This is a genomic window from Undibacterium sp. RTI2.2 (genome assembly GCF_035018705.1).
Taxonomy (GTDB): Bacteria; Pseudomonadota; Gammaproteobacteria; order Burkholderiales; family Burkholderiaceae_D; genus Undibacterium.
The window spans coordinates 1-57,671 of the sequence record NZ_JASJXN010000005.1 but is presented as its reverse complement, the minus strand read 5'-3'; the positions used below and the strand labels follow the sequence as shown (position 1 = coordinate 57,671).

Sequence of the window (57,671 nt, the reverse complement as noted above, 5' to 3'; positions counted from 1 at the left end):
TTTAATTCTAATTGCCAAGCCGAGGCTTGAGCACCGCTGGGCAAAGTCCAGTTATTTTTACCATCAGCAGTGCGTAATAAATTGACGACGGTGCCATCAAAACGTAGTACAGGAACGACAATCTTTTTGCCCAGCAAGGCCAAAGGATCTAGCGAAAAAGCAAATTGCTGAATGCTTGCCATTTCTTCCGGGACAACGGTCAAGGTTGATGCTGAAGTTGTCTTGGTCGTCAAAGTTGCAGGATTTTTTGGTTCTGACGCTGGTGTCATCATCGTCGCCGGATTTGCGATATGCACATCTTTTGCAATCAGATGTGGCCAAGGGATAATCCCACGCCAACCGCGATCCAGCTCTGGTCCTACGGCTTGTTTATCCCACGTCAGTGTCAGATCACCTTTGATAACAAAAGATCGGCCCAAGGCTTCGCTGGTACGTTCGTTCAACCAAGGCTTAGCACGGTTCCAATCGAAATTCGTAATCACGATAAACGCTACTGCAGGTACGGCGATCAGGATAGTGATGAGGGCAATAGTTGTACGACGCATTTTTCTTCTTTATAAAAAATTAGTAATACCCATGAAGTGAACTAAATTAATCGTCACCGTATTGATACTTACGACCGTGGTTAACAGGCGAGGTGTGATTAATGCCGTAACACTGTCAATCAGCGACAAGACGGGGAAAAAACTTAAGACGGTAATCATATTGTAAGACTTTCGATAATAAGCACTAGCTGCAAGTTTGCAATTGGATATTTTTGTGGCATTACTTGTAATGCCATCTATTGCAAAATCTGGTTCGATGCAGCCAGACTACGTGAAAGCAGCGTCCCGTTATGTACGTTGACGCACCTAGAATAAAAAATTTCGCCACATACTTAAGTGCATATAAGCGAGATCTTTGTATAGTGATCTCAACTTTTAAACAAGTGGTTGCGCGTATTTTTAGAAATACTTTGCTGATCCGTTCAGTTAAACGGCGGTTTTGGTATTTTTCGAATGGATATAGTAAGCATGACAGAAATTACTCATGCAGCGAGTAGACAATGCTGCTGTTAAAGCACATTTGCGCCTACTCATCACCGAGTCTGCCACTGCAGTAATTTCCGCCCGAGTAACTGAAGAAAAACACCGATTGTGGAGCAAACAGCGACCTTAATTGTATCTAGCTGGAAGAACCATTTTTGAGTGTCAAGCCAGCGGTAATATTGGTGGGATCGACATCATAGCCAGCGTCTTGAACAGCAGCTTTTAATTGATCTACTGAACTCTTCTCCTCGTCATACTGTACGTTAGCATCACTATCTACAAGCGAGACTGTGACATCGTTAACGCCAGGAACGGCTTGCAGCGCTTGTAGCACTTTTTGGGCACAGCCCTCACAACTCATTCCTCGTATTTTTATATTCTCTATTTGCATGGCAATACCTCTTTATTTAAGTTCTTTCAATTCCACTAAAACATCGTCTTACCCCGTGTCACGTATGGTACGAAAAGGCAGGGGCGATTAATTTATAACGTTGCAGAGGAAAAAAACGTGTCACGCGTATCCCCCATCAACGCTCGTAAATCTTTGATACTGATATTGCTGATTTCATGCATGCTGATCATCAGCGAGGCACCAACAGATAACTTATGATGCCGGATTTTGCTAATGACAGGCGGTGCTACCTCTAGCATTTTTGATAGTTCAGCATCATTTTTTAAATGTAATTGGTCAATCAACTTGTTCAATAAATTATTTGGATCGTACTGAACATGATCAGAGTTTAAATTTAAAATATTGGGCATCTTGTTTCCTCATTCAGATTCGTTTCAAAAATTCGCCAGGCCGGGGATTTATATACTGAGCAATCTAATGAACAAATAAAGCGATCAGAATGACGATAGGGATAGGAATGCCAAGTAGTAAAAGTAAAATTGAGCGCATATTAGCCTCCAAAAATTAGATGATTATTTAAAATTGAGAAATGTTTTTTGTCTAAGACAAATAGTTACTCGGATACATGAGCTTTATCTCTTTGACGACCGCCAATTGTAGCCGCCAGGCTAGCAACAAACGCACCGATCAACAACGCTACAAACATCCATAGAGCAGAGTTGGCCGCAGATTTACGCGCTTTATCGGCAGCTTCTTTTATCGCGTTCTTGGCATCTGACATGGATTTTCTCAATTGGTCATAAACTAAGTCAACACGTTTTTCAGCATCAATTTGACTGAGCCCCGCGCGCTTCACAACTATCTTAGATAAGTAATCGCGATCTGAAGCACTCAGGGCGCCATTAACAATATCTGCGGCCAGAATTTTTGACACTTCTATGCGCGCTCCAGAATTTACATCAATAGAACTACCATCTGAACGTAACAACATATCTGAAAAATAATCCACTGGCGTGCTCTTGATCCTGTTTGCCACATTGGCTGTTGCGGTGACCGCACCGGCACCAATATTTGATGCTCCACTGAGAATATTCTGAGCGGCACTTGCGAGTAAGCCGACCGTCATTAATGAGGCAACCGCCCACGCAAGAAAACCATGCGCGGTATCTCTAAAATACACTTCGTGATCGTGCAAATTACTCCATTTGATCCTCAGCCTACCCGCCAAATAGCCTCCCACACCAGATGCCGCAAGCTGCATAAATGTAAGCCATGCAATTGCTGAAGCACCCATCACTGATGCGTTGTAAGACCAAGGGGATATGCTAGACAGACCTAAGCCAGCACCTAACATGAGCAGTATTAATGAGAGCGCTGCCGCCGCCGCCGCCCCTGCCAATACGGCACTCCAAGACACGCCTGAAATTCCTGTATAGGACGAATTAGCTTTATGTTGTTCTAGCATAGTTGCTCCTTAGAGTGGTTATGGATGTTGTGCCGATTTATTTTATGATTAGATTTATTACTGAAAGCTGTTACCTGTGTCGTCGATAGCATTCGACTTCAATGCATTTAAAACTCACAATTGCAATCGGGGAAAATATAAAGAGAAGGAATATAAAAATTAAGAATGTTTAAAGCATATTTATTACTCCTCAGTCTGTATGTACGCTGTCTCACACTTGATAGATATTTTTTGAATAAAAATAGCCAATCATTTTCTTAAGAAATGCGCTAGAGAATTGAGCCTATTTGTTTTTTTGTGTGCTATCGAACGGACAGGTTTTTTTAAACAGATCAATCTATGAGCTCATTCAAGGAGAATTATGATGAGTTACCAAGACAACGATATTTATGGAATGTATGCACTCGGTGAATCCGGTCATCACAAAGGACCTGGTCCCGAGCTAATGGGTGCCAATACATTGATCGGCGACAATGTACACAATCCTGAAGACGAGCATTTAGGTGAAATAAAAGAAATCATGCTGGACATGCGGACCGGTAAAATTGCGTACGCAGTTCTCGCGCATGGCGGCCTGTTTACCATTGGTGAAAAACTGTTTGCAGTTCCGTGGAGTGCGCTGAAATTAGATACGCTGAATAAACGGTTTTTGTTGAATGTAAAAAAAGATCGTTTTGAAAATGCTCCGGGATTTAATTCAGATCAATGGCCAGACATGGCGGATAGTACTTGGGTTGATGTAGTAAATAATTTCTATGACACTCCGAGGAACTCATTATGAAAAACCAATTCCCCAAGAAGAGTCGCTCTAAAATGATTACCGTAATCTTAGCGGGTTTTGCAACCATGTTCGTAGGGGGTACCATTTATGCGGCTGAGACCAAAGTCAATTTGGTCGGTGCAGAAGAGACGCCAGCAGTTAAAACAGCCGCAAAAGGCTCAGGTATGATTACCGTTAATAACGATAAGTCTGTCAGCGGTATGGTCACCACTACAGGATTGAACGGGACAGTGGCACACATACATTTGGGTGCCGAAGGAAAGAAAGGTCCACCGATTATTAACTTAGTAAAATCCGGCGAAGGTAGTTGGTCTGTACCGTCAGGATCAGTTCTGACCGACGATCAGTATGCAAGTTATAAAGCAGGTAATCTTTACGTCAACGTTCATACTGCAGAAAATAAAGACGGAGAGATCAGAGGGCAATTGAAACCGTAATAAATGATCTTAGTAACAGAGAACTACCCAAGAAGATACAAGTAGCGGAAACAAATTTGTATCTTCTTGATTGCTATAAGAAAAAACTTTTCTTTGTAGTGGCGGTATAGATGAGTTTTTCTATGAGATGTAAGTAAGACGTTAGTTGCGTGCCGAGGGTATTTTTTCAATTATTTTGCCGCAAGGTTTCTCTCATGGCTTACCATCTATTTTTTAAAAAATAACGTACAACCACTCGACATCAGCGCTGCATCGAAAATTGCATCGGTAGGCAACTAAAATCATGATAGAGCAACCGGTTTAACCGCAGGTCAAAACTCTGTGATCGAAGACAGATTTTTTCAACATCAGAAATTTCAGTTAATAGGGTTTGAACGGATACGCCAGTAATTAACCCGGCGTCGTTACGGTGAGTAACAACACTTTGGCAGCCTCTTCAGATGAGGCTGGATTTTGTCCTGAAATTAATAATCCGTCTTTTTGAACGTACGATTGCCAGTCGTCTGCTTTCGAGTAAATGCCCCCATTTTTCTTCAACATATCTTCCACCAGAAAAGGTACAACCTCGGTGAGCCCGGCGGCATGCTCTTCGGTATTACTAAAGCCAGTGACGGATTTTCCGCTCACTAGCGGCTTACCTTCCGCAGTCTTGACATGACTTAGTACTCCGGGTGCGTGGCATACAACGGCTACTGGTTTGCCTTGTGCAAACATTGTTTCAATCAAGTGGATAGAAGACTTGTCCTCTGCCAAATCCCACAGTGGTCCATGTCCACCAGGATAAAATACAGCGTCGAAATCATTTGCCGAAATATTTGACAGCTGTAGCGTACTAGCTAACGCCTGTTGTGCAATTGGGTCAGTTTTAAAACGGCGAGTGAATTCAGTTTGCGAAGCATCATCATCACTTTTAGGATCGAGCGGCGGTTGTCCACCTAATGGAGACGCCAGCGTCACCTTTGCGCCGCCATCAATAAAAACATAATAGGGAGCCACAAATTCTTCTAACCAAAAACCAGTTTTTTTGCCGGTGTTACCCAACTTGTCATGTGATGTCAGTACCATCAATATTTTTTTCATTTTGAATCTTTTCTTTAAAGTAAGTAGTAAAAGTAACGAGATCAATGAGGGCGAGACAAACCAAGGATTTAGTAAAATTAAACCTGTTTCAGAGGCTCACTCTAATTACTTGGCCGTACTAATTTCTCACGACTCCATTGTCTGGTTTTTGCGGCTTCTAAAAACTCTTTCATTTGATCGGTAGACATCATTCCAGAGTCTTCTTTTATTCCTGCCATATCTAACAAGGATTTACTTCCAGTATCAAAGGCAATCGCTTTTAAGTGGCTATAGGCATCTTTGATAAACTCGATTGCCGCCATATTCCCCGCCATTTTTTGCGCAGCCTGTTTGGATAGAATCACGACAATCGCGTCAAACATGACAGATGGGGTACCCGCCAATTGACCATTTATTGTCGCTTTAGTAGCGTCAGATAAAGATATTTCACTAATTTTAGACGCTACCACTTTATATGTCGCACCCGATTTAATGACAGCATCTTTGGCTTTCCTAAAAGTGTCTGCATCTGACCCTTCAGCGATAAGAATACCGACAACACGACCTGTTAATGTGTCTTTCATCTTATCGATTAAGCCTAATGCGGGAGATTTCGGAAAATTCTGAATAGGCACTGGACTAGCTGTAAGCGGCTGCAAATTTTTTATTCCTAACTCACTGGCAATACCATCTCCGAGATCTGTATCAATAAGCCTTAGATGACACACCATCGCTTCTCTGATGTGTGGATGTTCAACTTTTGATAGTTCAAAAACGAGTGCCGAAGCAATATGCGATTGTTCATATTTATTTTGGCTTATATAAAATTGACGCGCCTGACTGTAATGATCCGCAAAGCTCTCTGGCCGAATCCTGCCTTTACTTCCATCGACCTGTTCAGCCATACTTTTAAATCCAGTCGCTGGTTGCTCACGCGGTGATGTCGCCGATAAGGAATTGGGCTCGTAAGATACCCTGCCAGTTGGTTGCGTCATTTGCATATGACCATCTCTTTGATGATTTGCAAATGGACATTTAGGCGCATTCACCGGGATTTGATGGAAATTAGGTGAGCCTAATCTTGATAGCTGTGTATCCAGATAAGAGAATAAACGTCCCTGCAACAAAGGATCGTTAGAGAAATCGATACCCGGGACAACATGTGATGGACAAAACGCTACTTGCTCGGTCTCTGCAAAGAAGTTATCTGGCCACTTGTTGAGTATCATTCGTCCAATCACCAGCAATGGGATCATCTCTTCAGGGATGAGCTTAGTCGCATCAAGATGATCAAAGGGGAATTTATCGGCCTCTTCCTGGCTGAATAGTTGTACCGATAATTCCCATTCTGGAAAATTACCTGCGTTGATGGAATTGAACATATCACGACGATGGAAATCAGGGTCAGCGCCAGCAATTTTAATAGTCTCATCCCAGATCGTAGATTGAAGCCCTAACTTAGGTCGCCAGTGGAATTTTACAAACGTCGAATTGCCGTCTTGATTAATTAAACGGAAAGAATGGACACCAAAACCTTCCATCATGCTTAATGATCGCGGTAATGTGCGATCCGACATAATCCACATCACCATGTGCATTGCTTCTGGTGTCAGCGAAATGAAATCCCAAAACGTATCGTGCGCTGTGGCTGCTTGCGGGAAGCCCCGATCAGGCTCCATTTTTACCGCATGGATTAAGTCAGGGAATTTAATTGCATCTTGAATAAAGAATACTGGAATATTATTTCCAACCAAATCCCAATTACCTTCGGATGTATAAAACTTGACCGAAAATCCTCGTACATCTCTTGGAGTATCTGCTGAGCCGGAACCACCTGCTACTGTCGAAAATCGCGCAAATAGAGGCGTTTTTATACTGTCTTCAGTAAGAATTTTTGCAGTAGTGTATTTTTGTAGAGAGTGCGTTAATTCAAAATATCCATGGGCTCCGGTTCCCCTTGCATGCACGATACGTTCTGGTATCCGTTCATGATCGAAATGAGTAATTTTTTCTCTTAATATAAAGTCTTCTAGTAGCGTCGGACCTTTTACGTTAGCGTTGAGAGAATTTTGATTATCTGCAACGACAAGACCTTGATTTGTCGTTAATGGCGCTTGATTTTCTTCTGCAATCTGATGTAACTCACCTCCGTTACCAATCGAGGTAGTGCTTAGTTTTTTATTTACATCGGTTATTACTGTAGACAGCGTTATCTTAGTTTTGGTCATGGTCGGCAATCTGCAAAAAGATTCGATTTGAATGAGAGTAAAACTAAGCATCGGTAACACTGAAACCTAATTTTATTGTCTCAACCATAGACCGTATTTTTTAATCGGTATGTGCGGAACCACACTCTACAAGCATTAAATTTTTCTAATTAGGATTAAACCCAGATTTTCCATCAGACCACTATCACTTCGTAGAAACTCAGATGACATGTGGTGTCTATGGTAACAATAGCACCGCGATGTGAGTGCAAACGCTACAGCGACAATTGCCCCTTTGGCGAACTGCTTGGCGTTGTTACTCCTCCTAGCAAGATGCAGCTTGCGTTCTTATCGCGTCTAGTCAGTCAGTCCGCCAACGGCACAATTCTCGCTGTTCCAATGGAAAATCTGGGTAAAAAGCGTTTATCCACTAGAGAATTTATTAACCCTCCAGTAAAGTTGAAATTAGTATCTTGCGAGCGCTATGCTATCGGCGATATCCCTTTTTACCCTAGCCGTTATCGATAATAAATCTAATACTGATGATGACGATTTTGAAGTCAGACTTAAAAGATTTATTGGTTATGATTGATGGTTAAGGGAATCTATCTTCTTTGCAATTAATAAAAATTACTCAGATATTCCTCATCTTCATCCCGTCGGAATAAATAAAATTAATGTGCGCTAGCGTACTGATCTTGTAAAAATTTCAGCCTATGATTTATCACATCGAGTTCAGCGTTAGATCCGGTTAAACGGATTCCCGGGTTCTGCGATCACTAATTCAACGGAGAAAAAAATGATCATTACTACGACACCATCAATAAAAAAAACGACCGCCACATTGTTTACAACGGGATTAACGCTCTTATGCGGCGCAGCTCTGATTTTGACTGTTGGTTGTAGCAGCATGAAGACACCAGCGACTGCAAGTGTGGCCGTATCTAGCGCTGCCGTGGATAATGCCTCTGGCGCTGGCGCTGCAGAGTTTGCACCAGTAGAAATGGCATTCGCACGCGACAAAATGGCGCGCGCTAATAAAGCGATGGCAGCCAAAGATTATAAGCTTGCAAATGATCTCGCAACGCAAGCCCAAGCCGATGCCAAGCTAGCACAAGGTAAGGCTGATTCAGCTAAAGCGCAAGCGGCATCTAGCGCATTGCAAGACGATATTCGTGTCTTGCGTGAGGAGCTAGATCGCAACAGCGCTGCAAAATAAGCAGGCATATTTTCTGATTCATTCTCTCGCTTATGTTATCTAAGCGACCTTTACAAAATAAACCAATAAATTCAAAGGTATCATCATGAAAAAAACTTACTTCACACCAGTTTTGTTAGCCATGGCAGTCTTTGTTTCTGCTTGTAGTTCTATGCCAAAAACGACCAGTTTGTTAGATCAAACTCGCAGCGATTATGCGATGGCGCAAAGTAATCCAAAAATCGCCAGCTACGCATCCTTAGAAATGAAGCAAGCCAGCGATGCTTTAGACCAAGCCAACGCTGCCGCAAAAAATAATGACAATGCGGACAAGATCGATAAATTAGCTTATGTCGCTAAACAAAAAATCGCCTTGACACAAGAAGTCGCCAAGCAAAAATCTGCTGAGGCTGATATTGCCAATGCAGCTAAAGAGCGCGATCAAATCCGTTTAGATCAACGTACTAATGAAGCCGATAAGGCAAAAGCCAACGCGGCGCAAGCATTGGCCAGCGCGGAGCAAGCCAAGTTGGCAGCGCAGACAGCACAAAATCAGGCGCTGGACGCGCAACGTCAGACCCAAGAAGCACAAGCCCGTGCTGCACAGTTAGAAGCACAGTTAGCTGACCTTGCTGCTAAGAAAACAGACCGCGGCATGGTCATTACTTTAGGTGATGTGTTGTTTGGTACCGATATGGCGCGTCTCAATCCAGAAGGCTTACGCACGGCTAAAAAATTAGCAGATGTATTGCAACAAAATCCGCAACGCACCGTATTAGTAGAGGGTTTTACTGACAGCACAGGTACTGCCGCACATAACCAGGAATTATCAGAGCGTCGTGCGACTTCTGTCCGTACCGCATTGCAAGAGATGGGTATCGCGCCTGAGCGCATAGCTGTGCGTGGTTATGGTCAAGCGTACCCAGTTGCGAGCAACACGACCGCACAAGATCGTCAGTTAAATCGCCGTGTAGAAATCGTATTGTCTGATGCCACTGGTAAAGTGCCACAGCGTCAGTAAGAACATTGTTTGAAACTAGATACTTAGTAATCAAATACTCAATTTCATCATTCGAAATTTTTAATTTTTGGAGAAGCATCATGCATGACGCAAACAAAATGAATCATAAGGGTATCGATACCGCAGCAATCCGTGATGCTGCCAAAAATATGGATGACGGTGCCGTCACTGTTGGTTACCAGGCTGATCGTAAAGAAGTGATTGCTATGTTAAATGGCGCATTAGCGACAGAACTAGTTTGCGTATTGCGCTACAAGCGCCATTACTACACGGCGAGCGGCTTACAAAATGGTCCGATCAAAGCGGAGTTTTTACAGCATGCGATTGAAGAACAAGGTCATGCCGATTTGTTGGCAGAGCGAATTGTACAGTTGAGCGGTAGCCCAGATTTTAATCCGGCAACGCTGATTGACCGTAGCCATGCAGAGTACGATGATTCAGAAAGTATCCAGTCTATGATCAAAGCGAATTTGATTGCTGAGCGTGTCGCTATTGAAGCGTATCGTCAAATGATTGAGCAAATCGGCGATACCGACCCGACCACCAAACACATGCTAATTGGCATCATGGCGATGGAAGAGGAACATGCGGATGATATGCGGGATTTGTTGGTCAAGTAGCGTCAGACATTAATACGTAGCACTAAGTAGGTCTAAACGGTGTTAATTGAGGTAATCGTTCAAGGAAATTAAATTCAATTTCGCCTGAACAATAGTAGTGATATTTTTTATCTTTTTAGGAGCTCATTATGTTGGAATCAAATTTAAAAGCAGTCAACAAAGACGTCAAATTATTGATCAAAGATTCTCAAGCGTTGTTCGTTGCTGCTGCCGCGTTGACTGGCGAAAAAGCAGATGAAGCTCGTGAAAAAGCCATGAAGTTGTTAGATGCGGCTTTGGTTAAAGCACAAGAAGCGCAAGCCAGCGCCATTGTCGCCGGTAAAGAAATGGCCGCATCTGCCGATGTTTATGTCAAAGAAAATCCGTGGCGCGCGATTGCAGCGGCAGCCGGTGTTGGCTTGCTGTTGGGTGTAATCATTAACCGTAAGTAAAGACAACTGCGCGCAAATAAGTGCGAGTAAATTAAGCCGAGTAAGTAAAAACGACATAGAAATATGTCTTGATGGGTTAATGCCAGATCAGTTCCGGCATTAACCCACTATCGTATTCAACGGTATTCAACGTCGCATTCAAAATCGCATTTACAGTTTGAGTGCCACAGATTTACCCTACTAAAAATTTTCAGGACAAATCAAATGACGGATAACTCTAATTCAGCGCCTGCTGTCGGTTTAATGGCTGGCTTAGCGGGCGTTGCCAAAAATGGATTTGGATTGCTTTTGTCCAGGCTAGAACTAGCCGCGCTGGAATTGTCAGAACTGCGGAATCATGCGCTAAAAATCGCACTGGTATTCGCATTGGCGATTTTGGCCATCTGGTTTGCATTAGCCTATGGCACGGCGCTGGTTGTGTACTTAAGCTGGGACGCGCTAGGCTGGAAAATTCTATTCATAATGAGCATAGTGTTTGTCGCAATCGCTGTTGGATTGTTGCTCTATCTGTTGTCAATGGTAAAGCATGGCAAGTTATCTTTGCCAGTGACTATGGCTGAACTGAAGTCAGACCGGGACATGCTGCTCTAGGTTTTACCGGACTAGTCGGCTTTTATAGTTTTTCTCAACATCACATCAACATCAAAGCAACACCGCACTGGCTAATGGAGAACAATATGAGAAGTGACGCAGCAAAAGAAAACACTCTCGCTCATCGCAAAGCACAATTATTGCTGGATGGCGCGGTCTATCGCATAGGCATAGTCCAGGCCAAAACCACTGTGTTGCAGAGCTTGCATGCCGAAACTTTGGTGCGTAGTGTAGGCCAGCATTTGCTCGGCGTGATCGATATGCGGCTCAACAATTTGTTTACGCCCAACGTAAGAAAAGTCGGCGGACAGTTTCAGACATTAATGCCGCTTGCTGTGACTGCGTTCACATTTTTGTCTAGTAAGAAATTACTCAAGCCGGTGATCGGTGGCGGCTTGCTACTGACTGCTGTGGGTGCGGTAGTTGCGCTAGCTTTGCGCCATAAACGACCGGAGATTGATGTTTCTTATGATTTATAAATTCTTATAAACTGCTTTATATGTCGGGCTACAACTTTACTAGCCCGACAGTCAATAGTGCTGTTCTCAAGTCTGCCTGTCCAATTTCGTTTCTGAGGTAGTTACTAACTTAGTCGCTAACTTAGCAACTAACTCAGTCACTAAATTCGCCTCTAAACCAGTTTCTAAAATCTTATTTTACATTCTGCTGCCTAGTGTACTCAGCACGCTTCATCTCCATATAATCATTTTGATCCAGCTCATGTAATTGTTTTGGATATTTTTCTGTCGCTGTAAACCAGTTTAATAAACGTTTTTCTAATTGCGCGTCTGGCGCTGCATTTGTCGCACCTAAATAGCTATCAATCGCGAGGTAATAGCGCATTGTGTTGCGCTCCATCAGACCGCGTACGCCGCCGATGTAGTCGGGCTGGCCGTCTGGCGTTTTGCCGTTGATGGTAAATCCTACTTTTCCGTGACCTACCGTTGCAAGATAAGTTTGCATCGCTATACGTCCAGACAAACCGGTGGAGTAGGAATAAGTCAGATGTAGAAACGTTTTTACTTTTGACAGGCTGACGGCTTCTAAAATGATACGATAATCATTAGTGCCGAGTGGTCCTTGGTCCGCATTAAGCATGATCTGCATATACTCGGGTGTCGTTGCAACTTCAGTGTAATTAAAATCAACACGGCTTGCATCACTTAATTCTTCCGGCGTTTTTTTACCAATATAGACTTTAAGTGCTGCGCTTGATTTGTTATCTGATGTATTGGCTGCAGTTTTCGTAGCGTGACAATATTTGGTGTTCAGATGTAAGTGCATGATGTCGCACCAATGATCCGGGCTTTTGAGTCCTGTAGCGACGGTGGTGAGAGGGTAATCAACCACGGCATAAATGTCACCTTTTAGGCGATGGTCGGCTTCAACAGACTCTAGTACTAAAGGTCGGTTGAATTGATTTTGTTCTAGCTGTTGCTCGATGGCGCTGTACTTGGCGTGCATAGTTTTTGCTGCTTCGGACGGATTGATCTCCGTATCTGCCATGGCGTAATGACTGATACTCATAGCAATTATCATGGCGGCGATGAGTAGCTGGGGTATTGGGTGGCGTAACTGTGTAGGATTAAAGTTTTGCATGTAGTCTCCATTTTGTGATTTAACAGATGTTGGCTTTGCGCGATGTGACTGAAATATTCCGCTAAATTAAGCTCAGTAGCGCTAGTTTTATTGGTATTTTGATTGAGCTGAGTTCAGGCTTATGTTGATACTTGTTGTTCGCCTGATTTATCAGTTTAATTCTTAGATATTTAATATACTCCCCATCATTTTTAATAAATATGGCTTATTGTCCAATGATTATATGGACATTTAAATATACATAGTGGGAGTATATTTAAACAACGAATCGAGTATTTAGTAATCCGGCACACTTTTCATCTCTAAAATCTACTAACGATCAAAGCCAATATTCTAGTCGCCGCGCAGTCCATTCTTTAAACTTGTCGCTAAAGGGACGTTGCTCCCAGACTTCTTTGGTAATTTCTTTGGAGTTGCGCAGGTCTTCTACAAATGTCGCTTCCATCGCTTTACCAAACTCTTCTCCAAAGACGACGACGTTGATTTCATTGTTGTGTAAGAAGCTGCGGGTATCAATATTAGTTGATCCCACGGTCGCCCAGACCTGGTCGATCACGGCAGTTTTTGCGTGGAGCACTGCAATTTGTAGCTGATAAATTTTGATGCCGTTTGTCAGCATTTCATCATAAAACGATTGCGCTGCATGGAATACCAAGCCGCTGTCTGTGACGCCGGGTAAAATAATTTTGACATCAACACCACGCTTGCTGGCGTCACTTAAGGCTTGCAAGATTTGTGCGTCCGGTACGAAATAGGCGCTGGTGATATGGATCGTTTTTTTAGCTTCTTGTATCGCAAGAATATAGGCTTTATAAATCTCATGGTTGCCACCTGGCTCACTGGCTAACACGCGCACCAGTTTGTCGCCAGCTTCTTTCAATGGTGGGAAGAAGTTACTGTCGGATAGATCTGGTGATTTTTGACTGGCCCAGTTATCTAAAAATACCCATTGCATTGCGGCGACTGCAGGGCCTTCGATTTTGATGTGCGTATCGCGCCAGCCGACTTTGTCATCCCGTTTTGTTTTTGAGCGAAATAAAGAGCTATTGGCATAAGCCGCGCTGATATTCACGCCGCCGGTAAAAGCGACTGTACCGTCAACGATTAAGATTTTCCGGTGATCACGATTATTGGGTTCCCACGGGCCAATTAGCTTTAATGGATTAACCGGATTAAACGCTAGTAAGTGAATTCCTGCGTCACGCATTTTGTCAAAAAAAGTCTGTGGCGTACCGATGGTGCCGACGCTGTCATAAATAATATTGACCTGAACGCCTGCCCGTTGTTTTGCGATTAGCAGATCTGCAAAGCGGATACCTAGTTCGTCCTGATCGAAGATGTACGTTTCTAAATTGATGTTATCGGTGGCGGCGGTAATCGCCTCCATCATGGCAGTCATCGTTTGTGGGCCATCAAACAAGAGCGTTACTTTATTGCCGGCGATAAGCGGGCTGCCAGTTGCGGCTTCTTCTAACGCGGCTAGTGCGGCGATGTCGATATGAGAATTACGCCAGCGTTTAATTAATAGCGAATTAGTTTTCTTGGCGCTGAGTGTACCTTGTGCAGTGGTAACAGTCGGGCTTGCCGGGGCAGATAATGAGGTATTTAAATAGCGTACTTCAGGCAAGGCCGCGCAGCCAGTGGCGAGTATGACTGTACTAATCGTTGCGATGAGATTGAAGATATGAATAAATTTAAGACGAGTATTGCCACGCATGTTTCCCCCAACTGACTCGATTGAGTTCATATCGTTAATCTGGGGTGCTCAATGAGCACCCCAGAACTAGATTTTTCTTAAGAAGAAACGGTGACTATTTTAGTCATCGTTTAGTATTAATTTCTTACGATAGTACCGTTATTGACTTGTACTTTATCACCAACACGGTAGCCAGGTTCGCTGGCAAATGGAATCATCTGCGTTGCGCCATTTTGTAAGCGGACGATGACTTCGTAGTGATTGGTTTTCCGGGCATTGCCTTCTATATTCCGACCTGCATAGGCACCACCTAGAGCGCCTGCAATTTCTGCTGCAGTACGGCCATTGCCACCACCGACCTGACTACCGAGCAGTGCGCCAACAACGCCCCCACCGATAGTGCCCAGGTAGCTGCCTTCGCCTTTAACTTCGACGATATTGACAGCTTCTACAGTGCCGCAGTTGTAGCATATACGGGCGGCTGGCGCTGGTGCAGTTTGTACTTGTGCTACTTGCAGGTTTCTGCCTAAGGTCGCACTGGTGACACGTTCTACGCCGCGATCAACGACGCGTAAATTAGCGGTGACGGTGCTATTGGGTGCGATACGATCACGGCTTCTGATTGTGTAGGAGTTGACGTATTCGCCACTGGCGACTTCAGGTAAAAATATTTTACCTTTGACGCCGTTAATGGTGAGGTCAACCTTGCCGCCTGGTGTGCCAAATACGGTAAAGCGTAAATCGCTACCACCATTTAAGTCTACTGCCGGGTCAACATTAAATCGTTCAATCTTCGGTTGCGCGCCGGACATTATTTGATTGGTGTGATTTCCAACGCCGATTTGCAGAGATTCATTTAAAACCGAGCTGGCTACTTGATTACCAACGCGCAGATTGGCTGTGACCGCACTACGCGCCGCAATTTTGTCGCGGCTGTTGATGGTGTAAGTACCTTCGTACTGACCAGCTTCTACTTCAATCAAAGTTAGGTTACGCGTGGCACCGGCGATGCGCAAAGTAGCCAGACCGCCAGGTGTGCCATAGATGCCAAAATTGAGTTCTACGCCAGGGGCTAGTCGGCGTACTTCATCGACATTAAAACCATCAATCCGTGGCGTCATTTGTGATGTGTTGTACTGCTGCGCTTGTACCTCGCCGGATAGCATCAGCAATGGTGCCAGCAATGGCATAAACGCCGATATGGCCAGCGTGCTGGCGATGATTTTCTTTGTAATTTTCATTTTGTTCCCCTGACTTTTCTTAATATTCTTGTTATCTTGAATTCGATTAAATCCAAGTTTTTTAGTGTCACATTTTTACTTCTAGTTTTAAGTAATGTTAACGCAGCTGGCAAGTCATTTGTAGCTTACCGGGCAGAGGTTTTCATCATGTCTTTTGCACGCTGCAAATCTTGGCTATAGGTCATCCGTGCTTGTTTCATACAAGTAGCACTTGTAGCCCCTTTCATTTGCTTACAGGCATATGACGATTCTTGAAGAACTGCACCAGCTTCTTTTTTCAAAGTTTGGTATTGCTCTTCTGGCGTTGCATCACCTTGGAACCAACGCGGCGGATCAATCAATGGTGCACCTACTTGCGGCATGCTGGTCGGTGATGAGGTTACCGGTGCTTGTGCCCAGCTTGCATTGATCAATAATACTGATGCGGCAATACCGACCATCATATGAATAGTGCGGTGAAAATCTAGTTTACTTTTATTCATTTCAACTCCTTGATAGTTACATTGATAGATGGTCGATTAGCGGTTTGTAGCAATCGGTAGCGGTTAAATTCGTCCGGTTAATAGCAAAACAATCAGGACAACAACGATCAGCCCAGTGACGCCGCTCGGACCATAGCCCCAGTTACGGCTATGTGGCCAACTTGGAAAAGCGCCGACTAGCGCAAGAATTAAAATAATTAGTAAGATGGTGCCCATGACTTTGTCCTGATGTTTTTGATGCTACTGAACTTAGCTTTTTGAGTTAGTTGCCTAACCTAGTTGTGTGACTTAGTTACGTTCTTCAGTAGCATTGTTAAGTTGCGTTATTTAGTTAGCTTATTTAGGTATCGTATTTAGGTATCTTATCTAAGCAAAATCAGAGCGCATTCATTGGTAATACGCTCTGAAGCTAAAATTTTTATAGCTTGGATTTGAAATCGTGGAAGGTTTTGATAAACGCATCACGTACTTTTTCTGTGCCGACTACTAGGTCTTTCCAAGATTCTTCGCCAGCCGCTTTTAGCTCATTCAATTTTTCATTGGCCAAGTGTGATTGCTCGCGCAGTTTAGTCATTTCTTCGTTGTATTTATCGTGCGCATCTTCTCTGGCCTCCTTTGCTTTTACTTCCAGCTCTTGCATGGTTACATTCAATTCGTCGAGTTGTTGTTTCATTTTTTCTATGTAAGCGTCTCTGGTGTCTTTATCAAACATGATGATTCCTTTGAATAAAATAAAAAATTGGAGTTAAATTTTGATCAGAAATAAAGAATCTGAGTTTTCAGTTCTATAAAAATATTAATAATGATCGACGCGACCATCCATCAAGCGAACACGGTTACCAACGCGGAAATCATAAATATTGTCTTGCATGACGCTGGTAGTACTACCGTTATCTAAACGGATCTGGATTTGGTATTTGTCGGATGCTTGGGCATTTTTGTTTTGCTCAACATTGTTACCGACCAGCGCACCACCGATTGCACCTGCTACTGTGGCGGCAGTTCTGCCGTTACCATTACCAACCTGATTACCCAAGAGACCGCCAACCAAGCCACCAACTATTGCGCCGCCGCCACTGGTATTGTTATTAGGGCGAACGACCTGAATAGACTCGATATAGCCATAGTTACTGGCGTTGTTTTGATAATTTTGGTTATTTTGATTATTGGGGTAGGGCGTCGAATAACTGCCTTGTTGTGACGTGTTCTGTGGGGCATTATTGGCACAGCCAGCAAGGGCGGCTGTTGCTAACACCACTGCGCTGATGACAAGTTGAGATTTCATGTTGTTCTCCTGAATAAGTGTGGGATCAGAATAAGACTGATAAGACACATGGTCTGTACGCTGCCGCACCTAACTCAAGATATGCCCAGACAGTGGAAGTTGGATGATGCCCTGCTATGTCAGCTATAATTCGGCCAACCTGAAAGTTCTTCAAAACGATCCAGTTTGATCAAGAAATAGTAATTAAATCAATGAGTTATAAATCAAGAAAAATATCTGTTGCCCCCATGATGGATTGGACTGACCGTCATTGCCGTCAATTTCACAGGCAAATTACGCGTCATAGCTGGCTGTATACCGAGATGGTAACGACTGGTGCTTTGTTGTACGGCGATGTGCCACGCCACCTTCAATTTAATGACGAAGAACATCCGGTCGCTTTGCAATTGGGTGGTAGTGAACCCGCAGATTTGGCGAAGAGTGCCAAGTTAGGCGAGCAATGGGGTTACGACGAGATTAATTTAAATTGCGGCTGCCCATCCGAACGCGTACAAAAAGGCGCATTTGGTGCATGCCTGATGTCAGAACCAAGTCTGGTTGCTGATTGTGTTAAAGCGATGAGGGACGTCGTTAGTATCGATGTCACTGTTAAACATCGTATTGGTATTGATGATATTCAATCTTATGAATTTGTACGTGATTTTGTGGGACAAATTGCTGATGCAGGCTGTAATACATTTATTGTTCACGCACGTAATGCGATCTTAAAAGGTTTAAGTCCCAAAGAAAATCGTGAGATTCCACCGTTAAAATATGAGTATGCCTATCAGCTTAAAAAAGATTTTCCTCAACTAGAAATTTTGATCAATGGTGGTATTAAAACCATAGAGGAAATTGACCTCCATTTACAACACATAGATGGCGTGATGTTGGGGCGTGAGGCTTATCACAATCCCTACTTAATGGCGAGCTTTGATCAGCGCTATTACGATGATCATGCACCAATTAAATCAAGAGCAGAATTGATCCAATTAATGCTGCCGTATATCAGTGAACAATTGGCGCAACATGCGGCAAATAAAGAAGTGAAGGGCAGCGGTCTTAAATTGAATGGCATTACCCGCCATATGCTAGGCCTGATGACGGGTTTGCCGGGTGCCCGAGTTTTTCGCCAGACTTTATCGGATAGCAAAAAATTAGCATCAGGCGATCCGGCTTTACTATTGGAAGCTTTAAAGCGCATGCAGGGTATGGCTGATTATGTCGAGCACAAACATGTTTAAGTGTCTGCGGCTGCCTTCAGATCTTAAAATAAACATCAACAGAGAAACCGAAAATGAAATCTACGCTTAAATCAATCTGTCTTATCGCTGCCTTATTCTCAGTCGTGATGAGCGCCCAAGCCGAAGTGACGATCAAAGATGCATGGATCAGGGCAACTGTGCCACAACAAAAAGCGACTGGCGCTTTCATGCAAATACAATCTAGTAACGATGTGCATATCGTGGAGATACAAACTACTGCCGCAGGTATTGCAGAAATTCATGAAATGAAAACAGAAAATAATGTCATGAAAATGCGCGCAGTAACGCAGCTTGATCTGCTTGCCGGCAAACTGGTGGAACTTAAACCAGGTGGCTTTCACGTGATGTTGATGGATTTGAAAGCACAGATCAAAGAGGGCGATATCATCCCATTGACGATCATCGTAGAAGGCAAAGATAAAAAACGCGAAGTGATTGAAGTTAAAGCAAAAGCACGAGCATTGAATGCTGCGCAAAGCAAGATGTAGTCGTGATCGTAGATCTTCTCCTTAACTACTCATGTATCCGTCAAATACAATTGGTAATAATTTGTAATAAGCCATTTCTCTGAAAATTGCTAAGGATATATTAGAGGAACTGTGTTGCAATGCAATGCGCCTTACTTCCCCTCACTGCTAAAGTGAGTTTCGCCTGCGCTAATTTAGCGCAGGCTTTTTTATGCGTGCTTGTGATTATCTTATTATTAAACAGAGAAAAGAGTTTGCCATATCGTTAAAAACATCTTATAATCTTGCTCTTACTTACTTGGGGTAAAGCTCCTTGAAAGTCTCAGTGGTGGTCGTAGCTCAGTTGGTAGAGTCCAGGATTGTGATTCCTGTTGTCGTGGGTTCGAGCCCCATCGATCACCCCAAAATTCTGTTTTAATTAAATGGTTACACGCTTCGGCATGTAACCATTTTTTTGTTTTTTTTTGCTTTAAATAAGAAGCCTGTAAGAAATTCTGTGTAAATGCCACGGAACAACTTAGTGGTCGTATTGTTGAATACGGTCACCAAACTCAATCATAAATCGATTCAGCGCCATACGCCAATTCTGAATGGGCATCGTCCATTTTTTTGATGCCTGTGCAATCGCAAGGTAGACGACTTTGGGTGCTGAGTCGTCACTTGGAAATAGCTTGCGACGTTTTGTAGCCGAGCGGATGACGCTATTCAATGATTCGATGGCATTCGTCGTATAGATTGCTTTGCGTATCTCTGGCGGATATTCAAACAGTATGCGCAGGTTGACCCAGTGTGTTGTCCAAGACTTGGCAATTTGCGGATATTGTTCACCCCATTGCTGGCTAAAACGATCTAACTCTGCCAAAGCTTGATCTTCCGTGGTGGCTTGATAAATACGTTTCAGATCAGCAGTGACTGCCTTGTAATCCTTCCAAGAGACATACTTCAAGCTGTTGCGCACCATGTGGACGATGCAGAGCTGAATACGGGTTTCAGGATATTGCGCTGCAATCGCTTCTGGAAATCCTTTGAGACCATCAACACAGGCGATCAGGATGTCTTGTACGCCACGATTTTTTAGCTCGGTGAGCACTGACAGCCAGAATTTAGCCCCTTCATTGTCTGACATCCAGAGACCAAGCAAATCCTTCTTGCCTTCCATAATCACACCCAAGGCAAGGTAAATGGCTTTGTTGATGACGCGCATATTGTCACGGATTTTAATGACGATACAGTCTAGATAAACGATGGGATAAATAGGATCGAGTGGACGGGATTGCCATTGAGTGATCTGCTCAAGAACGCGATCAGTAACCTTGGAAATGAGCGTAGGCGATACGTCAGCATCGTACATTTCTTTGAAGGTGTCGACGATTTCACGGGTAGTCAATCCTTTGGCGTAGAGCGTGAGGATTTGGTCATCCATAGTGGTGAGGCGGGTTTGATTTTTCCGCACCAGCTGCGGTTCGAAACTGCCGTCACGGTCGCGTGGCGTGAAAATCTCGACTTCACCATGCGTGCCTTTGAGTCGCTTTGCTGTGTTGCCATTGCGAGCATTACCGCGACCAGGCTTGCTATTGGCATGCTTCTCATCACCAAGGTGTTCGGTTAATTCGGCGCTTAGTGCAGTTTCAACAGTGAGCTTGAGTAGCTTCCTCGACAGCATTTTGAGGTCAGCTTCGCTCTTGATGTCTTTCGCTAGTGCTTTTAGTTTTTCTCTATCCATTACAATGTCCATCGGTCAATTCCTCGGGTGAGGTTAATAGGCCGTGGACATTCACACAAATTTATTTACAGGCTCGAAAAATCGTTGAATACGGCCTTTTGTCCTGGACATTCCTGCGCCTGAGTTTGATGGTGATACGTCTCTAAAGTCAAAATATTCTTGTGTCTTAAAATCTTTTTTTACGCCTATCTAACCGTTCTTATTCAAATCCACTTCTTATAGTTTTAATGTGCAGTTTTTCTATAAAAATTATGAAAAACAGCTATCAAAGAGCTCCCGTTTGGTACACTTGTTGAAAGTTCTAGCATAGAAATAAACAGGCTAAATTTTCATCAAATTTAGAATAAAAATAATGATCAATTAAGTGACTCGAACAGAGCAACATAAAACTTTAAAGAAAATAGTCATGGACATAACAGGTCGACTTTTGCAAGTCAAGAATATCAGTCGTCTTGCGCTGTCTGTTATGTTGATCTCATCTGTATCTCGCGCATGGGGCGCTGACGTTGCAGCTGAGTTGGCCGAGTTAGCTCAGGGAGAGCCAATTATTATTGATGTCGGCGCTACTTATACCGCGGGTAGTTTTTCCGAAAGTGTAGCAAGTAAAACCATCGAGAAAATAGTTAGCTTGCAATGGTCCGCATATGACATTGATTTCCTTTTCACGACGTCTTACTTAAATCGAACCGCACCCGCTGGTTCGATCAGAACCAGGGTTAACAAACGCGTCACTATTACTCCCAAATTAGTCTCTTCATCTGGATCGGGAGATGTTTTTGTCAGTGCTAATAAAGAAGTTTTTACAGATGCGGCGACAGCAATTGCCATCAATGCTGTGCTAGGTGCGAAGATTGCCGCTGCTGATAGTGCGAAAGGATTAGGAACTGGTAAGAACGATTATTCTTTAGCGTTGACGGCAAGTTATCCATTTGAGAAAGCATTGTTAAGTGGCGGTACCAAATACACTAAATTAGGTAGTCCTGGATTAATCCAGATCAATGGATTATCAGAAAATATTCAACTTAAAAATGTATGGTCTGGCTACTTGTCCTTATCTACGGAATTTTCTGAAAAAAGCACAACAGCGATCACCTTTACTGTTGAACAACCTTCAGTGAATGGAACATCGTATTACCAGGTGACAGAAATTTCTAGCTCGTATCGCATCAATGAGCTGGGTGGTGTGCGTGTTTATGTAACGAAGGGCGCTAATCAAAGTAGTCCCGATTGGAGTGCTGGGGTTGGGTTATTCAGTAGTTTTTAATCTTAACTTAGGCGATTCCGCCTCGGGTCAGTATCCTAGAAACGGCAGTTGACCGCTCATCAGTGTAATAAGTATTTGATTCAATTGACTTATGTCAGTGTTTTTACCGTCACCGTTCTGGTGAGAGCGCTACGAACTGATTGCCCACTTTTTCGGCTCCCAAGCCGCGTTGCTCCTCGTTGCAACGTGAAGGTTGCGCCTCGTCTCGCCTTGCTGGAAACCGAAAAAATGCACACTCAGACTCGTCCAACTGCCGTTTCTAGGATTATCCGTCAAATTGATGGTTCAATTAGTCAATGTAATAAGAAGTCAAAAAAGGTCAGTGGACTTTAGCCATAATTTCGACAGGATTCAAATAAGACTCACTGTCATTGCTCGCATTAGCGACGCTGGTCATGTACGAAAGGTTTTGATTTTGTGCTGTCCATAATATCGTAGAACTAACTAACCTAGGGCTAACATCAGCTCTGATTATTTCTTGATGGATTTGCTGACGCATTAAGTCGAGCAAAGTCGCGCGACGACGATATTCTGCACGCTTTTTTGATGGTCTTTCATCAATCGATTTTTCTTCGATGACACTAGGAATATCGAAATTTCCGTCCGGATTTTCTTTTCCGCCAGCTAGTAGCCATAGCTGATTATATTCAGCATTGATCGTTTTTTTAAATCGATATCTCCAAGATCTGTGGATATGATTTTCTTTGCTGATGCACTCAATGTTTGTGCAATTAATTTTGATAGCAATTGCTCTTAACGCTTCTATCAATAATAGTCTAGGTTGGATACCATGCAAAGCATGCGTCGCATCTCTTGTGGCGTCACGGCAATGGAGTCCTTTAGATTGAATTCCGCCTACTTTGATCAAGATTTCACGTCCCAATGTTTCTAACGTGAAAGTCAAACAAAGTAGCGGGATATTATTCATGGATAACTCCAGGGTTACGCCACCTTCTCGTTTGTAGGCGTCTTCACGAACGAGATTGATGACAAAATTCTCTCCACTTTTACCTTCCATTTTACAAAGAGAAACGCGATCACCAATCATTACATTCAAGGCTTGATGCGGGCCAAAGATAGACTGAAATTCTTCAAAATGACTTTTTAGCAGCCGTACTCGCTTGGTTGACGTGATGTTTCTGTCAAAGAATGGACGGTGTACTGCTTCGAGCAGACTTGGCTCTTTGCTCGCGATATCGCGAAGATAGCTTTCTTTTACATATCTGAACCAACACGCACTGGGTTGTAAGTTGAATATCGTGCGCAATAAAAATCGGCTTTGACGTTCATAATTTACATGATTAGTAGGAAACACCGTACGATACGCCCAACAAAAGTCCGACGCAAAACGACCAACGCTTGATGACAATGCTTTGGCACGACTAAATACGCCAAGTTGACTGAGATACTCAATCGAAGCTAATTTTTGTTTTGCAATGTACATAGAGCCGCCAATGTATGTAACGAATGTAAAGAAGTATTTCAGATTGTATCCCATTGTTCTTAATAGTTATCAGAAGTAAGTTGTAAATTATTGCAATTTAGTGCAATGCGTCTCTTTTAATCCCATCCAATCGCCTGGGTCATTGTCGGAATATAAATTCATAAAACGAGTATTGTGAATAAAAAAATAACTACTAACGACAGCGAAAAATCTTGGCTTAAAAAACTTGGTCCCGGATTGATTACTGGCGCAGCAGATGATGATCCGAGTGGGATCGCTACCTATTCTCAGGCGGGTGCGCAGTTCGGATTTAATATGCTGTGGACGGTGTTATTTACTTACCCGTTGATGGTCGGTATTCAGGTTGTAAGTGCAAGGATAGGTCGTGTAAGTGGGCATGGACTGGCGACTAATCTTCGCCGGCATTACCCGGCATGGCTGTTGTATAGCGTTGTAGGACTGTTATTAGTTGCCAACACGATTAATATTGCTGCCGATGTCTCTGCAATGGGGGATGCCTTAAAACTCATCGTTGGGGGACCGGCGCAGTTATACGCCGTTGCGTTTGGTGTGCTGTCGTTGCTGTTGGAAGTATTTATTGCGTATCGACGCTATGTCCGTATATTGAAATGGCTGACACTTGCCTTATTGGCTTATGTCGCCACGGTATTTGTCGTTCATATTCCCTGGGCAATTGTCCTGGCAAAGATGTTGGCGCCGCACCTGAGCTTTAATGCCGAATACATTACTACCGTTGTTGCCGTATTTGGCACAACCATCAGCCCGTATCTGTTTTTTTGGCAAGCCTCACAAGAAGTAGAGGAGCAAATTGCAGACCCAAAAGCACGACCTTTGATCGAAGCGCCTGAGCAGGCAGCGAGCAATTTACGGCGTATTAAGATAGATACTTATATTGGGATGGGATTCTCAAATTTGGTTGCCTTTTTCATTATCCTGACGACTGCCGTTACATTGAATTTGCATGGTATTACCGATATTCAGACCTCATCGCAAGCAGCGACTGCGCTGCGCCCGATTGCAGGTGAATTTGCTTTTATGTTGTTTAGTGCCGGCATCATCGGGACGGGATTGCTGGCAATCCCTGTATTGGCCGGATCCTCCGCTTATGCGATGGCAGGAGCATTTCAGTGGAAAAATAGTCTGGAGTTAGCGCCGCAGAACGCCAAAGGATTTTATGCCATCATCGTTATATCAACCTTGATTGGTATCTTGATTGGCTTCACACCAGTTGATCCAATCAAGGCTTTGTATTGGAGTGCGGTCATCAACGGCGTAATTTCTGTGCCGATTATGATTGTCATGATGTTGATGGCAGGAAGACCAGAGATAATGGGGCAGTTTACTATTACAACAAGTCTTAAAGTGATCGGGTGGTTAGCGACCTTCACAATGGCGCTTGCTGTGTTCGGCATGTTGATGACTTTGTAAAGCCTCGAAATCCCCGTTTTCCTGCTTACCAGTAGCTATTTTTAAAGCTTAAACGTTTTAATCTCAAAAAAATTGAAGTTATTTGCACTAATATTGGTAGTTGATGTCAGATTGCTTTGCTATCAGGCGTTTTGGTAATCTATAGGATTTTGGTGATGTTCAAAACCTTGTAAGCGTAATCAATTTTAAAAAATTAAATACTAATAGAGAATCCCATGCAAATTTTCCCTACAATTTTATGTGGTGGTACAGGTTCACGTTTATGGCCAGTGTCTAGAGAGTTGCATCCCAAGCCATTTATTCGCTTAACTGATGGTCAAAGTCTTTTGCAAAAAGCTTTTTTACGCGGTGCTGACTTGCCTGATGTGAGGGAAATTATCACGGTCACTAACCGGGATTTATTTTTTAAAACTCAAGATGACTATCTTGAAATCAATGAGAAGGGTGTTGATACAACATTCATCTTAGAGCCGTTTGGTCGCAATACTTCTGCAGCGATCGCTTCTGCAGCGCTTTACTTATCTGACGTTTATGGTCCAGATGCGATGATGTTGATCTTAGCCGCTGATCATCTGATCTCTGATCAGGCAGCATTTGTTAGCGCAGTTAAGAGTGCGGTCGTGATGGCCGAGCAAGGTAGTCTTGTTACCTTCGGTATTCAGCCAGGCTCACCTGAAACTGGTTATGGTTATATTGAAGCCGATGGAAATACAGTATTACGATTTGTCGAAAAACCTTCAATGGAAAAAGCCAGAGAATATCTTGCCTCAGGCAAGTATTTATGGAATTCCGGTATGTTCTGCTTTAAGGCATCAGCTATTTTGAAAGAAATGGAGACGTATTGTCCTGAGATACTGTCAGCGACAAAAAAATGTCTGTCCCAATCGCGCACCTTAAAGGGAACTGGCTATATTCAAGTTGATCTTGAGCAAAAAACATTTGGTCTGATTCCCGATAATTCTATCGATTACGCAGTCATGGAGCAGTCACAACAGGTATCAGTGGTACCTTGTGATTTAGGCTGGAGTGATGTCGGATCATGGGTTGCGCTTGGCGATTTGACGGCTGCTGATGTTGATGGCAATCGTATTGAGGGCGAGGCCCTGTTATATGACGTTTCTAATTGCTATGTCCAGAGCAATAAACGCGTGATTGGCGCCGTCGGTGTAGACAATTTAATTATTGTTGATACCTCAGACGCTTTGTTAGTCGCTGATAAATCAAGAGCACAAGATGTGAAGCATCTATTTGCTGCACTCAAAAAAAGTGGTAACGACGCTTACAAATTACACCAGACAGCGCATCGTCCGTGGGGTACTTACACGGTACTTGAAGAGGACGCAAAATATAAAATCAAACGTATAGAAGTGAAGCCAGGCGCATCGTTATCTTTGCAAATGCACCATCATCGCAGTGAGCACTGGATAGTCGTCAGCGGTATGGCTAAAGTGGTCAATGGAGATCGTGAATTATTCATTAGCACCAACGAATCCACTTTTATCCCTGCTGGTCACAAACATCGATTAGAGAATCCTGGTATTTTGAATCTAGTCATGATCGAAGTACAAAGTGGTCAATATCTAGGTGAAGATGACATCGTCAGATTTGAGGATAAGTACGGACGCTCTTGATAAACCGGACAAATGAACATACTTAAGCAAAAATGTTCTAGCTGCGTTGCAGCGACTCGCCATACTAAAATACTGTTTTCGTCGCTATGTCTTGCCGGCACAACTTTGTATGGCTCTTAAGATACAAAAGAATTTATAGCAAGCATCATCGAACGCCTCATCTGCTCAATTCTGAATTCTATTCGACTGGTTTTCTGGCGAAGGTGAATTGTGTCTTTTGTGCAGCGATTGATAACTTGGTTTCGTGGGCGCCTTTGGTTTGCGCGTTAAGGGCAAAATTGGATTGTTCTGCATATGCGGTAACTGGTTAACTGTTTGAAAAATCTCCAGTTCAGACGGTTTTGCTTTGGATTGCCAGCGCAATGTTGCGACATTGGCACTTTTTGTCAGTTGATCTCGCTCTCTGTCTTTTTCTGGATTATGCATACGGTCATCTAGTTCGACGATGCAAATCAGATCCATGTTGCGGCTATAAATCGCGTAATCAACGCGCTTTTCATTGATTTTCCAATAGGCGTATCGATTTTCTTGAAAACTGTCGACGGGCGTAATTAAGGCCGCCATAGCGACTTGAGGGAATACATGCGCTCCGGGCAAGGAGCGACAAAGCCGGCCGAAAAATTCAATTTCATTCGGTGTCATCAGCGGTACTTGTTTGTAATTGGAGCGCCGTTTTTTAGGCTTGCTTTTCGATGTTTTTAAAAAGACTAAAATGATCAAAAATGCAGAAAAAAACAGGGTGATATAAAGAATTGGCTGGGTAAAAAAGAAATTGGTCATGAGATAAAAATATTGTGTTATTTATATGCATAGTCAAATGCTAACATGTTCTTAGAGATAAACGCTGATAAAGTCGTTATCATTCGCTTACGATCACAGGAGCCAACTTGAAAACTGCATTAATCCCAGGCAAAGCTGTTGCCAAAATTGATAAACAAATCATCGGTAATATTTTGCTGACGCAAGTCAGCGTGGATATTGTCAAAGAAGAAAAAATGATCATCGGCATTCGCAACGAGGCAGGTGATATTTATCGCCTCATCGGCGCTACTCGCGTCAATAGCTATATGAATGCGATTGAAGAATTATTTGATCTGGAAATGAACGATGAACTTGATGGTGTTGAGGAGACCAGGGAAGGGTGCGACGCTATTTTTAGCATGCCATAACCTAAGTCAAGGGACGGTCGATTTGAAAACATGTCCGTCCCGCCAAGTTTGCTGGCTTGCTAATTCACGATCAGCGAGAAAAAATAGTGGCAGCAGGAAGCTGCTGCCAGTTACTACAGAGTTCAAAACTAGAATTACTTCATAAATTTTCCGTCTTTTCCAATGACGGTTAATTCGACAAAATGAGATGCGTTATGGTTAGTCGGACTGAATTTCACTGAAAAGCCACCTGCATCATAAGCTCCCATCGATTCCATTGCTTTGATAAAGCTATCGCGAGTCAGGCTGCTGCCAGCACGTTTTAAACCCTCTACAAAGACTTTGGCCGCGATAAATCCTTCCAGACTAACGTAACCCGGCTCTCTGCCAGGCTTGTTGGCGTACAGAGTTTTATACTCTTTAATCAATGGATTGATTTCTTCCCAAGGTGCTGGAACTACTTGCGAGATCATAACGCCGCGTCCTTCGCTGCCTAATTCTTTTGATAGGGCTTGACTGCCGACAAAGGAAATATTCCAGAAAATAGGCGCGCCAACTGGATCTTTCACCATTTCTTTGATAAACGCGGCACAGGATTTATAGGCAGAGATCATAATTACTGCCTGCGGTTTTGCTTGTTTTATTTTGGCAACCGCTGGTGCCACATCAACACTATTTCTCTCAACGGTAGCAATGCCGATGACCTCGATATGACGTTTATTTAATGCTTTTGTAACGCCTTCTAGGCCGGCTTTGCCGTAAGCATCGTTTTGATAAAACACAGCAATTCTGCTCATCGACAATGTCGTTATATGTTGGACGATCTTTTCGGTTTCTTCAAAATAGCTAGCGCGGATATTAAAGACGTTGCGATTAAACGGCTCACGCAAAGACTCAGCACCAGTAAATGGAGCAAAGAAAGGAATCCCTTCTTTGGCAACCAAGGGCAAAGCTGCATTGGAAGTCGGCGTGCCTACATAACCAAACAAGGAGAAAACGTCATGTTTATCGATTAGCTCTTTTGTGTTTGCGCTTGCTCTGTCGGCCTCATAACCATCATCCAGTGTTTTTAACACGATCTGCCTGCCTGCAACGCCGCCTTGTGCGTTGACATGATCGAAGTAGGCTAGCGCGCCGTCGCGCATCTCTGTCCCTAGCTGTTGCGCTGGACCGGATAAAGCCGCAGATTGACCGACCAGAATTGCCTTGCTGGTTACGCCTGTCTCTGCGTAGGAATGGATGCAAAAGAGCAAGGACAATGTACCGAGAAGGAGATTTTTTGTTTTCATAATGCTGTATTGATATGCTGATGTGGACGGGAGCCTAGTGAATAGCTGCTTCATACTAGGCGTAAAAATTCTTTTGGGCAACTATTTGATCTGTTTTCAATTACTCTGGCTTAGCCATAGTGATCAGGTTAGCGGTTTAATCAGGCGTATTAGCTCGATGTGTAATTCGGTTGAAATAAATACTGGAGGTAGGTATATTTAGATCGTCCAGAAGATCGCTGGGCAATCGGCATTATTTTTTAAAAATATTGGGGAGTATATTAAAATTATGCCGTTTGACCTATCTGAAGAGAGAAAAGTTCTTTTTGTTTTCTGTGAGCAGCCCAGTTTTTTCTTGGGCGTTTGTTAATTGACCGGTGGCAGCTCTAAGAATCACAGCTTTAAGAGCGACGATACAGATCAGGAATTTTTTTACGGCTTAAGATCATCATCCCCAAACTACCTATGCCAAGTAATAACCAGTTAAGTATAGGTATATGCATGGTTTGAGCAAGATCAAACAGCACACCGCCAGCGAGGCTACCGATCATTGTCCCTGTGCTTTGATAAAAAATCTGTTGCGACATCAATTTGCCGGTGTCTTCCGACGATCTTGTCGAATGTCGTGCAATAAGGACATCAAATGAGGGGCCGTAAAATACTTGTGCAAATGAAAGCAAAATTGCAGAAATGATGACGGCACTGCTGTGGCCACCAGCGAACACCATCAGAGCAAAACTAGCAAACAGGCAACTGTAGCCAATCTGCAAGAAGCGGAAATGATCGCGTATCCGCACGGCTCGTTTAGACACCGGTATCTGGAAGAAGATGATGACCAGTGCCGCCAGCCAAAATGGGGTGGAGACAGGAATACCTGGAGTGAACTTAGGAATGTGCAGGCTAAAGCCAATCATAGGCTGGACCGCAAAGCACCAGAATACGGCATTTGACACCATAAACAGCCGTGGCAGTGTTTTTGATGGCGTGACTGATAGCGCTGAATCTGCTTGATTATTTGCAGTGACCGATGCAGCTTGTTTGACTGCCAGCACGGCAAGATAGTCCGTCTCATGCGCAGCAATCGCGCGCATGGCATACAACATAAATATGGCATAAGCGATAAACGTGATCAGCACAATCAAGAACACGATTTTAAGGCTATGCACCGGCACCCAACCCGCCATCAGATATCCCAGCACCAAGCCCATTCGTATGGCAAAGGCTAGACGACTAAATAAAGACGACTGATCTAATTCTTTTAACTTCAGTAAATAATTTTTCAGCCCAGGAAAAGACAATCCGCTTCCCAATCCAGCCAGTACCGCAAACAAGGCCAAAGCCCAGGCCTGATGTAAATACGCCATGCAATACAGGGCAAGCCCCTCCAGCAAGATATTGCCTGTGACAGAAAATGGATGATTCGCCAGCTTGGGATAGCGGCTACCCAAATGCGAGCCGATGACACGACCAAAATTCAAGCCAAACAGAATCGATGCGGCCCAAGTGCCAGAAAAGGATTTACCTGTTTCCGACACAATCAATGGCGTGTACAACGCCACCCCAGCAGAGGCCAGCGCAACGCCGACATAAATTAGATAGGAATTAAAAACAGAATTAAACGGCTTGGTTTGCATGAGCTTCAATAAAGTCGTTTATGCGTCTGGTGTGATGCAGTTCACATAAAGCAGAGTTTGACAGACGAGGCCAGATAGATTATCTGTTGGCTGTGACGAAATAAAACAAAACAAAAAACCCAACCGGAGACAACATGATCCAGCGCTATATCAAAATCATCCTCTACATCGCTGGTGGCATTATGCTGCTGGCAGGCCTACAGTTTATCGTACCCTTACCCCTATTGCAGGCACAACAATTGGTTGTAAGCGATAGCGCAGGCATATTATTCGCCCGCCATTGGAGTTTATTGGTCGCTTGTCTGGGTGGCTTATTGATTTATTCCGCCAGGCACCCTGAATGTCGCATTCCCATTATTGTCGCCGTCACGGTAGAAAAAATCGGTTTGGTCGGCGTACTGCTGATGAGCCTGAACGACGCTGCCTTGAAGCCAATGCTGCCTGTGATTGTATTGGACGGTGGTTTTGTGATTTTGTTTTTGATTTATTTATTCGGGCGGAATGGTAGCAGCGAGGTTGATAAGGACAACGATGACAAGATTCGCGTTAAATCATCTGTGCCATAGCAAAATTACATTTGCCTGAACCGATGCTGAAAAGCTTGCGATACGGTTTGCCATTCGGCCTCATTCATTAGTTTCAGCACAAGGCCATTATCTTGTCTTTGCAATGTATCAATGGCCGCGACGCTGACGATGGCACTACGCGATATTTGCCAGAATTTTTCTGGGTCTAGTTGCAGCATCAGGTCCTTGATCGTGGTACGGATCAACGCTTCAAATTTGTTGGTGACGACCTTGGTATATTTGGCATCTGCCCGAAAGCATTGCACGTCATTTATATTGATAATACGCAACTGTGTGCCGCTAGACGCCTGTATCCATTTCAACGGAATAGGATTTGGCTCGCCCTTTTTTTGTTCTTGCTGTTGTTCTGATATAGCAAAACTTGCGAGTGGGGTGGCTAGCTTTTCTTGCAATCGTTGTACCGTCACCGCCAGTCGGGTCAAATCAAGAGGCTTGAGGAGATAGTCAACCGCACCTTGATCAAACGCCTGTATTGCATACTCATTGTATGCCGTCAAAAAGACAATATGACAACGTTGCGCCGCAAGGCGTGCCACGTCAACGCCAGATAAACCTGGCATGCGTACATCTAAAAAAGCGATGTCAGGTTGATGCTCCTGAAGTAACCTCATCGCATTAATACCATCTGCTGCTTCTGCAACAATCTCTAATTCTGGCCATAACAAAGTTAAGGCTTTGCGTAACTCGGTTCGCAATAAACTCTCGTCCTCCGCCAAGAGGGCGCGCCGCGCTTTAGCGTTGGCTTGGAGGATGGTAGTGGTTTGTGTCAAACGCATACCGCGCTATACCTTCAGTTCGTTTTGGATGGGAAGCCTAATCGTCGCAATCACACCAGATGGTAGTCGTGCCGCTAAGCTCAATTCAGCACTTGTTTCGGTACTTTCATCATCGCCTTGGCCGTACAGCGTTTGCAAACGCTCTTGCAGATTGATCAGACCAACGCCGTTACCCAACTCTGCTTGGAAGCCCGCACCATCATCGCTGACTGTGATCGTCAATATGCTGGCGTCCACAACTGCGTTTATCTGCAAATGTCCACCTCTCAGTTGTGGCTCTATCCCATGTTCAATCGCGTTTTCTACCAAGGTCATCACACACAAGGGCGGGATAGCGCAAGCACGTGCAGCCTCTGATGCGTCTATCGTAAATTGCAATCGTTCACCCAGGCGAATTTTCATAATATCGAGGTAGGCTTTAGCGCGTTCCAACTCTTGCCCCAGCGTCGTCGTATTTGCGCGCAAATCGGGCATTGCCGCGCGCAGGTAGACGTTTAGATGATTTAACATCGCCTCCGCTGCGACTGCATCGTCACGTATCAATACGCGTGCATTTGCCAAAGTATTATATAAAAAATGCGGTTCTATCTGACCTTGCAATGCAGCTAAACGCGCCTCCAGCAATTGACGCTCCACAGCGTGTGTTGCTTGGGCTTTGGCGAGTGTGGCGTGCTCTTTGTACGAGATTTCGGCAGAGATTGCTGCGGGTAAAATAGTTGCTGTTAATAACACTAGTAGCAAGCTTGGCATAATCCAGTCCGCATGTCTGATTCGTAACATAGGCCATAACGTTTTTTCTATCAACAATCCGCTGGCGATCGCCACCGTCATTAAAAAGCACAACCCCATCCAATACAAAGTTGGACTACATTGTCTGCGTTTGCTTAACAGGATAATCAAGAAAACTTTTGCAATACTAAACGTCAGTAATAGTGCAACCAAATCCGCCAGCCACGCAGCACGGTGGCTGAGTACCATGCCGATCAGTATCAATATAGTTGATGCCAAGACGGGCAAGAATGGCCAGTCTTGGTGTGCGGATGGACGTAACAAAGTCGGCATTGTTATTCAGTAAAGTTCAGATTACGTGGCGGCTCAAGTCTCAGACCTGATCGGTATGTTGGTATCGGGAATTTATCAGGTGTCGGTGAAAGCGCATGCTTTTCTAACTTTAAGTCTCGTACCCAAATTTTCCCCTGGGAGGCGAGCGCAATACCGATCTCAAATTGATTACGGTATGCATCAGTGCTCTGGGGTAAATAGGATTTGAGAATGATTTTCTCCCATCCTCGTCCATCTGGAATCACTTGCACCTTCATTTCCAAATCGCCGCCTGAGCGCATGTGGCGTAACCAGATTTTATTTTTCGCAGCGCCAGTTGCGCGAGCCATCAAGCTAAATTCAATGACTTGTCCCTGATAATCAGTGCCATCGATCGTTTGGGTAATTGCTGCAACCTCGTCGCTTGGCTGACCTCTGCTGGTGATATATAAAGCTGGATGCTCCTTGCTGCCTTCGTCAGTATCAATACCGATCTCATATTTATCATTGTCGGTTGGTCCCCACACAGTCCAACCCGCAGGATTACCGATCCTGATCGGGTCTGCAAATGAGGTGTTGAGCGCAACCGCTACGATGGTCGCTACTAGAATAATTTTCAGATGTTTCATCGCCGCTTCTCCTTGTTGTTTAATGACCGAAACAAGTTTATGCATTTGCTAGTTACCTCACATTTTGTTTGCGATAAAGACATCGGATTACGCGATAAGAGCAGGGCTTTAACCGATAAACGTTTATCTGAATTAAGTTGAGCGGGAATTCTTGATCAGTATTGAATTTAGCACTTTAGTATTCCCTGACTCTGTACGCTTTACAAAATTAGTCGGGAAAAATCGATTACGCAATTTCATAAATGGAGTTTCTACCAGAGTAAATAGCAGCCATCCGCCGATCAGACTGGCGACAAACATCACACCAATTCCACTAGCGCTAGTTACGCTTATCCCTATGCTGTTTAAGGGGTTGATTAGTACATTCATCAATGGCTTATGTACCAGATATAAGGCGTAAGACCAGATTGCTAACTTAGCTGCGCCAGGAATACGAAGCCGATACAGCCAAGAGACGGGACTAAGTGCCGCTACCGTTAATAAAGCAAAACTGATCGCCAGCAGGCTATAACCAAAAGCGGTGGTGAACCATAAAAATCCCTGACCATCGACGTAGTTGTAATTGGTAAATAAGTAGAGGCTAAAAAAACACAACCCAATACCACCGAGTAAAGTTGTTCGCCCACATGCTTGCGTTCGCTGCCATGCGGCAGGATGGAAGTTCTTTAGCATCGCTATTGCAACACCGGGTAACAACTCATCAAACCGACATAAGCTGGAATAATAAATATTGACGTAATACAGACCGCCATCGCTGCCAACATCGCGCCACATCCAACTTCGTATTAACACTGCAATAGTCATCAAACCGATCAATAATATCCAACCGGCTTTGAGCGATTTTCGCAGGCGATGTACTAGTAAGGCGATGGCTGGCAACAACAGATAAAACTGCTCTTCGACGCATAGGGACCAGGCATGAGAAAACGCCGAACCAGGACGCAAGTTAAAATTTTGCGTAAAGCTTAAAAATTTCCACAAAGGTGTAACAGGATTCCCACCGACGGCAAGAGGAAACAATAAATACACTGCCAATATCACGTAAAAGTTGGGCAACGTTCGCAAGGCTCTGCGGATATAAAACATCTTTAGCGAAAACGAATGACCCGATTGCATTGCTGAAAAAATCTGATTGCCGATCAGATAGCCGCTCAGCACAAAAAATAAATCGACGCCGGCCCAGCCAATTTGACTCAAGCTACCGAAGCTCGCCTCATGACTGACAAAGACCATGTAGTGATACATAAATACCAGCAAAATTGCAATCGCACGTAAGGTATCCAGTCCATTGATGCGGCTGGAAGAAGAGGTCATTGTCATGGAAAAGTAAAATGAAAAAGTTCAGAGCAGGCTACTTAAATCAACACGAAAATATGTCTGTATCTCAGTAAATAAACCAGGAAGAAACAACATCAGCAGCGTATCAGTAAGCGAATGCTTTATGGTGATTTTGGCTAACTATTTTTACAGCAAAATTCTTATTTCTGGGACGAATTGGATAAGCGTTTTTCAGGGATGCTTTAAGTTTCAACATGCCTGCATATTGAGTGATTCCAAGGCTGCATTATGTCGACCAGTTGTCGCAGTAATGATAAAAACCTGAGTAAAAATGAACTTCGATCTCATTTTTTAGAAATTTCGCTAAGATCATCCATATAAAATAAGGCTTACAAGCCATTTTTGCTCTGTAAGCCTTATTTATATTGGACATCTAAATCAGAAATTTTTTTAAAATCTTTTATTCATAACGAAGGCCATTAGTAACAATGCAAATTCTAAGCATGTCATTCCCGCGTGTCTCAAGCAGGATTGGTAAGAAAAATAGCTTTATGCGCAATGTTGTAGGTCGACTCAAGAGTTTTTATAAATTCCCATCAAAGCTTTTCCAAAATTTTCTCTACAAATAACGTAAGCGCGTTCTTCACATCAACGTCCTTCATCGCTAACAGTTGATCGCCGATATACCATTCAAACATGCATTGTTCTGGCAGTGCCGTGTGCACGGCATTGCCGAATAACCAGATGCCATGTTCGTGCGCGATCTGGTTGCGGATGTCGGTTGCACGTTCTTTATTGACGGGTAAATACAGGTGCAACATATTGGATTGAGGCTGCACTGGATTGGCTTTTAATTGTGGAAAATCTGCCAGCAGTTGATACAGCCATTGTGTACGCTGGAATAGGGCCGGCATGTCGTCCAGACGCTGATCAAATTGCATCGCTGCTGCCACGACGTAGGGCGAGCGGCGGAATACATTGCCGCCTTGCCTTTGCATCCAGACCCGTGCCTGATCGATCAGAGATTTACCGCCTAGTAGCATCGCGCCGCCGAGACCGCCTATGCCTTTATAAAACGAGACATACACAGAATCAAAACCTTCCGCGATCTCGCGCAAAGGCTGAGCAAATCCGCTTTGTGCTTCCCACAAGCGGGCGCCGTCCATGTGTAGATGAATATTCTCTTGCTGGCAGTAGGACTTGATGTCCTGAAGTTGTTGCCAGCTAGGGAGTTGCCCGCCGATTTCTCGCATGGGTAATTCGTATTGAACGGCACCGATTTTTTCCGGTATCGCCTTGAGATCGTCTACTGTCCAGGGGCGATATGGATTGCCGATTCTGAGGGCATTAAAGTGGCGAAGCAATTCATGATTGCTGTTTTCATGGATAAAAATATGTGAACTTGGATGTAAGCCCACCAAATTGTTGCCACGTTCGGCACAAGCGAGTCGCAAGGTGGTGACTTGTGTCATGGTGCCGGTGATGCAAAATAAGGCGGCTTCTTTACCTAATAGCTGAGCGATTTTTTGTTCAAAGTGTTGGACTAATTCACCCTCACCATAAGTGTCATGCAAGACATGGTTGGCTTCGCACCATTGCGCCATGGCGGCAAACTGTTCCGCTGGCGGTAGTTGACGGTGACCGGGGAGGATGGTGTGACAGCTCAGGCGTAAAGCGGCGATTTCGGCGTTGGTCAAGATGAGGCTCCTGGGGCGTTGTGGGTTGATGTATTTTACGTGATTCGTGACTGTGCGAGATTTGCCTGTATACCAAGATAATATCGCTCGCTACCAGTCTAATTCAGGCAAAATCACGGTAGTTATTTTTCCTAACGTATCTAATTGATCATCACGGGATGCGTGCTGCATACCTTGGATACCTTCTTCACCTTGGACGCTCACTATGTCAACAGACCTGCAAATACCTTACGAACTCGGTAATCAAAACCAAACGACGACCTGGGATCAGTGTATTGGCTTTTATCAAAAGCTGGCATCCACTTTTCCTCATGTCTTGCACTTCAGTCAGATTGGCATCTCGGATGCCGGTGTGCCTATTCATGCTGGTGTAGTGACTGCGGATGGCGTATTTGATCGTGAGCAGATCAAGCATGAACAGCGTCCGGTATTTTTTAATAATAACGGTATTCACCCCGGTGAGCCCGAAGGTATTGATGCCTGTATGGCGCTGGTGCGCGACTGGTGTGTGATGCCAGAGCGGTTGGCGCAACTAGGTCGTACCGCGTTTATTTTTATTCCGATTTATAACGTGGATGGTTGCCACAATCGTCAAAACACATCGCGGGTGAATCAAGACGGTCCCGAGTTGTTTGGATTCCGCGGGAATAGTCTGCATCTGGATTTGAACCGTGATTTCATTAAGTGCGACAGCTTGAATGCGCAAGTGTTTAACCAATTTTTTACCGCTTGGGACCCAGATGTGATGGTGGATACACACACCTCCAACGGGGCAGATTATCCTTACACGATGACCTTGATCCATACCCAAACAGATAAACTCGGCGGCGATCTGGGGCAGTTTTTGCGTGAGCAGATGCTGCCAGTGATGTTTGCAGATATGGCGCAACGCGGCTGGCCGACTTGTCCTTATGTGAATCCTGTCAAAGAGAGTCCTGATCAAGGGATAGAAGAGTTTTTAGAAACTGCGCGATTCTCTACGGGCTACGCCGCTTTGCATCACACCATCGGTTTTATGCCAGAAACGCATATGCTAAAACCCTTCGCCGATCGCTACGCATCCATGCGCGCTCTAGTCGAAGTCGCGTTGGAGTTCACCATCAAGCACGCAGAACAAATCCAGCAATTGCGTGACGCCGCCAAACAACAAGGAAAAAAACGCAGTCATTGGCCGGTGAAATGGCGCCGGGATGACGAGCATGTCTCGACGGTTCGTTTTAAAGGCTATGAGGCTTGCCACAAGCCCAGTGCATTAGGCGACTACAGTCGTTTGTACTACGACAAACATCAAGCATGGGAAAAGGATATTCCTTACTTCAATCATTTCAAGCCAGAAGTCGTAGTCCCTGCGCCGATTGCCTATGTCGTACCCCAGCAATGGCGCGCTGCGATTGAGCGCTTGCAGTGGAATGGCGTCAAGATCGAGCGAATTGCCAGTGACCGCATTGTGCAGGCGCAGACCTACCAAATTCGTTCAGTTACATCGCGCCCACATGCCTATGAAGGTCATTTATTTCATGACGACATGGAGCTGAGCACGCAGACTGGCACCCATCAGATCAAGGCGGGTGATATCTGGATTACGCTGGATCAGGACCAAGCGCGGTATGCGGTCGAAACCTTGGAGCCACAGGCACATGACAGCTTTTTCCGTTGGGGATTTTTTAATAGCGTATTAGAGAAGAAAGAAGCTTTCTCCGATTATGTATTTGAAGATCTGGCAGAAGAATTACTCCGTGAGGAGCCAGTATTGGCTACGCAATTCGCTACATGGAAAGCAGATCATCCCCAGCTATTGAACGACCAGAATGCCGTGCTGAGTTTTATTTTTGCGCATTGCCAGCGGTATGCAGAGCCAGAGTGGCGCCGTTACCCGGTGCTGGCGATATTTGCTTAAGCCCCTCTTTTTCTATAGATGGTTTATGCATACTCCTTGTTAGTATATTTAATCGACCAAGTAATTATTGGTATATAAGGCGATTTTTGAAAAAATTATGGGGAGTATACGAAATTATCTCTATTTTTGACTAGATGGAATTTCTGCTAAAAAGAAAAAATAATCATAGAAACGTATCGAGTGCAAAGTAAGCGAGATTGCCTTTTGCGCTTTGTGCATTTTCGCTGAGCGTGTTTTTACGGCGCTCAGTTTTTCACTTAGCTATTCAACTTAGCTACTCAACTTAGTTAGTCAACCAAGTGAGCCTAATTGCTTAGCCAAAACACGTACTGAATCAGTGCACGATCAAGCTGTTGTTTAGCAACACGTTTGAACCTGCCGCTGTGACAGCAAAACGCAATTTCTGTTTAATCCTTCATCGTTGTTGTGGTATTTTGTTGCGATGAATTCAAGCACAAATCCTCCCACTTCCACTCAACTTCCTCAATATCAACGCTGCATGGTCATGGCTGGCGGCGGCTTTCGTTTTGGGATTTATCTTGGTATGTATGCCGCAGCGCGTGATGCCGGGAAAACGCCTGATCTGTTATTAGCCAGTTGCGGCGCGGCGATTGCGGCGACGCTGATTCAGGCTTTACCGGATGATGGGCAGTGCAAGGCGTGGCTGAGTTCGCATGAGATGTATCAGTTCTGGGCGAGTCTGCAATCGACATCGCAAGCGGCGATTCATCGCTCTTTGATTCAGGCGATTAAGCGTAAGTTGTCCTCAAAAAATACGCCCAAGATACCGGATGTATTTCAAGATTATATGTTTGAGATACCGCCTAATTTGCCATTGCCAACTGCCAGTCCAAGTCAAACTGCTGGGGCACCAGCGGTTGCGATTATCGGCGGCAAGCTGTTATACCAACCAGAAGAAGTAGGGCAGCCGCGTGGTCATCGTAAATTATTTGAAGAAACCGTTTTTTGCGATCAGCGAACAGCCGCACTATTGCAAGGTATTCAATCGCCATTCAGCGCCCCGATATGGGGGAATCATGCGATTGCTCCACAACTGTTGATCGATGTCGATATGCCTTTGGCAGAAGCGGTGCGGATTTCGGTATCTGACATGTTTTATTTTCGTTGTCACAGCTATCGTCGTCCGTCTACCGGGCAGATGGAACACTATATCGGTGGCGTACTCGATCTATTTCCTATCGAGATAGCCAGGCGGCTGGCGCATGAGGTCACGATGGAATTTAAAGAGTCGTTTGATCAGACTTTTGCGATCCCTGCTTTGCGTGCGGTGTTGGGCATTAACGGCAATCAGCGCTTACGTTATGTTCACCATCAATTTGCGGATACCTGGATTGATAGCTCAGATATCAGCATTGCACTGGCACGCGAACAGGTGCAAAAGAAGCTGGCTTTCAGGCGTAACCGGGTTAGCCTGATCATGCCGGACAGCTATGACACTTATGTGCAGTATATTGAAGCGCAGTGGCAATACGGTTATCAACGTGCAAAAGAGGCATTCGCGAAAACCACCGCCAATTCCAAAGAGCCAATCCGCAACGCTAATCGTTACAATAGCCCGCAAGGGGTTTGAAATCAGGTGTAAAACCTCTAAAAGTTGTCGATTGATGCACAGTTTGTTTTATAAATTGAACAAACTGTTGTTAATCAAAGAGTTAATTGCCGCATGGATACAACTCTATCCTTTTAATTTGATCTAAACTTAATTAGAATCAAAACAGCCTCGCCAGGCTTTCAATCATTACAGGAGTCGCCATGAAAAAATTTGTCTCAAAGGCAGTTGTTGGTATGTTGTTGGTTTCAGGTGTTGTTTCGGTTGCGTCAGCAGCTAATGCCGCAGTCGATACCTCTGTTGATGGTATCTTTACTGCGCTGACAAGCACGAAAGATTTGCAAGCTACAGTTGATACCTTGGTAGCAAACGGCGCTGGTGCTGGTTCAGTTGTCGCTGTCGCCGCGGCTGCTGGTATTTCTTTGGATACAGTCAAAGATCTGACGATTTGCACTAACGATATCTCTGCAGATTCCAAAGTACTGAGCGCGACTTGCATGAAGCCACGTACTATCGCAACGGCGTATATCGTCGGTATGAACGATCCTTTGAAATACCTGCCTGCAACAGCAGCTGGTGTTCGTAAAGATAAAACTACGAAGTAATTTGTTCGTATAGTTTGTATTGGGTTTGTATTAGTAAAAAAGCGATGCAGAAAAATCTGCATCGCTTTTTTTATTGCTGCTCGCCAGAAAAAAATTGGTTTATTGATTTGGCGTAGTCAATTTCTTATTGTCAGAAGAGGCTGGAGATTCTTTTTTATCCTCATCCTTATCGGTTTCAACCGAAGAGTCATCCATATAGCGTTCTGCTAATTTAAAAAATTTATCGTAAAAATCACCGGTTGGTATCGTTTCGCTGGCGACTTTGACTAGAGAATCGTCACTGGCACCGAACGGCAACGATACCGAGCCCAGTGCGCCGACGCCGATGCTGGCGGAGTTGCTGCTCTTTTTGAGCGAGTAACGGTCGCGTACCGCATTGGCAAAAACGGTGGTGCTATTACTGCCTTTGCTGTCGGCGGCGCAGACTACCGTAAATTCAATCTCGGCGTGAATATCACTATCGTGTTGGAATTTTCTGCGGCCTCTGACGAAGGCGGTTTTGGATTCGCTGATGACATAACCCTGGCTGAGCAAAGCACGGCGGGCGGCTTCGCAAGCCGTTTTTTCCGATCCGGGAAAGCTATGGGTAAAGACATCGGCAGAGCCAAATTCTTCTTCTTTGAGAGCGACTTTGCTATTGCCGAGATTGCTCCCAAAACTGCCGCAGCCTGCGAGTGTCGTGACGAGTAACAATGCTGCCAGCCGAGTGATGTTGACTTGCTTATTCAGCGAGTTAGCAGAGGAGGCAAAATGGGAAAAGGAGAAAAAGCGCATCGGTTCTATATTGTTCAATTAGTTTGTTTAGTCTGGTTTGTTTGCTGAGTTTAGTCAGCAAAGGATTACGTTAAAAACTACCCGCAAACTGATAACGTTGGCCCGGATGCCACATCGTGACTATCGTGGCGATTTTGGTCTTTGATATTGTTTGACGGTGTAATAGCAAACATGGTTTCTTGCTGGTGATATTTAACATCGTCGCGATTTGTTTAGACGGTAACAACGCTTCAATACGGTAGCTGACACTTTCTAAGGGCGCTACCACCATCAGATATTCATTCGGTGTCATGGTCATAAAATTTTGTTCCAGATAGTCAGGCGCAATATCCGAATTGACCCAGCGGTCTTCTACCTGAATCGCAATATCATTCTCAAAATGTACGATGACCGAATGGAAAAGCGGATGTCCTATTTTTACCTTAAATTGTTGCGCCAGTATGTCACTCGCGGCCACCGCGACTAGCGCATGCAATTGGCTGCGATGCATGTGACCGCGCGCTCTGACTTCTTCCGCGATACTTTTAATCTCGACTAAGGTTGCCTGATATTTATGCTGCGCGACATAGGTGCCCGAACCTTGAATACGCGTCAGGATTTGTTCGCTGGTCAACTCTCGTACAGCCCGGTTGACCGTCATGCGGGATACGCTGAACTGCTCTGCTAGCGCAGTTTCGGACGGAATCGCATCGCCTTCTTTCCATGTGCCGGACTGAATTTCTTTTAGTAAATAATCCTTGATACGCTGGAACACGGGTGCGTTTTCTTGTTGGTTTGACACAGGATTCCTTGTAACTAAGGTGGTGGCATTAAAAAAACATAAAAATATAATCTTGCACATTGTCTCATACAAAAATCCAGTTGCAAAAGTTGTATATACAACTTAAACTTATTTCAAAGACTGGTCATCATCTGGTTTTTAGAAGCGCATTGAACGTATATATTGAGTTAGCTTGAGTTAGTTTAGTTAATTTGACTGAGTTTGACTTTGCGCCAGCCAACACTATCGAAATAGGACGGAATACATCATGAACAACGATCCACGCTGGGACGAAAGCCGCGAAATCCGTGCACCACGCGGTGCTGAAAAAACCTGTAAAACTTGGGTAGCCGAAGCCGCTTATCGCATGCTTCAGAACAATCTGGACCCCGAGGTTGCCGAGAATCCTAAGCATTTGGTCGTGTATGGCGGGATTGGTCGTGCTGCCCGTAATTGGGCGTGTTTTGATCAGATTCTGGCCTCGCTAAAAGAGTTGGGCGAGGACGAAACCTTATTGATTCAATCTGGTAAGCCGGTCGGCGTGTTCAAAACCAATGAGGATGCGCCCAGAGTGTTGATCGCCAATTCTAATCTGGTGCCCAAGTGGGCTAACTGGGAACATTTCAATGAACTCGACCGCAAAGGTCTGTTCATGTACGGTCAGATGACAGCAGGTAGCTGGATTTATATCGGCACTCAAGGCATCGTGCAAGGCACCTATGAAACCTTTGCCGAAGCAGGGCGTCAGCATTTTGGCGGTGACTGGGGTGGGCGCTGGATTTTGACCGCAGGTTTGGGCGGCATGGGCGGTGCGCAACCACTGGCGGCTAGCTTTGCTGGCGCTGTTTCTTTAAATATTGAGTGTCAGCAATCTAGTATCGACTTCCGCTTGCGTACCCGCTACGTCGACAAGCAAGCCAAAGATTTGGACGATGCCTTGGCACTGATCAAACATCATTGCGACCGCAAAGAGGCGGTATCAATCGCCTTGCTCGGCAATGCAGCAGAAGTCTTGCCAGAACTAGTTAGACGCGCCAAAGCTGGCGGCATGAAGCCTGATCTGGTCACCGATCAAACATCAGCGCATGATCTGATCAATGGATATTTGCCGATAGGCTGGACGGTTGAGCAATGGAAGGCAGCACAACCAGATGCAAGCCAGCACGCAAAACTGACTGCCGATGCCGCACAGGCTTGCGCGGTGCATGTGCAGGCCATGCTGGATTTCCATGCGATGGGTATTGCGACGGTGGATTACGGCAATAACATCCGTCAGGTCGCGTTTGATACCGGCGTGAAGAATGCTTTCGATTTCCCCGGCTTTGTACCTGCCTATATCCGTCCTCTGTTCTGCGATGGCAAAGGGCCATTCCGCTGGGTCGCTTTATCGGGCGATCCGGAAGATATCCGCAAAACCGATGCCAAGATTAAAGAACTCTTCCCAGAGAATAAAGGCGTGCATAAATGGCTGGATATGGCGGGTGAGCGAATTGCCTTCCAGGGTTTGCCAGCACGTATCTGCTGGCTAGGTCTGGGTGAGCGCCATATCGCTGGTCTGGCGTTTAACGAGATGGTTAAAAATGGCGAGTTAAAAGCACCCATCGTCATTGGACGTGACCATCTCGATACCGGTTCTGTTGCTAGCCCTAATCGCGAGACGGAATCGATGATGGACGGTACCGATGCTGTCTCCGACTGGCCTCTACTTAATGCCTTGTTAAATACCGCAGGTGGTGCGAGCTGGGTGTCCTTGCATCACGGCGGTGGCGTTGGTATGGGTTACTCACAACATTCCGGCATGGTGATTGTGGCGGATGGCACGGATGCAGCAGCAAAACGTCTGGCGCGCGTCTTGGTCAACGATTGTGGTTCCGGCGTGATGCGTCATGCGGATGCTGGTTATCCGCAAGCGGTTGCCTGCGCTGAGCGTAATGGCTTGAATTTACCCATGATTAATAACTCAAAGTAATGAGTTGAGAGAGTGAGTTGGGGCAATAAATTGACGCAGCCAACCGAGACCGTAAGTTGATAACAATGAGCAGATCAAAACTCCCTCTTTCGCTTGTGGGAGAGGGGATGATTGCCGTAGATTTGATCGTATTAATAATACTGGTGGTAAGTATATTTTAGGTGTCCAGAGAGTAATTGGACATTAAGGCATATTTGCTAGTGATTGGTGGGGAGTATATTGAAATTGACTCAAAATTGAATGCTTCCGCCTCCAACGAATCAATGTTTTATCCCAGCACAATACCAAACTGCACATTTCATCACATTTCAAAACTGCCAAGAATAATTTAAATAAGGACAAACATGAATACCAATACTTTCATCATTCGCCCAGGCCAAATGAGTCTGTCCGACTTACGCGCGATCTGGCGCACGGCTTTGCCGCTGGAGTTGGATGCCAGTGCCTATGAGGCGATCAACGCGTCCTCCGCAACGATCCAGAGTATCGTCAAAAAGGGCGACGCGGCGTATGGTATCAATACCGGATTTGGCAAACTCGCCAAGACCCGCATCCCCGATGAGCAATTAGAATTACTGCAAAAAAATCTGATACTGTCGCATTCAGTCGGCTCCGGTGAATTGATCGCTGATGAGGTTGTGCGCTTGATTTTATTGATGAAGATCGCCAGCCTCGCGCGAGGATTTTCTGGTATCCGTGCCAGCGTCATCGATACCATGATCGCGCTCTACAATGCTGGCATCATGCCCGCAATTCCGGTCAAAGGATCGGTCGGCGCGTCAGGTGACCTGGCGCCTTTATCGCATATGACGCTGGCCTTAATGGGCGAGGGCGAAGTGCGTGTGAAGGGACAATTAGTCTCGGCAAAACTGGCGTTAGAAAACGCCGGAATCACAGCAGTCGTGCTGGCTGCCAAAGAAGGTCTGGCGCTGATTAACGGCACCCAAGTTTCTACTGCATTGGCGCTCAATGGTTTGTTTCTCGCTGAGCGCTTGCTGGAAGCCGCAACGATTACCGGAGCATTGTCGGTCGACGCCGCCAAAGGCAGTGACGCGCCGTTTGATCCACGTATTCATGCAGTGCGCGGTCAACCTGGCCAGATCGCTACCGCAAAAATTTATCGTGAATTGCTAGAGGGGAGCGAAATCCGCCGCTCGCATCTGGTCAACGACGAGCGTGTACAAGATCCGTATTGCCTGCGTTGCCAGCCACAAGTGATGGGCGCCTGCCTGGACATTATCAATAACGCAGCCCGTACTTTATTAATTGAAGCGAATGCCGTAACCGACAACCCGCTGGTATTTTTGGATACAGGCGAGGTCATCTCCGGCGGTAACTTCCATGCAGAGCCAGTGGCGTTCGCAGCAGATACGCTGGCTCTGGCAATTGCGGAAATCGGTTCTATTTCTGAGCGCCGCATTGCCTTGCTGATTGATGCAAGTTTGTCAGGTTTGCCGCCATTTCTGGTGCCAAATTCCGGGCTCAATTCTGGCTTTATGATCGCGCATGTAACGGCTGCGGCGTTGGCTTCAGAGAATAAATCCCACGCCCATCCAGCCAGCGTCGATACGATCCCGACTTCAGCCAATCAGGAAGATCATGTCAGTATGGCGACCTTCGCTGGCCGACGTCTGCATGAGATGGCACACAATACTGCCACCATTGTCGGTATAGAGTTACTAGCTGCAGCGCAGGGCGTCGATTTTCATCAGCCGCTGGAGACCTCAGCGAGTCTGGCGACAGTACATCATGCGCTACGCCGCAAGGTTGCGTTTTATGACAAGGATCGCTTCTTTGCACCAGATATTGCAGCAGCAAAACAGATGGTGCTGGATGGCGAATTGAGCGCACAATGTCAGCACTTGTACACTCATCTATATGCGTAAAGCAGCCCGTTATCCTTAAATACATAACGCCAACACATAACGCCAACACATCATGCGTAAATGGAGCCAGCAAGACTACAAAACTATGCCCTGGAAAAACGGTGGAGGCAGCACGACTGAGCTGGCAGTTTTTCCTGAAGGCGCAAGCCTAGATCATTTTGTGTGGCGCATCAGCACCGCGCTGGTCAGCAGTAGTGGCCCGTTTTCACACTTTCCAAGGATTGACCGTACATTGGCAATTTTGTCAGGAGAGGGCTTGACCTTGCATGCCGATGAGGAGGGTACGGATACGCCCTCCAGCATCACGCTTAACCGCAGCAGCATGCCACATCAATTTTCTGGCGAGACATCGATCCGTGCCGATTTACTTGATGGTCCAGTTTGGGATCTTAATCTGATGACACGGCGGGGTGTTTGCACCCATTTTATGCAGCGTCTGGAAGCGGGTGAACATTTTGTCGCCGCACAAAATGCGCAACAAGTATTGATTTATTGCGCAAAAGGACAGGCAGTCTTGAATAAAGTGATGGACGTCAGCGAAGCAGATTTAATTTTGCTGGAAGAAGATCATGAACACGCCGGTGTTAGATTGATCGTGCAGGCACATGAGAGTAGCGTGTTATATCTGATGCGTATTAGTTTTTTAAATCATGCTGGGATCTAAACCATGCTGACTCTCTGGACCAATGTTCATCTGGCGACAATGCAGGATGGTTATGGCGAAATCCGCGACGCTGCAATTGTGGCGAAGGATGGCAAGATTGTCTGGCTAGGTAAACGTATCGATTTATCTGCTGATTTGCTTGCTGATTTTCAAGCGAATTCCCAAGCGAGCATGTCACACGATGGACAAGGCTGCTGGCTGACACCTGGTCTGATTGATTGTCATACCCACATCGTCTATGCAGGCAATCGCAGCGATGAATTTGAGGCGCGTTTAAACGGCGTCGCCTATGAAGATATCGCCAGACAAGGTGGCGGTATTCTTTCCACGGTGCGCGCGACCCGTGCCGCCAGTCCAGAGCAGCTAATGCAAGCCAGTTTGCCCAGAGTACGCAATTTATTAAAAGAAGGCGTCACTACACTGGAGATCAAATCGGGCTACGGTCTGGATGTTGAAACAGAGGCCAAGATGTTGCGGGTTGCCAGACAATTCGCACAAGATTTTCCGGTACGGATCAAAACGACTTTTCTCGGAGCGCATGCTTTGCCTCCGGAATATGCAGGTCGCGCCGACGATTATCTGGATCTGGTTTGCAATCAGATGCTACCAGCGCTAGTGGCAGAAGGTCTGGTCGATGCAGTTGATGCGTTTTGTGAAAAAATTGGCTTCTCGCCAGCGCAGACTGAAAAAGTATTTCAAGCGGCACAGCGCCATGGATTGCCAGTCAAATTGCATGCCGAGCAGCTCTCAGATCAGGGCGGTACAGCACTTACGGCACGCTATCAAGGCTTGTCTGCCGATCATCTGGAATATTTATCGCAAGAGGGCATCAACGCGATGGCGCAGCATGGCACAGTCGCAGTGCTATTACCCGGTGCTTACTACTTTTTGCGAGAAACCAAATTACCTCCGGTCGCTGGTTTGCGCGAGGCGCAGGTACCCATTGCCATTTCTACCGACTGCAATCCGGGTACCTCACCAATGACCTCTTTGTTGCTAGCAATGAATATGGCCTGCACCTTATTCCGCTTAACGCCTTTGGAGGCATTGGCAGGCGTCACCAAACATGCCGCCCGCGCTTTGGGTTTGCAAGATCAGATCGGCACCTTAGAAATTGGTAAGGCAGCAGACTTCGCATTGTGGGCGATAGACCGGCCAGGTGATCTGGCCTATGCGATCGGTGGCAATCCTTGTGTGGGGATTGTGTTTGCTGGAGAGCAGATCGTTAGTTAAACTATGGCATTAGATTCAATTTAAAGGAACGACCGTGACCTTATCAGCCAAAGTGACATTGCAGGCGCATCTCAAAAAAACTTGGCAAGGGCGTATCGGTAAAATCATCATCAGTCTGGTGGGCTTGCTAGCACTGATCATCTTGTTGAGTTGGCTGCTGCTACCGGTTTATGCAAAGCGAGTCGCGGTCGAGCAAGTTCAGCAGCAGTTAGGTCGCAAGCTAGCGATTGGCGAGATTCGTTTCTCCCCCTTTACTCTCGCGCTCACGGCTAACGATATCAGCTTGTACGAGCCAGATCAGCGCAGCCCGGCACTGTCTTTAAAAACTCTGGTACTTAATCTCTCATTGAGTTCTGCCTGGCATCGGGCTTTGGTGATCGATGAGGTCAGACTAACCGCACCGCAAGTCCATGTAGTACGCACCAGCGCGGATGCTTATGGTCGCTATAATTTTTCTGACATCCTCGATAAACTGGCGGCGCAACCCAAAAGCGATGCGCCTTTTCGTTTTTCTCTGGCGAACTTGCAATTGCAAAATGGCAGTATTGTTTTTGACGATAAAGTACTGGGGAAGCACATAAAAATAGACGAGCTGCAAATTGCAGTACCGTTTTTATCCAACTTCCCAAAAGAAGTAAATAGCTTCATACAGCCGATGTTGTCCGCCAAAATCAATGGCACACCATTCGATTTAAAGGCGCGTAGTAAGCCGTTTGTGGATAGCTTGGACACGACTTTAGCGATTGATATTGATCGCCTGAATGTACCTGCCTATGTTGCTTATATTCCAGTCCCTTTGCCATTAAAAATACAAAGCGCGCAATTATCTACCAAGCTGGATCTGACTTTTAGCCGTAAGAAAAACCAAGCAGAGTTGCTGTTATCTGGTCAGCTGCAATTGCATAAAATAGACCTCAGAGATAATGCCGATACCCCGTTGTTGCTGACCGATGTGATTACGGCGCAGATCAAACAAATTAATCTGATTAGCGGTGCAGCGAGCTTAGATCAGTTAAGCATAGAGGCACCAGAAGTTTGGCTGGATCTAGACAAAAAAGGCCAGCTCAACTGGGCCAAACTGAGTAGTCCCGCTCTTACTCCAACCCCCGCTACGGATCAGGCAAAGTCTACGCTGGCAAGTGATCCGATAAAAAATTCTGCTCCAGTTGTTAATGCCGTTAACTCCGCTAACGCTGCTAATACGATTACCGCGGTCACATCAGATTCCAAGAGTAAAGCAATCATTGCCTTAAATTCTATTGTGCTCAGCAAAGGGCAAATCCATTTTAGTGACGCCTTGCATTCGTCACCAGTTACACCAATTAATTTAAAAGATATCGCCCTCAATATTAAACAATTGAGTACCGATGTTGCGGCCAAGCCAGCCAGCGTTTTAATCAGTATCGCTACCGAGCAAGATGCACAAAGTAAATTTGAAGGGCAATTCAGCGTCGCCAGCGGGATGGTGGATGGCAATGTGAGTCTGAACGGTTTGTCACTGGCTACTTATCAGCCATTGTTTAATCCTGTATTAGCTGCCACGCTGGCAGGCAAGTTAGCGGCGCAGTCGCATATCCATAGCCAGGACGGGCAAGTAAAAATAGCAGATTTAAATTTGCAATTAGCAGATTTTTCCATCCAGTCAAAAGCGAAAACTGAGGGCGGTATTGCAATCAAATCTTTAGCACTGAGCAAGCTAGAACTTGATACTGCGACCAAGGTAGTTAACGCGAGTAGTTTAGAAATGACAGGTCTGCAAGCCGATGTCCAAAAAGATCAGACCGCAACATTAAATCTGCAAAAATTTTTGATAGCGCGGAATGGACAAAGTGAGCAGAGTGCAAAACATCAAGCTACTCAAGATAAAGTTAGTATCAATGTAGAAGCAGTAAAGTTGGCTGGTGCTGCCAAGTTTAACAACGCTAGCGCCAGCAATCCCGCCACTGTTCCAGAATCGAATGCATGGCGCGTCAATCTGCACAATTTTTCTGTCAACGATAGTAGTGTGCGCTTTGATGATCAGTCGCTTTATCCTAGTGTGAACGTGACGCTGGATGGCATCAGTCTGGTCGCTAGTAATCTCAGCAGTAATCTATTGGACGGTTCAGTCGTGGACAACGCCTTCCAGACGGCGAGCTTTAAATTAAAAACGACGATTAATCGCAAAGGTAAATTAAGCCTGAGCGCCGATGCCAGTGCTGGCTTAAAAAATATCACGGCATTAATTGATGCCCAGACCTTGCCAGTTGCCGCTCTATACCCTTACTTTGCGCGCGAGTTAAATGTCACTTTAAGTCGTGGTGACGCCAGCGCTAAAGGCAAGCTAGTGATCCTGAGTGACAAAGGACAAGCACCAAAAATAAGTTATGACGGTAATTTAAAATTCAGTGATTTCCATATGCTGGAAAGTGGTGCCAGCGACGATTTTTTAGAATGGAAATCAATCGACCTGGACGGTATTAACGCAAAATTAGGTGGTAATAAACCTACGATATTGTTGAGGAAATTGAGCTTGACGGATTTTTATGCCAGGGTAGTTTTGTCTGATAAAGGCAAACTGAATCTGCAAAATATTACCGTCAACAAATCTGCTGACGGCACAACGGATGCGAACAAGATTGTCGAAATCAAGAAGGCAGATGTCAATTCAACTGACACGGCAAATTCAGTCAACTCTGCTGACGCTGCCACCACCTCCGCTACCTCCGGTACCGTATCTATCGTACCTGCCGCGTCAGTCTCGGCGACCACGCCAGTCATCGTTTCTACACCGATAGCACCGCCAGTCAAGCAAACTAATCCGCTAGTGATCCGGATTAGTCAAACCGTCCTGCGCGGCGGCAATGTCAACTTCACAGATAATTTTGTCCGTCCCAATTACAGCGCTAATTTAACTGGCGTTAGTGGCACGATAGGTGCGATTGCGTCTGACAGCACGCAGCCCGCCACAATTGAGTTGAATGGCAAGATTGATAATGATGCGCCGTTAGTGATTTCTGGCACGCTCAATCCTTTATCCTCACCGATTTTTTTGGATATTAAAGGCAGCGCCAACGGGATGGAGCTGACGCGCCTGACACCCTATGCTGCAAAATATGCAGGTTACGCAATTGATAAAGGCAAGTTGTCGGTGCAGGTGTCGTATCGGGTAGAGAATCAGCAATTGCAAGCGCAAAACGACGTGCGTTTAGATCAGCTCACTTTTGGCGAAAGAATTGATAGTCCCAATGCCACGCGCTTGCCGGTACAACTGGCACTGGCCTTGTTGCGTGATAACGATGGAAAAATTGCGATCAATTTACCAATCTCTGGCTCTTTATCTGATCCGCAATTTTCAGTCGGCGGGATTATTTGGAAAGTCTTCGTCAACTTAATTACCAAGGCAGTGACATCTCCGTTTGCCTTGTTGGGGCAGGCGTTTGGTGGCGGAGAGGAATTATCCTATGCCGAGTTTACGCCGGGGCTGGCGATCTTGACACCGGACACCAGCGCTAAGTTGGACAACCTAGCCAAAGCGCTCAGCAACCGCACCAGTTTGCGTATGGATATTCTTGGTAGAGCCGATACGCAAACCGATACAGAGGGCTTGCGCCGCGCCAGTCTGGAGAAAAAAATCAAGCAAGCAAAACTCGCTAGCTTGCAAAAGAAAAATCCTCAATTGAGTCTGGAGCAAATCAGTTTGGATGAAGGTGATAAAAAAACTTATATCGAAGACGTTTATAAAGCTGAAAAATTTAGCAAGCCGCGTAATGTGATCGGCATTGCCAAAACTTTGCCACCAGAAGAGGCCGAGCGTTTGATCCTTGCTAACACGCCGGTCACACCTGAAAATCTGCGTCAGTTAGCCCAACGCAGAGCCGATGTGGTAAGGGATTATTTGGAGCAAACAGGCGGTATTGCCAAAGAGCGACTGTTTTTGATTGCGCCAAAATTGACGGCAGATGGGATTAAAGATAAAGGTCTGCCAAATCGGGTAGATTTTTCTGTTAAATAGCAGTACCTTCTTCTTATTGCGGATAAGTGAGAGTAAGACGGTGAACTGAATACGGCGTTTAAACAGTACGGCTTTTGTACGGCAAATAGTTTATGTGGTCGCCAATATAATAACTTATACTCCCACTGGGTATATTTTATTGTCCATATAATTGTTGCTCAATAAGGCGATTTTATTAAAAATCAGGGGGAGTATATGAATTTAATCTTAATCGCTGATTGTTAATCGTAATGCCCTGATCGCACCAAACCCATTGTGACCAAGCGCAGTGCTGGATCTTTAATCAGAACGGAGCACTATGTTAGAAGCTACGCTAGCAGCGGATGAAGAGCAGCGCCTTGCGGATCTACACTCGTTAGAAGTATTAGACACGCCTGCAGAAGAGCGGTTTGATCGTATTACCCGAATAACTCAGTGTCATTTTGATGCGCCGATTGTGCTGATTTCTCTGGTCGATTATCAGCGGCAATGGTTTAAGTCGTCGCAAGGACTGGACGCTACAGAGACCCCGCGCAATATCTCTTTTTGCGGGCATGCTATTTTGCAAGAGTCAGTTTTTGTGGTCGAAAACGCCTTGCTAGATCCGCGCTTTGCCGATAATCCTTTAGTCACTGGCGAGCCGCATATCCGTTTTTATGCGGGGATGCCAATTAAAGGGCCGGGTGGACATAAGATTGGGACACTCTGTGTGATTGATCGCCAGGCACGTCAACTTGGTACTAGCGATAAGCAGATGTTGAAAGACTTAGCCGCGATGGTCCAGTCGGAGATGAACGCGCTGGATCTAGCCCAGCTAAAACGACAACAAGATCATGAGTTCAGCTTATTGCAGTCGGTGATGGACAGCATGAGTTCTACCTTGTCGGTGCGTGATAATCATGGGCGCTATTTATTCGTCAATAAAGAGTATGAACTGGTTCATCAACGTTTAGGCAAAGATTTAATCGGCAAGACTGTGTTTGATTTATTCCCGACTGATGCGGCCAAGATTAGCCACAACGCAGATCGTAAAGTGATCGAATCGGGTAGCGTTCTGGAGTCGCAATCCGTCGTCGCGCAAGAAGATGGCGAGCATATTTATCAGATAATTCGCACCCCTTTGTACCGCAGCAGCGGTGAGATTTATGGCGTCTGCGTGATTGGCATTGATATCAGTCAACGTCTGGCGTCCGAGCAAAAAATGAGGGTAGGTGAAGACCTTTTATTATCAGTGATGAATAGCACCAGTTCTCTGATTGCGGTACGTGATCTGAACAGTCGTTACTTGTTTGTGAACCGGAAATACGAAGAGCTGATCAAAATGTCTGGCATCGATATTTTGGGAAAAACGATGGAAGATATTTATCCTTCTGAGTTCGCCAAAAAAGCGCGGGAAGAGGATTTGTTGGTGTTCCAGAGTGCAGAGTCGCTGGCGATAGATAGTATTTTTCCTTCATCCGATGGAGATGTCCATTTCCATTCAGTACGCTCACCTTTGCTTGATCGTGACGGCAAAATATATGGTTTGTGCATAGTCGCGTCCGACATTACTCAAGCCCGGCGCAATGAGCAAGCATTAATAGAAAATCAAAGCTTATTAGAGTCACTGAATCTGCGTTTAAGCAATGCCAGCGCCTTGCATAATGCGATTTTGGATGTGGCTAACTTCTCGATTATTGCCACCGACACGGAAGGCACTATTCAGATGTTTAGTGCCGGTGCGGAGAAAATATTAGGCTATTCCGCAGAGGAGGTGGTTGGCATTCATAGTCCGGCAATCTTCCATGATATGAATGAGATCATCGCCAAAGCGGCGCAGTCTAGCCTGGAATTAAATCAAACCATCGCCCCAGGCTTTGAGGCATTTGCAGCGAAGGTCAGACAAGGTGGTTACGATCATCAGGAGTGGACGTATATCCGCAAAGATGGGTCACGTTTGCCCGTCATGTTATCGCTTGCAGCACTTTTTGGCGACCAAAATAGTGACGCTAACATCAACCCAAACATTACCTCAAACGTCAACTCATACCAAAACCTGAGCCTAAGTGAGCATCAAAATAAGCATCAAAATAAACAAGATACGATCGTTGGTTTTTTAGGGATTGCCTACGATCTGTCTGAGCAAAAACGGATGGATAAAATGAAGAACGAATTCATTTCCACCGTATCGCATGAGTTGCGGACACCGCTGACTTCTATTCGTGGGTCGCTTGGCTTGCTGTCTTCTGGCAAATTGATGGAAATATCGCCCCGCGCACATGACTTGTTTGAGATTGCTAAAAATAATTGTGAGCGATTGGTAAGGCTGATCAACGATATTCTCGACATTGCTAAAATGGAATCTGGGAATATGACATTTGATCTGCGTCCGCATGTCATGCAAGAACTGGTCGCCAACGCCATTGCAGCAACCCAGGCCTATGCCGAGTTGTATCAGGTAAAGTTAGAGTTGCAGTCTGAGCAGACGCCCATGACAGTGCTGGTTGATGCCGACAGACTATTGCAAGTGATGATCAATTTGTTATCTAATGCCTGTAAATTCTCTCCTAAAGGTGGCGTCGTAACGATACGCTTGCAGGCGTTATTGGCGGATTCTGTCGACCCAACTATCCCAGCCAATCCAGCGAGCCTGAGGTTATCGGTAATAGATAACGGTAAAGGCGTGCCAGAGGCATTTAAGGGACATATTTTTGAAAAGTTTGCCCAAGCAGATTCTTCAAATACCAGGCAAAAAGGCGGTACAGGTTTGGGCTTAAGTATTTGTAAAACGATTATCGAAGCTCATCAGGGACGGATTGATTTTTATAGCAAGCCGAATGAGCCAACTGAGTTTTTCTTTGAATTACCTGTTATTCAATCAATTGCATTAAGCCTTACTTAGGCTTGGCCAGTTGCATTCAGTTGCAATAAGTTGTATTAAGTTGCCTTGAGTTACATTCAGGCGTTTCGGCAACGCAACTCTTGAGCAATTTTTATAATACTTCTGGTAAGCTTGGATTAAATAGAATTGCTATTTTTAGCCTTGCGCCGCTATGGATGAAAAGCGACATACGCAGTAGGATTTTTAGTCAGAACTTTAATTTCATGGTGGTAACGATTTTTTCGCTATAAAAAGCAAAAGGAATTGCGATGAGTGAAAAACCTCTGAATAAAATACTGTACGTCGAGGACGACCAGGACATCCAAACGGTAGCCCAAATCGCGCTGGAAGTTGTCGGTAGCTTTAGCCTGATTACTTGCAGCTCCGGCAGCGCAGCGTTGCAGGCAATAGAGACGGGCGCTATACCAGACTTGCTGTTGCTTGACGTAATGATGCCAAGTATGGATGGACCAACCACATTGGCCGAATTACGTAAGCTTGCTTCTACCTCCCAGACACCGGTTATTTTTATGACGGCCAAAGTGCAAACGGTTGAGCTTGATTACTATAAATCTTTAGGCGCTATCGGCGTCATTGCCAAACCTTTTGATCCTATGGAATTATCGGAGCAAGTGCGCGCTCTGTGGAATAATTCAAACAGTGGTGGCAAAGGAAATTAAATGGCAGAAAAAAATGATAGTCTCCAGGAAAAACTGCGAGCACTAGAAAATCTGTTTTTAGAAAAATTGCCTTTGAAGATGCAAGAGATGGAGGAAGCACTCGCCCATTTTTTAGCAACGCCAGAAGATAAAGAGGTGCTGACGGTATTGCACCGGCTGCTGCACACCATGGCAGGGTCGGCCGGTACCTTCGGCTTTGCCGAAATGGGTTTGCAAGCACGTGAATTTGAAATGCGACTTAAGCCGCTGTTTGCAGAGGGTGTCTGGTCACAGGAAGATTTAGATACCTATGCCTCTGAACTAAGAGAGTATTTTGTTACTGCTCTGCTTAATGCCAAAAGTAAAGGCGCTACGGTACAAGTTGTTGATTATTTGGAAAAAAATAGCGACAAAGATGGCTCTCGTCTGATTTATCTGGTCGATGATGACAATGAAATTACCCAATCTATTTTGGTTCAGCTAGAACAATTTGGGTACGAGGTGGTACTCATAGACCAGCTAAAATCGCTGGCGGTATCCATCGCCACCAGGCGACCCGACATCGTGGTCATCGAACTTGGCTCTGAAGATGGAAAAACCGCCGGTGCAGAAGAAATCGTCCGCATCAAACGTCTTGGCCGTTTAAGTATTCCTACCATCTTTGTATCTCAATCCAGTAGTTTTGAAAACCGCCTGCAAGCCGTGCGCGCCGGCGGTGATGGTTACTTCACTAAGCCCGTCGATATCGTCGCCCTGAGCGAAAGAATCGATGCTTTGGTCGGACGCGAAGAGCCCAAAGGCTACCGCGTACTGATTATTGATGATGATGTTGTTACTGCCGAGTATTACAGTGCAGTTTTGCGCAATGCCGGGATGAGCGTGCGCTTGCTTAACGACCCTAGCCAGATTTTGGGCGTGATGACGGATTTCAGACCAGAGCTATTATTGCTGGATGTATACATGCCACTTTGCAGCGGTGTGGAATTATCCAAAATGATACGGCAAGATAATTCTTATTTGGATATTCCCATCGTTTTTCTGTCCAGCGAAAACGACATGGGTAAACAATTAGATGCGGTACAGGCAGGTGCGGATGATTTCCTCACTAAGCCGATTACGCCAGAATTTTTAGTCTCCGCTTTATCTAGCCGGGCAGAGCGGTATCGCCTGTTACGCGCTCTGATTATGCGTGACGGCTTGACGGGTTTGTACAACCATACTGCCATCAAAGAAGAGCTGGGTGCAGAGATTTCCATCGCCAGCCGTAACCGCGCGCCACTGGCTTTGGCAATGATCGATCTGGATAATTTTAAACACGTCAACGACACCTACGGCCATCCGGTAGGCGATCAGGTGCTGCGTACTTTGTCGCGCCTGTTGCGGCAGCGCTTGCGTCGTAGCGATATTGTCGGGCGTTATGGTGGTGAGGAGTTCGTCATCATTTTCCCGGGCACCAGCGCAATCGTCGCCCGCCGGGTATTGGATCAAATTAGGATTGCTTTTGGCAAAATTGACCAGCATGCAGAGCAAGGTGATTTCGCAGTTACGTTCTCAGCGGGTGTGGCTGATCTGGAATTAACCACGGATGCTGATGAGTTGTTTGATGTGGCTGATGCGGCGTTGTATCGGGCTAAGCAGGGTGGGCGGAATCAGATTGAGTTGGCGAAAATTTAATTTTTTGACGTAGTCTGAGAGTATCTGGTATTAGGCAGTCATGCCTACACCGTTCATTTGAGATTGCAGGCCGGTGGTAGACCGGCGGCTACTCACTTTTCTTGCTTCGCCAAGAAAAGTAAGCAAAAGAAGGCGACCTCGAAGTCGCTGCCCCTTCGGGGTTCCCGTTTGTAGAAGACAAAAATGGGAAAAGTTCGAAACTCGCTTAGCTCAGACAACGAACCTTTCTTATCCATTTTTGCCTTCTACAAACGGCAGCGCCAAAGCGGAACTTCAAGCCAAAATCAATAGCAAATTCAAATTCAAATTCAAATTCAAATTCAAATTCAAATTCAAATTCAAATTCAAATTCAAATTCAAATTCAAATTCAAAT

Annotated in this window: 52 protein-coding genes and 1 tRNA gene (1 of these 53 running past the window's edge); 28 read left to right on the top strand and 25 right to left on the bottom strand. The window is 45.2% G+C overall.

The window, feature by feature from the left end; genetic code table 11:
• From QN395_RS04270 to QN395_RS04255, 4 genes are all read right to left on the bottom strand, one after another.
• Positions 1-545, bottom strand: partial view of an AsmA family protein gene (locus tag QN395_RS04270; RefSeq protein WP_322117950.1) — the start only. It extends 1,612 nt beyond the left edge of the window; 545 of the gene's 2,157 nt are visible here — the first part of the coding sequence; its start codon is at positions 543-545; its stop codon lies off the left edge, out of view.
• Positions 546-1,164: 619 nt separating this feature from the next.
• Complete coding sequence (locus tag QN395_RS04265) at positions 1,165-1,419, bottom strand: heavy-metal-associated domain-containing protein (protein ID WP_322117952.1); 255 nt, start codon at positions 1,417-1,419, stop codon at positions 1,165-1,167.
• A gap of 92 nt (positions 1,420-1,511) precedes the next feature.
• On the bottom strand, positions 1,512-1,790 hold the full coding sequence (locus QN395_RS04260) for a hypothetical protein (RefSeq protein WP_322117953.1): 279 nt from the start codon (positions 1,788-1,790) through the stop codon (positions 1,512-1,514).
• Positions 1,791-1,993: 203 nt separating this feature from the next.
• The gene (locus tag QN395_RS04255) at positions 1,994-2,845 is read right to left on the bottom strand and encodes a hypothetical protein (RefSeq protein ID WP_322117954.1); all 852 of its coding nucleotides are present in this window, start codon (positions 2,843-2,845) and stop codon (positions 1,994-1,996) included.
• Between the two features lie 364 nt (positions 2,846-3,209).
• Here QN395_RS04255 and QN395_RS04250 point away from each other — a divergent pair, with 364 nt between their 5' ends.
• Positions 3,210-3,626 (top strand): PRC-barrel domain-containing protein, encoded by a 417-nt coding sequence (locus QN395_RS04250; protein WP_322117955.1) that lies wholly within the window; start codon positions 3,210-3,212, stop codon positions 3,624-3,626.
• A 32-nt stretch (positions 3,627-3,658) separates the two neighbouring features.
• The gene (locus QN395_RS04245) at positions 3,659-4,063 is read left to right on the top strand and encodes a CHRD domain-containing protein (protein WP_323491774.1); all 405 of its coding nucleotides are present in this window, start codon (positions 3,659-3,661) and stop codon (positions 4,061-4,063) included.
• Positions 4,064-4,453: 390 nt separating this feature from the next.
• Here QN395_RS04245 and QN395_RS04240 read toward each other — a convergent pair whose 3' ends face one another.
• Together QN395_RS04240 and QN395_RS04235 are read right to left on the bottom strand one after the other, a co-directional pair.
• Entirely contained in the window at positions 4,454-5,143 is a 690-nt protein-coding gene (locus tag QN395_RS04240; protein ID WP_322117957.1) for a type 1 glutamine amidotransferase domain-containing protein, read from the bottom strand.
• Between the two features lie 101 nt (positions 5,144-5,244).
• Positions 5,245-7,350 carry a catalase gene (locus tag QN395_RS04235; protein ID WP_322117958.1) on the bottom strand — a complete coding sequence of 702 codons (2,106 nt, stop codon included), beginning with the start codon at positions 7,348-7,350 and terminating at the stop codon, positions 5,245-5,247.
• Between the two features lie 219 nt (positions 7,351-7,569).
• Between QN395_RS04235 and QN395_RS04230 the strand changes: the two genes are divergently transcribed.
• From QN395_RS04230 to QN395_RS04200, 7 genes are all read left to right on the top strand, one after another.
• Complete coding sequence (locus QN395_RS04230; protein ID WP_322117959.1) at positions 7,570-7,857, top strand: hypothetical protein; 288 nt, start codon at positions 7,570-7,572, stop codon at positions 7,855-7,857.
• 271 nt (positions 7,858-8,128) lie between these two features.
• The gene (locus QN395_RS04225; protein ID WP_322117960.1) at positions 8,129-8,548 is read left to right on the top strand and encodes a DUF4398 domain-containing protein; all 420 of its coding nucleotides are present in this window, start codon (positions 8,129-8,131) and stop codon (positions 8,546-8,548) included.
• Between the two features lie 85 nt (positions 8,549-8,633).
• Positions 8,634-9,548 carry an OmpA family protein gene (locus tag QN395_RS04220; RefSeq protein ID WP_322117961.1) on the top strand — a complete coding sequence of 305 codons (915 nt, stop codon included), beginning with the start codon at positions 8,634-8,636 and terminating at the stop codon, positions 9,546-9,548.
• A gap of 80 nt (positions 9,549-9,628) precedes the next feature.
• Positions 9,629-10,168 (top strand): ferritin-like domain-containing protein, encoded by a 540-nt coding sequence (locus QN395_RS04215; RefSeq protein ID WP_322117962.1) that lies wholly within the window; start codon positions 9,629-9,631, stop codon positions 10,166-10,168.
• Positions 10,169-10,296: 128 nt separating this feature from the next.
• A complete protein-coding gene (locus QN395_RS04210) occupies positions 10,297-10,599 on the top strand; it encodes a DUF883 family protein (RefSeq protein ID WP_322117963.1) in 303 nt (100 codons plus the stop codon).
• Between the two features lie 204 nt (positions 10,600-10,803).
• Positions 10,804-11,190 (top strand): phage holin family protein, encoded by a 387-nt coding sequence (locus QN395_RS04205; RefSeq protein ID WP_322117964.1) that lies wholly within the window; start codon positions 10,804-10,806, stop codon positions 11,188-11,190.
• An 86-nt stretch (positions 11,191-11,276) separates the two neighbouring features.
• Positions 11,277-11,669, top strand: coding sequence for a hypothetical protein (locus tag QN395_RS04200; RefSeq protein ID WP_323491773.1), 393 nt, complete (start codon positions 11,277-11,279; stop codon positions 11,667-11,669).
• Positions 11,670-11,841: 172 nt separating this feature from the next.
• On the opposite strand, the gene QN395_RS04195 is transcribed toward QN395_RS04200, so the two are convergent.
• From QN395_RS04195 to QN395_RS04165, 7 genes are all read right to left on the bottom strand, one after another.
• A complete protein-coding gene (locus QN395_RS04195; RefSeq protein WP_322117966.1) occupies positions 11,842-12,789 on the bottom strand; it encodes a hypothetical protein in 948 nt (315 codons plus the stop codon).
• Between the two features lie 319 nt (positions 12,790-13,108).
• Positions 13,109-14,506: a cardiolipin synthase gene (cls, locus tag QN395_RS04190; RefSeq protein ID WP_322117967.1), complete on the bottom strand. Its 1,398-nt coding sequence runs from the start codon at positions 14,504-14,506 to the stop codon at positions 13,109-13,111.
• Positions 14,507-14,622: 116 nt separating this feature from the next.
• A complete protein-coding gene (locus QN395_RS04185; protein ID WP_322117968.1) occupies positions 14,623-15,726 on the bottom strand; it encodes a glycine zipper 2TM domain-containing protein in 1,104 nt (367 codons plus the stop codon).
• Between the two features lie 125 nt (positions 15,727-15,851).
• Entirely contained in the window at positions 15,852-16,208 is a 357-nt protein-coding gene (locus tag QN395_RS04180; protein ID WP_322117969.1) for a hypothetical protein, read from the bottom strand.
• 63 nt (positions 16,209-16,271) lie between these two features.
• Complete coding sequence (locus tag QN395_RS04175) at positions 16,272-16,424, bottom strand: DUF3309 domain-containing protein (RefSeq protein ID WP_322117970.1); 153 nt, start codon at positions 16,422-16,424, stop codon at positions 16,272-16,274.
• Positions 16,425-16,626: 202 nt separating this feature from the next.
• Positions 16,627-16,920: a hypothetical protein gene (locus QN395_RS04170; protein WP_322117971.1), complete on the bottom strand. Its 294-nt coding sequence runs from the start codon at positions 16,918-16,920 to the stop codon at positions 16,627-16,629.
• Between the two features lie 84 nt (positions 16,921-17,004).
• Positions 17,005-17,493, bottom strand: a complete 489-nt coding sequence (locus tag QN395_RS04165; RefSeq protein WP_322117972.1) for a glycine zipper 2TM domain-containing protein — start codon at positions 17,491-17,493, stop codon at positions 17,005-17,007.
• Positions 17,494-17,684: 191 nt separating this feature from the next.
• Here QN395_RS04165 and dusA point away from each other — a divergent pair, with 191 nt between their 5' ends.
• The 3 genes from dusA (at position 17,685) to QN395_RS04150 (ending at position 19,608) form a co-directional block, all read left to right on the top strand.
• Positions 17,685-18,716, top strand: a complete 1,032-nt coding sequence (dusA, locus tag QN395_RS04160) for a tRNA dihydrouridine(20/20a) synthase DusA (protein WP_322117973.1) — start codon at positions 17,685-17,687, stop codon at positions 18,714-18,716.
• A 53-nt stretch (positions 18,717-18,769) separates the two neighbouring features.
• On the top strand, positions 18,770-19,225 hold the full coding sequence (locus QN395_RS04155; RefSeq protein ID WP_322117974.1) for a copper chaperone PCu(A)C: 456 nt from the start codon (positions 18,770-18,772) through the stop codon (positions 19,223-19,225).
• Between the two features lie 307 nt (positions 19,226-19,532).
• Positions 19,533-19,608: transfer RNA gene (locus QN395_RS04150), tRNA-His, on the top strand.
• A 113-nt stretch (positions 19,609-19,721) separates the two neighbouring features.
• Here the strand turns inward: QN395_RS04150 and QN395_RS04145 are convergent.
• Positions 19,722-20,927, bottom strand: coding sequence for an IS256 family transposase (locus QN395_RS04145; RefSeq protein ID WP_322121519.1), 1,206 nt, complete (start codon positions 20,925-20,927; stop codon positions 19,722-19,724).
• A gap of 364 nt (positions 20,928-21,291) precedes the next feature.
• Between QN395_RS04145 and QN395_RS04140 the strand changes: the two genes are divergently transcribed.
• Positions 21,292-22,191: a hypothetical protein gene (locus QN395_RS04140; RefSeq protein ID WP_323491772.1), complete on the top strand. Its 900-nt coding sequence runs from the start codon at positions 21,292-21,294 to the stop codon at positions 22,189-22,191.
• Between the two features lie 319 nt (positions 22,192-22,510).
• Here the strand turns inward: QN395_RS04140 and QN395_RS04135 are convergent, their stop codons facing one another.
• Positions 22,511-23,635: a VirK/YbjX family protein gene (locus QN395_RS04135; protein ID WP_322117976.1), complete on the bottom strand. Its 1,125-nt coding sequence runs from the start codon at positions 23,633-23,635 to the stop codon at positions 22,511-22,513.
• 174 nt (positions 23,636-23,809) lie between these two features.
• Here QN395_RS04135 and QN395_RS04130 point away from each other — a divergent pair, with 174 nt between their 5' ends.
• Together QN395_RS04130 and QN395_RS04125 are read left to right on the top strand one after the other, a co-directional pair.
• Entirely contained in the window at positions 23,810-25,084 is a 1,275-nt protein-coding gene (locus tag QN395_RS04130) for a divalent metal cation transporter (protein ID WP_322117977.1), read from the top strand.
• A gap of 215 nt (positions 25,085-25,299) precedes the next feature.
• Positions 25,300-26,715 carry a mannose-1-phosphate guanylyltransferase/mannose-6-phosphate isomerase gene (locus tag QN395_RS04125; protein ID WP_322117978.1) on the top strand — a complete coding sequence of 472 codons (1,416 nt, stop codon included), beginning with the start codon at positions 25,300-25,302 and terminating at the stop codon, positions 26,713-26,715.
• Positions 26,716-26,880: 165 nt separating this feature from the next.
• On the opposite strand, the gene QN395_RS04120 is transcribed toward QN395_RS04125, so the two are convergent.
• Entirely contained in the window at positions 26,881-27,495 is a 615-nt protein-coding gene (locus QN395_RS04120) for a DUF2726 domain-containing protein (protein WP_322117979.1), read from the bottom strand.
• A gap of 107 nt (positions 27,496-27,602) precedes the next feature.
• Here QN395_RS04120 and QN395_RS04115 point away from each other — a divergent pair, with 107 nt between their 5' ends.
• The gene (locus QN395_RS04115; protein WP_322117980.1) at positions 27,603-27,884 is read left to right on the top strand and encodes a hypothetical protein; all 282 of its coding nucleotides are present in this window, start codon (positions 27,603-27,605) and stop codon (positions 27,882-27,884) included.
• Between the two features lie 134 nt (positions 27,885-28,018).
• Here QN395_RS04115 and QN395_RS04110 read toward each other — a convergent pair whose 3' ends face one another.
• Both QN395_RS04110 and QN395_RS04105 read right to left on the bottom strand, forming a co-directional pair.
• Entirely contained in the window at positions 28,019-29,152 is a 1,134-nt protein-coding gene (locus QN395_RS04110; protein ID WP_322117981.1) for an ABC transporter substrate-binding protein, read from the bottom strand.
• A gap of 380 nt (positions 29,153-29,532) precedes the next feature.
• Entirely contained in the window at positions 29,533-30,765 is a 1,233-nt protein-coding gene (locus QN395_RS04105; protein WP_322117982.1) for an MFS transporter, read from the bottom strand.
• A 134-nt stretch (positions 30,766-30,899) separates the two neighbouring features.
• Between QN395_RS04105 and QN395_RS04100 the strand changes: the two genes are divergently transcribed.
• Positions 30,900-31,331, top strand: a complete 432-nt coding sequence (locus QN395_RS04100; protein WP_322117983.1) for a hypothetical protein — start codon at positions 30,900-30,902, stop codon at positions 31,329-31,331.
• A gap of 5 nt (positions 31,332-31,336) precedes the next feature.
• Here QN395_RS04100 and QN395_RS04095 read toward each other — a convergent pair whose 3' ends face one another.
• From QN395_RS04095 to QN395_RS04075, 5 genes are all read right to left on the bottom strand, one after another.
• Positions 31,337-32,128, bottom strand: a complete 792-nt coding sequence (locus tag QN395_RS04095) for a LytTR family DNA-binding domain-containing protein (RefSeq protein ID WP_322117984.1) — start codon at positions 32,126-32,128, stop codon at positions 31,337-31,339.
• Between the two features lie 6 nt (positions 32,129-32,134).
• Positions 32,135-33,190: a sensor histidine kinase gene (locus QN395_RS04090; RefSeq protein ID WP_322117985.1), complete on the bottom strand. Its 1,056-nt coding sequence runs from the start codon at positions 33,188-33,190 to the stop codon at positions 32,135-32,137.
• A gap of 2 nt (positions 33,191-33,192) precedes the next feature.
• On the bottom strand, positions 33,193-33,843 hold the full coding sequence (locus QN395_RS04085; protein ID WP_322117986.1) for a hypothetical protein: 651 nt from the start codon (positions 33,841-33,843) through the stop codon (positions 33,193-33,195).
• 87 nt (positions 33,844-33,930) lie between these two features.
• Complete coding sequence (locus QN395_RS04080; protein ID WP_323491771.1) at positions 33,931-35,118, bottom strand: acyltransferase; 1,188 nt, start codon at positions 35,116-35,118, stop codon at positions 33,931-33,933.
• Between the two features lie 554 nt (positions 35,119-35,672).
• A complete protein-coding gene (locus QN395_RS04075; protein ID WP_322117988.1) occupies positions 35,673-36,773 on the bottom strand; it encodes a threonine aldolase family protein in 1,101 nt (366 codons plus the stop codon).
• Positions 36,774-36,978: 205 nt separating this feature from the next.
• On the opposite strand from QN395_RS04075, the gene QN395_RS04070 reads away from it, so the two are divergent.
• The 3 genes from QN395_RS04070 (at position 36,979) to QN395_RS04060 (ending at position 40,845) form a co-directional block, all read left to right on the top strand.
• Positions 36,979-38,670 carry a M14 family zinc carboxypeptidase gene (locus QN395_RS04070; protein WP_322117989.1) on the top strand — a complete coding sequence of 564 codons (1,692 nt, stop codon included), beginning with the start codon at positions 36,979-36,981 and terminating at the stop codon, positions 38,668-38,670.
• Positions 38,671-39,112: 442 nt separating this feature from the next.
• A complete protein-coding gene (locus QN395_RS04065; protein ID WP_323491770.1) occupies positions 39,113-40,261 on the top strand; it encodes a hypothetical protein in 1,149 nt (382 codons plus the stop codon).
• A 182-nt stretch (positions 40,262-40,443) separates the two neighbouring features.
• Positions 40,444-40,845 (top strand): hypothetical protein, encoded by a 402-nt coding sequence (locus QN395_RS04060; protein ID WP_322117991.1) that lies wholly within the window; start codon positions 40,444-40,446, stop codon positions 40,843-40,845.
• 99 nt (positions 40,846-40,944) lie between these two features.
• Here QN395_RS04060 and QN395_RS04055 read toward each other — a convergent pair whose 3' ends face one another.
• Both QN395_RS04055 and hutC read right to left on the bottom strand, forming a co-directional pair.
• Positions 40,945-41,619 (bottom strand): DUF2242 domain-containing protein, encoded by a 675-nt coding sequence (locus tag QN395_RS04055; protein WP_323491769.1) that lies wholly within the window; start codon positions 41,617-41,619, stop codon positions 40,945-40,947.
• A gap of 70 nt (positions 41,620-41,689) precedes the next feature.
• Complete coding sequence (gene hutC / locus QN395_RS04050) at positions 41,690-42,400, bottom strand: histidine utilization repressor (RefSeq protein ID WP_323491768.1); 711 nt, start codon at positions 42,398-42,400, stop codon at positions 41,690-41,692.
• Between the two features lie 247 nt (positions 42,401-42,647).
• Here hutC and hutU point away from each other — a divergent pair, with 247 nt between their 5' ends.
• The 8 genes from hutU (at position 42,648) to QN395_RS04010 (ending at position 57,297) form a co-directional block, all read left to right on the top strand.
• Positions 42,648-44,348, top strand: a complete 1,701-nt coding sequence (gene hutU, locus QN395_RS04045; protein WP_322117994.1) for a urocanate hydratase — start codon at positions 42,648-42,650, stop codon at positions 44,346-44,348.
• A 344-nt stretch (positions 44,349-44,692) separates the two neighbouring features.
• A complete protein-coding gene (gene hutH, locus QN395_RS04040) occupies positions 44,693-46,234 on the top strand; it encodes a histidine ammonia-lyase (protein WP_322117995.1) in 1,542 nt (513 codons plus the stop codon).
• Positions 46,235-46,286: 52 nt separating this feature from the next.
• The gene (locus QN395_RS04035) at positions 46,287-46,898 is read left to right on the top strand and encodes a HutD family protein (protein WP_322117996.1); all 612 of its coding nucleotides are present in this window, start codon (positions 46,287-46,289) and stop codon (positions 46,896-46,898) included.
• A gap of 3 nt (positions 46,899-46,901) precedes the next feature.
• On the top strand, positions 46,902-48,131 hold the full coding sequence (hutI, locus tag QN395_RS04030; RefSeq protein ID WP_322117997.1) for an imidazolonepropionase: 1,230 nt from the start codon (positions 46,902-46,904) through the stop codon (positions 48,129-48,131).
• Positions 48,132-48,165: 34 nt separating this feature from the next.
• Positions 48,166-52,125: a DUF748 domain-containing protein gene (locus QN395_RS04025; protein ID WP_322117998.1), complete on the top strand. Its 3,960-nt coding sequence runs from the start codon at positions 48,166-48,168 to the stop codon at positions 52,123-52,125.
• A 298-nt stretch (positions 52,126-52,423) separates the two neighbouring features.
• Positions 52,424-54,985, top strand: coding sequence for a PAS domain-containing protein (locus QN395_RS04020; protein ID WP_323491767.1), 2,562 nt, complete (start codon positions 52,424-52,426; stop codon positions 54,983-54,985).
• A 248-nt stretch (positions 54,986-55,233) separates the two neighbouring features.
• On the top strand, positions 55,234-55,644 hold the full coding sequence (locus tag QN395_RS04015) for a response regulator (protein ID WP_322118000.1): 411 nt from the start codon (positions 55,234-55,236) through the stop codon (positions 55,642-55,644).
• Positions 55,645-57,297, top strand: a complete 1,653-nt coding sequence (locus QN395_RS04010; protein ID WP_322118001.1) for a diguanylate cyclase — start codon at positions 55,645-55,647, stop codon at positions 57,295-57,297.
• Positions 57,298-57,671 lie beyond the last annotated feature (374 nt).

What these genes read in the sequence shown, in the direction of transcription:
- QN395_RS04090 (WP_322117985.1), bottom strand. Translation starts at nt 33,190, where the DNA reads ATGCCGACTTTGTTACGTCCATCCGCACACCAAGACTGGCCATTCTTG.
- cls (WP_322117967.1), bottom strand. Translation starts at nt 14,506, where the DNA reads ATGCGTGGCAATACTCGTCTTAAATTTATTCATATCTTCAATCTCATC.
- QN395_RS04170 (WP_322117971.1), bottom strand. Translation starts at nt 16,920, where the DNA reads ATGTTTGATAAAGACACCAGAGACGCTTACATAGAAAAAATGAAACAA.
- QN395_RS04015 (WP_322118000.1), top strand. Translation starts at nt 55,234, where the DNA reads ATGAGTGAAAAACCTCTGAATAAAATACTGTACGTCGAGGACGACCAG.
- QN395_RS04065 (WP_323491770.1), top strand. Translation starts at nt 39,113, where the DNA reads ATGAATTCAAGCACAAATCCTCCCACTTCCACTCAACTTCCTCAATAT.
- QN395_RS04135 (WP_322117976.1), bottom strand. Translation starts at nt 23,635, where the DNA reads ATGTACATTGCAAAACAAAAATTAGCTTCGATTGAGTATCTCAGTCAA.
- QN395_RS04210 (WP_322117963.1), top strand. Translation starts at nt 10,297, where the DNA reads ATGTTGGAATCAAATTTAAAAGCAGTCAACAAAGACGTCAAATTATTG.
- QN395_RS04260 (WP_322117953.1), bottom strand. Translation starts at nt 1,790, where the DNA reads ATGCCCAATATTTTAAATTTAAACTCTGATCATGTTCAGTACGATCCA.
- dusA (WP_322117973.1), top strand. Translation starts at nt 17,685, where the DNA reads ATGAGTTATAAATCAAGAAAAATATCTGTTGCCCCCATGATGGATTGG.
- hutH (WP_322117995.1), top strand. Translation starts at nt 44,693, where the DNA reads ATGAATACCAATACTTTCATCATTCGCCCAGGCCAAATGAGTCTGTCC.
- QN395_RS04175 (WP_322117970.1), bottom strand. Translation starts at nt 16,424, where the DNA reads ATGGGCACCATCTTACTAATTATTTTAATTCTTGCGCTAGTCGGCGCT.
- QN395_RS04185 (WP_322117968.1), bottom strand. Translation starts at nt 15,726, where the DNA reads ATGAAAATTACAAAGAAAATCATCGCCAGCACGCTGGCCATATCGGCG.
- QN395_RS04080 (WP_323491771.1), bottom strand. Translation starts at nt 35,118, where the DNA reads ATGACAATGACCTCTTCTTCCAGCCGCATCAATGGACTGGATACCTTA.
- QN395_RS04200 (WP_323491773.1), top strand. Translation starts at nt 11,277, where the DNA reads ATGAGAAGTGACGCAGCAAAAGAAAACACTCTCGCTCATCGCAAAGCA.
- QN395_RS04250 (WP_322117955.1), top strand. Translation starts at nt 3,210, where the DNA reads ATGAGTTACCAAGACAACGATATTTATGGAATGTATGCACTCGGTGAA.
- QN395_RS04155 (WP_322117974.1), top strand. Translation starts at nt 18,770, where the DNA reads ATGAAATCTACGCTTAAATCAATCTGTCTTATCGCTGCCTTATTCTCA.
- QN395_RS04245 (WP_323491774.1), top strand. Translation starts at nt 3,659, where the DNA reads ATGATTACCGTAATCTTAGCGGGTTTTGCAACCATGTTCGTAGGGGGT.
- QN395_RS04255 (WP_322117954.1), bottom strand. Translation starts at nt 2,845, where the DNA reads ATGCTAGAACAACATAAAGCTAATTCGTCCTATACAGGAATTTCAGGC.
- QN395_RS04220 (WP_322117961.1), top strand. Translation starts at nt 8,634, where the DNA reads ATGAAAAAAACTTACTTCACACCAGTTTTGTTAGCCATGGCAGTCTTT.
- QN395_RS04055 (WP_323491769.1), bottom strand. Translation starts at nt 41,619, where the DNA reads ATGCGCTTTTTCTCCTTTTCCCATTTTGCCTCCTCTGCTAACTCGCTG.
- QN395_RS04235 (WP_322117958.1), bottom strand. Translation starts at nt 7,350, where the DNA reads ATGACCAAAACTAAGATAACGCTGTCTACAGTAATAACCGATGTAAAT.
- QN395_RS04180 (WP_322117969.1), bottom strand. Translation starts at nt 16,208, where the DNA reads ATGAATAAAAGTAAACTAGATTTTCACCGCACTATTCATATGATGGTC.
- QN395_RS04100 (WP_322117983.1), top strand. Translation starts at nt 30,900, where the DNA reads ATGATCCAGCGCTATATCAAAATCATCCTCTACATCGCTGGTGGCATT.
- QN395_RS04105 (WP_322117982.1), bottom strand. Translation starts at nt 30,765, where the DNA reads ATGCAAACCAAGCCGTTTAATTCTGTTTTTAATTCCTATCTAATTTAT.
- hutI (WP_322117997.1), top strand. Translation starts at nt 46,902, where the DNA reads ATGCTGACTCTCTGGACCAATGTTCATCTGGCGACAATGCAGGATGGT.
- QN395_RS04240 (WP_322117957.1), bottom strand. Translation starts at nt 5,143, where the DNA reads ATGAAAAAAATATTGATGGTACTGACATCACATGACAAGTTGGGTAAC.
- QN395_RS04120 (WP_322117979.1), bottom strand. Translation starts at nt 27,495, where the DNA reads ATGACCAATTTCTTTTTTACCCAGCCAATTCTTTATATCACCCTGTTT.
- QN395_RS04215 (WP_322117962.1), top strand. Translation starts at nt 9,629, where the DNA reads ATGCATGACGCAAACAAAATGAATCATAAGGGTATCGATACCGCAGCA.
- QN395_RS04265 (WP_322117952.1), bottom strand. Translation starts at nt 1,419, where the DNA reads ATGCAAATAGAGAATATAAAAATACGAGGAATGAGTTGTGAGGGCTGT.
- hutU (WP_322117994.1), top strand. Translation starts at nt 42,648, where the DNA reads ATGAACAACGATCCACGCTGGGACGAAAGCCGCGAAATCCGTGCACCA.
- QN395_RS04125 (WP_322117978.1), top strand. Translation starts at nt 25,300, where the DNA reads ATGCAAATTTTCCCTACAATTTTATGTGGTGGTACAGGTTCACGTTTA.
- QN395_RS04095 (WP_322117984.1), bottom strand. Translation starts at nt 32,128, where the DNA reads ATGCGTTTGACACAAACCACTACCATCCTCCAAGCCAACGCTAAAGCG.
- QN395_RS04035 (WP_322117996.1), top strand. Translation starts at nt 46,287, where the DNA reads ATGCGTAAATGGAGCCAGCAAGACTACAAAACTATGCCCTGGAAAAAC.
- QN395_RS04195 (WP_322117966.1), bottom strand. Translation starts at nt 12,789, where the DNA reads ATGCAAAACTTTAATCCTACACAGTTACGCCACCCAATACCCCAGCTA.
- QN395_RS04020 (WP_323491767.1), top strand. Translation starts at nt 52,424, where the DNA reads ATGTTAGAAGCTACGCTAGCAGCGGATGAAGAGCAGCGCCTTGCGGAT.
- QN395_RS04110 (WP_322117981.1), bottom strand. Translation starts at nt 29,152, where the DNA reads ATGAAAACAAAAAATCTCCTTCTCGGTACATTGTCCTTGCTCTTTTGC.
- QN395_RS04085 (WP_322117986.1), bottom strand. Translation starts at nt 33,843, where the DNA reads ATGCATAAACTTGTTTCGGTCATTAAACAACAAGGAGAAGCGGCGATG.
- QN395_RS04070 (WP_322117989.1), top strand. Translation starts at nt 36,979, where the DNA reads ATGTCAACAGACCTGCAAATACCTTACGAACTCGGTAATCAAAACCAA.
- QN395_RS04010 (WP_322118001.1), top strand. Translation starts at nt 55,645, where the DNA reads ATGGCAGAAAAAAATGATAGTCTCCAGGAAAAACTGCGAGCACTAGAA.
- QN395_RS04060 (WP_322117991.1), top strand. Translation starts at nt 40,444, where the DNA reads ATGAAAAAATTTGTCTCAAAGGCAGTTGTTGGTATGTTGTTGGTTTCA.
- QN395_RS04165 (WP_322117972.1), bottom strand. Translation starts at nt 17,493, where the DNA reads ATGAAATCTCAACTTGTCATCAGCGCAGTGGTGTTAGCAACAGCCGCC.
- QN395_RS04225 (WP_322117960.1), top strand. Translation starts at nt 8,129, where the DNA reads ATGATCATTACTACGACACCATCAATAAAAAAAACGACCGCCACATTG.
- QN395_RS04205 (WP_322117964.1), top strand. Translation starts at nt 10,804, where the DNA reads ATGACGGATAACTCTAATTCAGCGCCTGCTGTCGGTTTAATGGCTGGC.
- QN395_RS04230 (WP_322117959.1), top strand. Translation starts at nt 7,570, where the DNA reads ATGGTAACAATAGCACCGCGATGTGAGTGCAAACGCTACAGCGACAAT.
- QN395_RS04145 (WP_322121519.1), bottom strand. Translation starts at nt 20,927, where the DNA reads ATGGATAGAGAAAAACTAAAAGCACTAGCGAAAGACATCAAGAGCGAA.